Genomic DNA, 57,671 nt, shown 5'->3' with positions numbered 1-57,671 from the left:
AGATATCGCTCTACTACCTTCTGTAAATTATATCACATTTTCATTTCATTGACTATTTCAAGTTTAATCCTTTCTTATATAACAAAGACTTTTTCTTTTTCTCTTTATTTCCTGTCAATAACGAGCCTACTAATAAAAATGTTGGAATAGAGGATAGCCCTACAATTAATAACCAATCTCTTGCTTGAATTGGCAATGTACTAAAGATTGGTTGCAATGGTGAGTAATAAATGACCACAAGCATCAATAGGATGGAAACAATGACCGCACCAACTAAATATATATTTCCAAACGGATTGCGATGGAACACAGAATGTTCACTACGGCAGTCAAATACGTGGATGAGCTGTGCTAATACAAGCGTCGCAAATGCCACTGTTTGTGCGTATTTTAACTCATTCGGATGTTGATTATAAGCAATAATAAATGCTAGTAAAGTAACTGATCCAATTAAAAATCCTCGACTGACAATTTTCCATGCGAGTCCTCTTGCAAATACTCCTTCTTTCGGATGTCTTGGATTTCGTTTCATCACATCCCCTTCAGGAGCATCTAGCCCTAATGCCATCGCTGGTAACCCATCCGTTACTAAATTCACCCATAAAATTTGAATCGGAACCATTGGAAGAGGTAACGCAAGCAGCATCGCAAATAACATCACTAAAATCTCTCCAACATTTGATGCTAATAAATAGCGAATAAATTTCCGAATGTTTTCATATATATTTCTTCCCTCTTTAATAGCTGCTTTAATTGTAGCAAAGTTATCATCTAACAACACAAGGGAAGAGGCTTCTTTTGCCACATCCGTTCCCGTTATTCCCATTGAAATTCCAATATCCGCAGCTTTAATAGCTGGTGCATCATTCACTCCATCTCCTGTCATCGCTACAATATGTCCTTTATTTTGAAGTGCTTTCACAATTTTTAATTTATGCTCTGGAGAAACACGGGCAAACACATACGTATCTTCCACAATATCCTCAAGTTCCTCTACTGTCATATTCGCAAGTTCTATCCCTTCTACAACGCGACCATTCCGTGGTAAAATCCCTAGTTCTTCAGCAATAGCCATTGCTGTTACTTTATGATCCCCTGTAATCATTACTGTTTTAATGCCTGCTTCTTTACATTCCTGTACAGCCTGCTTAACTTCAGGTCTTGGCGGATCAATCATTCCTTGAATTCCAACCAGCATAAAGTCTTTCTCTATTTCTTGTTCATCGTGAATTGGATCTGTTACTTTTAATGGTTTAAAAGCAACGGCAATGGTTCTAAGTGCTTGACTTCCAAGGCTATGAATTGCCGCTTGCACTTCCTTGCGATACAACTCACTAAAAGGCTGTTGTTTATTTCCCCATAAAATCGTTTGACTCTTTTGTAAAAGCACGTCTGGAGCACCTTTTGTCACAACAAACTTCTTTCCATCACGATCGCGAACAATGATACTCATCATCTTACGAGTGGAATCAAAAGGAAACTCGTGAATAATTTCAAATTTCTCTTTTAATGCTTCTCGAGAGATTCCAGCCTTCATGGCTACTGCAACAAGAGCACCTTCTGTAGGATCTCCATCTAACACATATTCTTTCTTCTTTTTCATAATTTGAGCATGATTGCATAGACAACCAAATGTTAATAATTGATACAAAGATTTTGTATTCCCTGGATTGATCTTCTCTTCATCTTTCATAAAAGATCCTGTTGGCTCATATCCTTTCCCAGTAACCTTCCATAATTCACCACCTGACCACATATGCGTTACCATCATTTTATTTTGTGTCATCGTCCCTGTTTTGTCGGAACAAATTACCGAAGCACACCCTAGCGTTTCCACTGCTGGCAGTTTGCGTACAATGGCCTTTTTCTTAATCATGCGCTGTACGCCAAGCGATAAAGCAACTGTAACAATAGCTGGTAATCCTTCCGGAATTGCTGCAACGGCAAGTGACACCCCCGCTAAAAACATATGATAGACTTCATTTCCTTGATATACGCCCGCCAATACAACAAGTGCTGTTAGAATAAGCGCAACAATAATTAAAATCTTCCCAAGTTGTTCTAATCTTCTTTGTAAAGGCGTTTCCATTGGTTCTGCATTTTGCAACATATTCGCAATCTGCCCCATAGCTGTATTCATCCCCGTTGCGACTACAACTCCTATCCCAGACCCTCTCGTAATCATCGTTCCCATAAACGCTATATTTTTTTGATCACCAATTGCAACATCTTGCCCACTTAATGCTTCTACTTTCTTTTGAACAGGTACAGATTCCCCTGTTAAAGCAGATTCTTCAATATATAAACTCGATGTTTCAACAAGGCGAACATCTGCCCCAATACGGTCGCCGCTAGAAAACTTAATAATATCTCCCAGAACAAGCGCTTTAGACGGCGCTTTTATCCATTTGCCATTTCGTAAAACTGTTACTTGCGGGGCGGCTAACTCTTTTAATGCCTCCAATGATTTTTCTGCTTTTCTCTCTTGAAAAAAGCCGAGAATTCCATTGAGAATAACGATTGCGACAATTGCGATTGAATCGATATATTCTCCCAAAAAGGCAGAAATGATTGTCGCTCCAAACAATACAAGAACCATAAAATCTTTAAACTGGGCTAGAAATACAAGAAGTGCAGAAGGCCTCTTTGCTTCCTGTAACTCATTTGGACCAAACTTCTTTAGACGTCCTTCTGCTTCTTGTTCTGAAAGTCCTGTCTTCACATTCGTATTCGTTCTCTCCTCCACTTCATGCGCACGCATTTCATACCAATTCATTTCGCTATCGACCTCCTGATTGCAGACATGCTCTAATGAAAGCTTATTCAGCCTCGTCCAAAAAAATGCTATAATTAACATTTAGTTAGAAAGGAGTGTTCATCATGGCATTCGATGGATTATTTACAAGAGCGATTACGCATGAGATTTCAAATTCTCTGCAAACGGGGAGAATTTCAAAAATATATCAACCTTCAAAATACGAAATTTTATTACATATTCGCGCGCATGGAAAAAACCAAAAGTTAATTATTTCAGCTCATCCGACATATGCTCGTATGCATATCACAACACAAAGTTATGATTCACCAGCATTACCACCTATGTTTTGCATGTTACTTCGCAAACATTTAGAGGGAGGATTCATTGAAAAAATTGAGCAAATCGATTTAGAACGAATCATTCAAATTACTGTCCGCAGTCGCAATGAAATTGGCGATGAATCTTTAAAAACATTAGTTATTGAAATCATGGGGCGCCATAGTAACATCATTTTGGTAGACGAAAAAACAAATATGATTTTAGATAGCTTGAAACACGTTTCTTTAGCAGTAAATCGTCATCGCACTGTATATGCTGGAGCTGAATACGTTGCACCACCAGCACAACATAAAATGAATCCACTGCACGTTGAAACAGAAGATGAATTGATACGGCCGCTAGACTTCCTGTCTGGAAATATGGATAAACAACTCGTCGGAGCTTTCATGGGAATTTCTCCGCTGTTTGCAAAAGAAGTGGTCAAAAAAGCGGGTATGGTAAATGAAAAAGCAGTAGCCGAAGCTTTCTTCAGCTTACAAAAGCCATTAAAAGAACATCAATATACACCAACAATGATTACTGCAAACGGAAAAGAGTTCTTTTACCTGTTTCCCCTTTCTCATTTACAAGGAACTGAAAAGACTTTCTCATCCGTTAGTGAATTATTAGATCGATTCTTCTTCGGGAAAGCAGAACGAGATCGTGTCAAACAACAAGCTCATGATTTAGAGCGATTTATGCATAATGAGAAAACGAAAAATGAAAAGAAAATAATAAAACTGAAAAGAACATTACAAGATGCCGGAAAAGCGGATAAATATCAATTGTTTGGAGAGCTATTAACAGCGAACATATACGCAATAAAAAAAGGTGACAAAGAAGTGGAAGTTGTAAATTATTATGACGAAAATGGTAGAACAGTAACAATTACATTAGATCCATTTAAAACACCTTCAGAAAATGCACAGCGTTATTTCCAAAAGTATCAAAAGGCAAAAAACTCTGTAGCAATTGTCAAAGAACAAATTGAAAAAACAAAGGAAGAAATTCTCTATTTTGACAGCCTACTTCAACAAATGGACGCCGCCTCATCAAAAGATATCGAAGAAATTCGTGAAGAACTAGCTGAAGAAGGATACCTTCGTAACCGCAAAGCGAAACAGGTAAAGAAAAAGCCAACAAAACCATTATTAGATAAATATATTGCAAGCGATGGAACTGAAATTTTAGTTGGCAAAAACAATAAACAAAATGACTATTTGACTACGAAATTTGCGCGTCGCGATGAGATTTGGTTACATACGAAAGATATACCAGGTTCTCACGTGGTCATTCGCTCTGTAGAACCGTCGGAAGAAACATTACTAGAAGCTGCGAAAATTGCAGCGTATTACAGTAAAGCGAAAAATTCTAGTTCAGTTCCCGTAGATTTCACGAAAATTCGCCACGTCAAAAAACCAAGTGGTGCAAAGCTTGGTTTTGTTACATATGATCATCAACAAACACTATATGTAACGCCTGATGCTGATACTGTAATGAAATTAAAAGCTTAAATATACAAAAAGGTATGGATGTTACAGTTGAACCAGGTATTTATATACCAACTGAGGTAGTTGTAGAATGGAAGACAATATCGTCATTACAACATCAAATAAAGAGCGAATTGTTATTCCTTGTTAATAGTATGAATTTTTCAACAGGATTTTTTCTCTGCACATAGAATTCCTTCTCTAGGGTATTCGTTTAAAGAGGGGGAAGTTTAATTGAACTTTGTAATCGATAAGATAGATGGTTTACAGATTGAATTTTCAAAACTTGTTTCCATGATGAATTACGCCCGTTACACAACGATGCAAACGGTGGAAGGTTTAACAATTGAAGAACTTGATTATTTATATGATGAAGAAGCAAATTCAATTGGCATGCTATTATGTCACATGGCTGCTATTGAATTTTACTACCAAATCCATACCTTTGAGGATCGTGAACCGACAGATGCTGAATTAGAACGTTGGTTACCTGGTGTTGAGTTAGGAGATCTTGGACGAGAAAAAATAAAAGGAAACTCCATAGAATTTTACATCAATACATTACTAGAAGTACGCTCTAAAACAATTGAAACTTTTCAATCATTACCTGAAGAATGGTTATTTAAAAAGACAAACTTTTGGCATGATAAACCAGCAAACAACTACTTTAAATGGTTTCACGTTTTTGAAGATGAAATCAATCATCGTGGACAGATTCGTTTAATTAAAAAGATACAAAAAGCTCATGCAGTAAAATAAGAAAATGCCACCTTTATTCGGTGGCATTTTCTTCTATTCATTCACAAAAATTTTTTCATTTACTTTCTAAAAAACTACTGCTAACATTATCAAAATCAATATTAAATATAACCATTTTACAAAAAGTAACCACCCTTGAAAAATGAACAAACAACAATGATACCTATCATAATTCCAATACTTTTCTTGCTATGTTGTTTCATATCATCCAAACGGTATAACAGTATAAGCACAAACCCGAAAACAGGTATGATACTGATCCATTCATTGTTTGTAAATAAATTTAAAATGATGACTAGAATACAAGATACGATGAATCTCCAAAAACCAATTTTTTACGCATAAACACTCCTTAAATTCCATTTTTAAATCTCACCATTACAATACATGAAACTTTACTTTTTTTCTATTTCCTTTACTCACATACTTTCACTGCTTTCATACAATGAACTACACGAATGCCTAAGGATGTGAATGTTATGGGAGTTGAATTAACGCTTTTACATGCTCTCTATGTTCTTTGTTTGCTAACCATTATTACCTTCTTTATTCTCCGGAAAGATACGACAATCATTTGTATCATTTTTATTTTTTTACTAGCATTAACCGCAACAAGTTCTATCCCTCTTGCCGTTAGCAGCATATTTCAAAGTTTCATTTACGCCATTACCGAACTATTACCAACTATATTAATCATTTCCATTATTGTATCAATGAGCAATTTACTCGTTCATACCGGCATAAATGATACGATGATTTCACCATTTACAAAGATGATTCGTACACCTACACTCGCTTATTGGATTATCGGTCTTTTAATGATGACAATTTCTTTCTTCTTTTGGCCTTCTCCAGCTGTCGCCTTAATGGGAGCCATTTTATTACCAGTCGCTGTTCGCGTTGGACTTCCGCCAATTGGAGTTGCGATCGCTATGAACTTATTCGGACACGGCATCGCCTTATCAGGTGACTTCGTTATTCAAGGCGCACCAAAATTAACCGCAGACGCTGCTGGTCTTCCTGTTTCCAGCGTCGTTTCTGCCAGTGTCCCCCTCGTTATCGTTATGGGCATTGTTACAACTTCTGTTGCTTTTTTCTTCTTACGAAAAGAATTTCATACAGGCTCCCCCATACAAGAATCTATCCAGTCAACCGATTCTTCAAAAACACTCACTTCATTATCTCCTCGGACAAAAAAATGGCTCGCTATTTGCATTCCGATCGTATATGCCATAGATATTCTTTGTATGATTCAATTTAAACTACAAGGAAGCGACGCAACAGCGCTTATTGGCGGGACGACTGTTATTATGATTATCATCATTTCCCTCATCGCTTACAAAGGAAATGGACTGAATAAAACGACCGATTATTTTATAGAAGGGCTACAATTTGGATTTAAAATCTTTGGCCCTATTATTCCAATCGCTGCACTTTTTTATTTAGGAGATAGCGGATTTATAAAAATTATTGGAGACTATTTACCGAAAGGTTCACACGGAATCATTAATGACTTAGGAATCGCCTTATCTCAAACGGTTCCTTTAAATCAATATGTATCGGCTGGAACATTAACTATCGTTGGTGTTATAACAGGATTAGATGGGTCTGGCTTTTCAGGTATATCACTTGCTGGTTCAATCGCAAATCTTTTTGGAACAGCACTTGGTCATGGAACAGCTACATTAACAGCACTTGGACAAATCGCTGCCATATGGACTGGGGGCGGTGCCTTAATTCCTTGGGCGCTTATTCCTGCCGCTGCGATTTGTAAAGTCGATCCGTTTGAACTTGCACGCCGAAACTTTTTACCAGTTGTGATTGGCTTACTTGTCACCACGATCGTCGCGATGTTTATTCTATAACGTAAGCAAGTATTCTCTTGTTTACGTTTTTTATTGTAAAGTTCATCATGAATTACTGACTTTCAAAAGGGATTATTTATATGTTAGCGAAATTATATTAAGAGAGTATTTATTTCAAAACGTTTACGAAAAACAGATTACTGCAATTAGAAAAGGGGACATAACTATGAATGAATTGATTTTCGTCTTATTAATTTGTCCATTACTTATCTTTATCGTTTCTGTTATTGGAACACGTAGAACGAAAACGTATTACGTAATGCCAATTGTAACGTTTGCTAGCTTTTTAATAATAGGGGTTATCGCCTTCACTCCAAATTTTTTCTTTTGGGTTGGCATGTACAGCATCTTCTCATTTATTGTTTCTTATATGACTCTCTTGTTTGTAAGAGGATATGAAATTGTGGAAAGCGCTAAGTAGTCATTAATAAGGCGATTGTAATAGGATTTTCTTTGATATTGATAGGACTTTACTTGATTATGATACCACTGAGAGAATTGGTATATCGAAACCAGACCCTGAAATTTTTCAAAGAACTGTATTACAATCGAACCTCAAAATGAAAGATTTCTATTATATTGGTAATTGATTAGAAACTGATGCAATTAGTAGTATAAGCTGGAATGCAAGATATGTGGTTAAATCGGGATACCTCGCAACTCAAGTGCGATGTTCCTACTATATCTTCTTTACATGAAGTTTTAACGATGATATAAAAAACGACTGCGTTCCCCCGCAGTCGTTTTTTATGTTACGCTGTAATCCAAGCCTCGTCAGCTGGATTTTTGCGCCATTCTTGTAGTTTTTTCGTTTCAGCTTGTCCAATCATACCTTTTTCTTCCGCTACTTGAGTTAATGTGCTATAGTCGCTTAAAGAATATGATGCTACATTAGCTGCCGCTAGTTTTTCTTTTCCTGCTTCAAGCTCGTATGTGAAGATTGATACGATTCCTAATACTTCACAGCCAGCTTCGCGAAGTGCTTCTACACATGTAATCGCACTACCGCCAGTTGAAATTAAGTCTTCTACTACTACTACTTTTTGACCTTTTTCAGCTTTTCCTTCGATTTGATTCCCTTTACCGTGGCCTTTTGCTTTACTACGTACGTAGCACATTGGTAAATCCATACGATCGCTTACCCATGCAGCGTGCGCAATACCAGCAGTTGCTGTTCCTGCAATAACTTCTACAGCCCCAAAGTGCTCTTTAATTAACTCTTCTAATCCAGCTGCAATCGCTTGACGTACTTTTGGATATGATAAAGTTAAACGGTTATCACAATAAATTGGTGATTTCATACCAGAAGACCAAGTGAACGGATCATTCGGTTGTAAAAATACTGCTCCAATTTCTAATAAATGCGATGCGATTTCTTTTTTCATGCTGTTACACCTTCCCACTGTTGTTTTACTGTTTGATACGCTTCAAGCGGATTTTCTGCTTTTGTAATACTACGTCCCACTACGATGTAGCTTGAGCCAAGTTCCCTCGCACGTTTCGGTGTTGCTACGCGCACTTGGTCATTCACATCATCACTTGCAAGACGAATCCCCGGTGTTACTGTTACAAATTCATTTCCGCATACTTCACGTAATTTTGGAACTTCAAGTGTTGAACAAACAACGCCATCAAGTCCACTTTCTTTCGTTAATTTTGCATAATGAGCAACCACTTCTTCTAACGTTTTCTCAATGCCAATCTCTTTTTGCATCATAGCTTCCGAAGTGCTTGTTAGTTGTGTAACTGCAATACAAATCGGTCTCTTTTTTCCTTCTTGCTTACCTTCCTCTAATCCCTCGATCGCCAATTTCATCATACTACTTCCCCCAGCAGCATGAACATTTACCATATCAACATCTAGACTAGCTAGGCTACGCATAGCACTTTTTACTGTATTTGGAATATCATGAAGTTTTAAATCTAGAAAGATTTTATGCCCTTTTTCTTTTAAGTACGTAATAATTGCTGGGCCTTCTTTATAAAACAACTCCATACCAACTTTGACAAATAACTCTTCCCCTTCAAAGTGTTGTAAAAATTGTTCTACCTCTTTTTTTCCTGGAAAATCTAACGCAACAATTAGCGACTGTGACATACTTACTTCCAGCTCCTTCCTTGACATTCCGAAATGTGATCAAATCCTAATTCATCTAATAACGATGGTAATTCTTCAATAATGGTTGGGCATGCGAGCGGATCAACAAAATTTGCTGTACCAACTGCCACTGCACTTGCACCGGCATAGAAGAATTCAATAACATCTTCTGCCGACTCAATGCCACCCATTCCAATAATCGGAATGTTAACCGCTTGGCTTACTTCATGTACCATGCGAATCGCCACCGGTTTAATTGCAGGACCTGATAGTCCACCTGTACGGTTTGCTAAAATTGGTTTTGCTGTTTTTAAATCTAGACGCATACCAAGCAATGTATTAATCATCGTTAATCCGTCCGCACCTGCATTTTCAATTGCCTTCGCAATCTCCACAATGTTTGTCACGTTCGGTGACAATTTCACATATACCGGCACTTCAGAAACCTCTTTTACTCGCTTCGTTAAATCAGCAGCAATTTCAGGATTTGTACCAAAAGCGATACCTCCCGTTTTTACGTTTGGACAAGAAATATTTAATTCTAGCGCATGAACATTCGGTGCTTTTGAAATTTCCGTTGCTACTGCTACATAATCTTCAATTTGTGAACCTGCAACATTCGCTATAATTGGGAGATCAAATTGTTCTAACCATGGTAATTCAGAGTTCATTACCTTTTCTAGCCCTGGATTTTGAAGTCCGATTGCATTTAGCATACCACCTGGTGTTTCCGCCACACGAGGCGTCGGATTTCCGTAGCGTGGTTGTTCTGTCGTTGCTTTAATCATGATTGAGCCCAGTACACTTAAATCATAAAACTGAGCATATTCACGGCCAAACCCGAAGCAACCAGATGCTGGGATGATTGGATTTTTTAATGATAATCCTGGCAATTCAACTTGCAATCTGTTCATAGTACAACCTCCCCGATTGGAAATACAGGTCCATCGCTGCACACTTTCTTATAAGAATGTCCACTTGGATCTTCTTGTAAGTGGCATACACATGCGAAACATGCTCCAATCCCACATCCCATACGTTCTTCTAGTGAAATGTAGGCTTTTTTCTCTTTATAACGCCCTTCTAATGCACGTAGCATCGCTAAAGGTCCACATGAGTATAAAATATCAAAGTCAATTCCATAGTTATCTATTACATCTGTTACAAACCCTTTTGTACCATGTGTACCATCAACGGTTGCAACATATGTATCACCAAGTTCTGCAAACTTCTCTTCATAGAAAACAACATCTTTCGTTTGAAATCCTAAGATGTGAATGACACGTACACCTTTTGCAACAAGGCGTTGCGATAGCTCGTAAAGTGGTGGTACACCAATTCCGCCTCCTACTAATAAAGCCGTTTGTCCAGCTTCTGCTTCTTCTACTGGAAACCCATGTCCTAGCGGTCCTAATACGTCTACTAATTCACCTTGTTTTCTTTTTGCTAATGTTTTTGTTCCTTGTCCTTCCGCACGATATAGCATTGTAAATTCGTTTTTTTCTTGATCGACATTACAAATACTAATTGGGCGGCGCAGAAGGGGAGTAATCCCCTCTGCTACCTTAATGTGTACGAACTGCCCTGGTTCGTTCATTTGCTGTACAAGATCACCTTGAAGCACTAATTCATAAATGTTTTTTGCAATTTCTGTTTGGTTAACGACAATCATATTTTGCTTTTGCATCATGCATGTACCACCTCGTGACGCTTTGTTGGCGCGATTTCTTTCATTGCGTGAGCTGAGAACGTCATAGATTCTAGTACTCGTAAAATCGCTCTTGTTGTATCAAGTGATGTTAAACAAGCTACACCATTTTCCACAGATTCACGACGAATGCGGAAACCATCACGCGCTGGTTGTTTTCCTTTTGTTAATGTGTTGATAACAAACTGTGCTTTTCCTTGACGAATAATATCAAGTAAGTTGTAATCTTCAGAGTCAATTTTATTTACAACTTGCACTGGAATATTTTGCTCTGTTAACGATTTTGCTGTTCCTGCTGTTGCTAATAAGTTATAGCCAATTTCATGGAAGCGTCTTGCGATTTCAATCGCTTCTTCTTTATCTTTATCCGCAACTGTAATAATGGCAGATCCATGTGTTGGAATGCTGATTCCCGCAGCAACTAATCCTTTATATAATGCTTTTTCAAGCGTTAAGTCTTTCCCCATTACTTCCCCTGTCGACTTCATTTCAGGTCCTAATGTTGTATCAACAGAGCGCAGTTTTGCAAACGAGAATACTGGCGCTTTTACATATACTTCGTTATTTTCTGGGTGATAACCAGTTTCATAACCTTGTTCTACAAGATTTTTACCTAAAATGACTTTCGTTGCGATGTTTGCCATTGGAACACCTGTAATCTTACTTAAGAACGGTACGGTACGGCTTGCACGTGGGTTTACTTCAATGACATACACTTCATCTTTGAAGACTACAAATTGGATATTTAGTAATCCAACAATATTTAATCCTCTTCCAAGTGCAATTGTATTTTCAATAATTTGCTCCTTCACTTTCGCTGATAGGCTTTGCGGAGGATATACTCCGATTGAATCACCAGAGTGAACGCCAGCGCGTTCAATATGTTCCATAATACCTGGAATGTATACATTTTCACCGTCAGAAATTGCATCTACTTCAATTTCTTTCCCAACCATGTAGCGGTCAATTAATACTGGGTGATCCGCATGTACTTTTACTGCATTTTTCATATAGTGAAGCAGTTCTTCTTGACGATACACAATTTCCATTGCACGTCCGCCAAGTACATAAGATGGTCTTACGAGTACTGGATAGCCAATTTCTTCAGCAATTGCTACCGCTTGTTCTACTGTTGTTGCTGTTTTACCAACCGGTTGCGGAATACCAAGCTCTGTTAATGCTGCTTCGAACTTATCACGGTCTTCAGCACGATCTAAATCTTCAAGAGATGTTCCTAAAATTTTCACGCCGCGCTCTGCTAATTTTGCCGCTAAGTTAATTGCTGTCTGTCCACCGAATTGTACAATAACACCTTCTGGCTTCTCTAAATCAATGATGTGCATAACATCTTCAATTGTTAATGGTTCAAAGTACAATTTGTCAGAAATACTGAAGTCTGTTGAAACTGTTTCTGGGTTATTATTCACAATAATTGCTTCGTAGCCAGCTTCTTTAATTGCCCATACAGAATGAACTGTCGCATAGTCAAATTCAACCCCTTGACCGATGCGGATCGGACCAGAACCTAGTACCATTACACTTTTGCGCTCTGTAACGATTGATTCGTTTTCGTCACCATATGTGCTGTAGTAGTAAGGCGTTGCAGATTCGAATTCTGCCGCACAAGTATCTACCATTTTAAATACTGGCATCATGCTATTTTCTTTACGCGTAGCGTAAATTTCACATTCTGTTTTATTCCAAGCAGCCGCAATGTAATGATCACTAAAGCCCATTTCTTTTGCTTCTCGTAATACTTCCATGTCTCCAACGTTCGCTTTTACTTTTCGCTCCATATTTACGATGTTTTCGATTTTTTGTAAGAAGAAGAAGTCCATTTCACACCATTCATGAATCTCTTCTTTCGTTACACCTTGGCGAATTGCTTCTGCTACAACAAACAGACGCTCATCATCTGCTTTTATAATACGTTTCTTCATTGTTTCTTTATCAAGCTCTTTTAAGTGATCTAGCTCTAGATGATAAATACCAAGTTCTAGAGAGCGAACTGCTTTTAATAATGATTCTTCTAAGTTACGTCCGATTGACATAACTTCACCCGTTGCTTTCATTTGTGTTCCAAGCGTTCTATTTGCTGATTCAAACTTATCGAAAGGCCAGCGTGGAATTTTCGAAACAACATAGTCTAACGCTGGCTCGAAGCAAGCATATGTTTTTTGTGTTACCGGGTTTACAATTTCATCTAATGTTAAACCGACTGCAATTTTTGCTGCTAATTTCGCAATTGGGTATCCCGTCGCTTTTGATGCTAAAGCAGATGAACGACTTACACGTGGATTTACTTCGATTACATAGTATTGGAAGCTATATGGATCTAGTGCAAGCTGAACGTTACATCCCCCTTCAATTCCTAATGCACGAATAATTCTTAATGACGTATTACGCAACATCTGATATTCGCGATCACTTAATGTTTGACTCGGTGCTACAACAATAGAATCCCCTGTGTGCACGCCAACTGGATCGATGTTTTCCATGTTACATACTACGATGGCATTGTCATTTGCATCACGCATTACTTCATATTCGATTTCTTTAAAGCCAGCGATGCTTTTTTCTAATAAACATTGTGTTACTGGGCTATGTTTCAAACCACTTGTTACAATTTCGATTAACTCTTCTTCATTGTGGCAAATCCCGCCGCCTGTTCCGCCTAGCGTAAATGCAGGACGAACAATGACTGGATAACCAATTTCTTTTACAAATTCATATGCTTCATCAAGTGTATGAATAATTTCACTTGGTGGTGTTGGTTCGTTTAATTCTTGCATTAATGTACGGAATAAATCGCGATCTTCCGCTTGCTCAATTGCTGATAATTTCGTTCCTAAAATTTCAACTCCACACTCTTCAAGCACGCCTGATTTTGCAAGTTCAACAGCCATATTTAATCCTGTTTGTCCGCCAAGTGTTGGCAAAATTGCATCTGGACGCTCTTTACGAATAATGCGGCTTACAAATTCTAATGTTAATGGCTCAATATATACTTTATCTGCTGTTGCAGTGTCTGTCATAATTGTTGCTGGGTTCGAGTTAACAAGGATTACTTTGTAACCTTCCTCTTTTAAAGATTGACAAGCTTGCGTTCCAGAGTAATCAAACTCCGCTGCTTGCCCAATTACAATTGGTCCTGATCCGATTACTAAAATTGTGTTAATGTCTAGGCGTTTTGGCATAACTCTTCCCCTTCTTTCTTAAAGTTTGCAATCATTGTTAAGAAATCTTCAAATAAGTTATTTGCATCTTCTGGCCCTGCTGATGCTTCTGGATGATACTGTACTGTAAATGCCGGGAACTTCTTATGACGAAGTCCTTCTACTGTTCCATCATTTAAAGCAACGTGTGTAATCTCAAGGTCTGTTCCTTTTACAGATTCCTCTTCTACTGCATACCCATGGTTTTGAGAAGTGATAGCTACTTTTCCAGTTTCAAGATGTTTTACTGGGTGGTTTAATCCACGGTGACCAAATTTTAATTTCACTGTATTTGCACCTGATGCTAAGGCAAATAGTTGATGCCCAAGGCAAATACCGAATAAAGGTACTTTTCCAATAATTCCTTTTAACATTTCAATCGCTTCTGGTACATCTTTTGGATCTCCTGGTCCGTTACTTAACATAATTCCATCTGGGCTTAAGCGTAAAATTTCTTCTGCCGATGTATCGTAAGGAACAACAATAACATCGCAATCACGCTTATTTAATTCGCGTAAAATACCGTGCTTCATTCCGAAATCAACAAGGACAACGCGGTAGCCACGACCTGGGCTTGGATATGGATCTTTTGTTGACACACGCTTTACATGATCGGTAAATACTGTAGCTTTTAATTGACTGACAATGTAATCTACATCGACATCCATATTACAAAGACGTCCGCGCATTGTTCCATATTGACGAATTTTTCTTGTTAATTTTCTCGTATCAATTCCTGATAATCCTGGAATATTTCGCTCTTTTAAATACTCATCTAACGAAATTTCATTACGGAAGTTCGATGGATGATCGCACATTTCATTTACAATTAAACCGTGTACAGATGGTTGAATCGATTCAAAATCATCACGGTTAATACCATAGTTTCCGATTAATGGATACGTAAATGTTACGATTTGACCGCAGTATGATGGATCAGATAAAGTTTCTTGGTATCCTGTCATACCAGTTGTAAATACAACTTCACCTGATTTTTCAATTTCTCCGCCGAAGCCTTTTCCAATTAATACTGTTCCATCTTCTAAGATAAGCTGTCTTTTCATACTAATGCACTCTCCTTTTGCCATGCGATCTTCCCACCAACTAATGTCATAATTGGCCATCCTTGACACTTCCAGCCTGCAAATGGCGTATTTTTTCCTTTTGATAAGAATGTTGTTGGGTCAATTTTTTCTTCTTGTTCTAAATCAATAATGGTAATATCAGCTGCTCTTCCTTCTTTTAGGCGCCCTGTTTCTAAACCAAATGTATCTGCTGGCTTTTCTGTTAAGAATTGAATAAGCTGTTCTAATGTGATAATTCCTTTTTTCACAAGGTTTGTATATAGTAATGGGAACGCTGTTTCAAAACCAGTAATTCCAAATGGTGCTCTTTCAATGCCTTGTGCTTTTTCTTCTGCTGTATGCGGTGCATGATCCGTTGCAATGATGTCGATTGTTCCATCTAATAAACCTTCAATGAGCGCTTCTTGATCTTCTCTTCCTCGAAGTGGTGGGTTCATTTTAAAGTTTGGATCAACAGATGGGATATCATCTTCACATAGCACTAAGTGGTGTGGCGTTACTTCCGCTGTTACTTTAATGCCTGCACGTTTTGCATCACGAATTACTCGTACTGACCCTTTTGTACTTACGTGACAAACGTGATAGTGACAATCTGCTGCTTCCGCTAGTAAAATGTCCCTGGCAATATGTACAGATTCACATACTGATGGGATACCGTTTAATCCATGTTTCTCGGAAAATTTCCCTTCATGTACACAACCTTTATTAATAAGCGTATTTTCTTCGCAATGAGCAACAACTGCCATATTTAATTTAGCTGCACGCTTCATAGCCGCTAACATCATACTTGCATCTTGTACGCCTACTCCATCATCAGTAAATGCGAATGCTCCAAGTTCTTTTAACGTTTCAAAGTCCGTCATTTCAGAACCTGCTTGACGCACTGTAATGGCACCATATGGCAGTACATTTACATGTGCTTTTTCTTTAATTCGTTTTTGCAAGTCTTCCATATGCTCTTTACTATCTGGTACTGGGCGTGTATTTGGCATCGCACAAATTGTTGTAAAGCCCCCTTTTGCTGCTGCAAGTGTACCAGTTTCAATTGTTTCTTTATGTTCACCACCTGGTTCGCGAAGATGAACGTGTACATCTACTAATCCAGGTGCGATTAATTTTCCATTTACATCGATTACTTCCGCATTTTCAGCTGAAATATTTTCTGCTATTTTTGCAATTTTACCATCTTGTACAAGAAGATCTGTTGCTACGATTTTTCCATCTTCATTTAAGTAACGTCCATTTTTAAACAAATAATTCATGTTTCATTCCTCCTAATACATTTGGTAATGCGCGTTTTAAAACAGCCATTCTTACGTAAACTCCATTTTCCATCTGTTTGAATATGCGAGAACGCTCACACTCAACAAGTTCACTTGCAATTTCTACATCACGATTTACTGGAGCCGGGTGCATAATAATGCTTCCTTCTTTCATACGTTTTTCTCGTTCAATTGTTAATCCGTGGTTTTCATGATACTCTCTCATGATGTCTGTTTCATAATGATCATGACGCTCATGCTGCACACGAAGTAACATCATCACATCAACTTCTGGAATAAGTTCATCTAAACTTCTATATGTTCCGAATGTATTTGTTTCATCTTTCCACTCTTCTGGGCTAGCAAAGTAAATTGTTGCACCTAATTTCGTTAATGCTTCTGCATTCGAGCGTGCCACTCGGCTGTGACGAATGTCTCCTACAATCGCAATCTTTAATCCTTCAAATCTCCCAAACTCTTGTTTAATTGTTAGAAGATCTAACAAACATTGCGTCGGATGATTTCCACATCCATCACCTGCATTTAAAATCGGGATATTTACTTTGTCTTTTAGCTCATCGAAGTAGCGGTCTTGCTGATGGCGGATGACTACTGCTTTGGCTCCAATTGATTCTAGTGTTCTTATCGTATCGTATAGCGTTTCTCCTTTTTGTACGCTAGAAGAATCTGCTGAGAAGTTTAATACTTCTAATCCCAATCTCTTCTCAGCAACCTCGAAGCTAAATCTTGTTCTCGTACTATTCTCAAAAAACAAGTTTGCTACAAATGTTTGCTCTGTCGCTTTTCTTTCTTCCCCATTCGCAAAATCTTCTGCATCTTTTAGGATTTCTGAAATCTCTTGTTTCGATAATTCACTCATCGTTAACAACTGGCTCATTGTCATCCCTCATCTTTCTGATTTTTATGATAACACTTTTCGTATTTCTATAACAATAATCGCATAAAAATACCCTAGTCATGTGAGACTAGGGTGCAAGAAAGAAGCCACCCTTTTCTGTCTCACAGGACTGAATTAAAAGGTTCATTTTTATGAAGCAATCCGCTTAGATTGTTGTTTTTCTTTCATTTCTGGTAATAGTAGATTTAACAGTACGCCTACAATTGCTGCAAGCGCCATTCCTTCTACTTGGAATGATTCTCCGATATGAAGCACTGCACCGCCTATACCAATGACAAGAATAACAGATGCGATCATTAAGTTACGTTTGTCACTTAAGTCTGTTTTTTCGTCCACCATCATGCGTAAACCACTTGATGCGATGACACCAAAGAGTAAGATGGAGACACCGCCCATAACTGGTGTTGGAATCGAATGAATCAGCGCTGCAATCTTACCGATAAATCCAAACGCGATTGCGAAGATTGCTGATCCAGCGAATAAATATACACTATACGCTCTTGTAATTGCTAGCACTCCGATATTTTCACCATATGTTGTATTCGGTGGTCCACCAATTACAGATGCTATTAATGTTGCTACACCATCACCAAAGATTGAACGATGTAAGCCTGGTTTTGCAATTAAATCTCTATTAATAACATTTCCAAGTACAATTTGGTGTCCAATGTGTTCTGAGATCGTTACCAGTGCTACTGGAACCATTAGAAGCATAATCTTCCAAGAAAATTCCGGGGTATATGTTACAAACGGTACAACAAAGTCTGGTACATCAAACCATCTTGCCTCAGCTACTGGCTTTAAATCGACTAGCCCTTGGAAGTATGCAAAAATATATCCGCCAATAATTCCAATCAATACCGGTATAATACTGAAAAATCCTCTTCCAAATATGGAGCAAATAATCGTAATTGCTAATGTAACTAATGCTACTGAGAAGTGTGTGAAGCTATATTTTCCATCCACATCATTCATTGCCATATTCACAGCCGTATGCGCTAAAGCTAAACCGATAACCATTACAACTGGACCAACTACAATTGGAGGGAGTAATTTCATAATCCAGGCTGATCCTGATTTTTTAATTCCTAGCGAAACTAGGAGATAAACAAGTCCTGCTAGCATACCACCGAGCATTGCTGCTCCCGGCCCACCCGCGGTTTTTGCCGTTATAATCGGAGCAATAAATGCGAACGATGATCCTAAATAGGCAGGTACTTGCCCTTTTGTTATAAGAAGAAACGCTAATGTTCCTAATCCACTGGAGATTAAAGTTACTGATGGATTTAATCCTGTTAAAAATGGAACCAGTACTGTTGATCCGAACATTGCAAACAAATGTTGTATGCTTAAAAATAACCATCTTCCTGGTTTCGGTACTTCATGAATGTCTAACACTGGCTTTTGCTCCATTGTTATGTCCTCCTTCAGTTTAAAACTTTGTAATAAAAAACTCTTTGTGCCTGTGCACAAAGAGTCCTATACTTTCATATGACAAATTTGACATATGAAAGCCAAGACCCTTTGGCAGCCTCACAGGACTACATTTAAAAGGGATTTACCTTTCGTATATGCTTACTCGATCTTGCTGATCTGTCTCTTGCAAATCAACTTCAATACGTTCTTCACTTGATGTCGGAATATTTTTCCCTACATAATCAGCGCGAATTGGTAACTCACGATGACCTCTATCTACAAGAACAGCTAACTGAATTTGTGATGGTCTTCCTAAATCCATTAGTGCATCCATTGCAGCGCGAACTGTTCTCCCTGTATATAATACATCGTCTACAAGAATCACTTTTTTCTTTGTAATATCTACAGGAATATCAGAGCCTTTTACAAGCGGTTCTTTATCTTTAGATTGCAGCGTTAAATCATCACGATATAGCGTAATGTCTAACTCTCCAACTTCAATCTCTTTTCCTTCAATCTGACTAATTTTTTCTGCTAAACGTTTTGCTAGAAAAATTCCACGCGTTTTAATTCCGACTAAAACGCATTGGTCAACACCTTTATTATGCTCTACAATTTCGTGACTAATACGCGTTAAAGCGCGACGAATCATTTGGTCATCTAAAACAACAGCTTTTTCTTTCATGCTTTACACCTCCAAGCTTTTTTTGCGTGAGAGGAATCGTATAAAAAAAGTCCTCCCAGCGTGTGCGAGAGGACTTTTGAAAAAAGGGTACAAGCATACCCTAAGTATTTCAAACCGTTACCTTCTCAACCTCACGGGGCTGTGTTAAAGGATCATTATTTAACTGTTGTTAGTATCGCAGTTTTTATTCGTTTTGTCAATACTATTTCCGTAAAATATTTAATGTTTCCTCGAATATAGCTGGTGCAGGTGCTTCAAACTGTAAATATTCACCTGTACGCGGATGATTAAATCCTAAAATTCCCGCATGAAGCGCTTGTCCATTTAAATGTAATGTCTTTTTCGGACCATATTTCGGATCCCCAGCAAGAGGATATCCAATATATTTCATATGAACACGAATTTGATGTGTTCGCCCTGTTTCTAAACGACATTCGACAAGCGTAAAGTCCTTAAATCGTTCTAACACTTGAAAATGCGTAACTGCATGCTTCCCATTTTCATCAACAGCCATACTTTGGCGATCTTTCTTATCTCGAGCAATTGGCGCATCAATTGTTCCTTTATCATGCGGGATTACACCATGCACAATTGCCTTATAGCGTCTCGTCACTGTTTTTTCTACTAGCTGATTTACTAAAGATTCATGCGCCATATCATTTTTCGCAACCATTAATAAACCTGATGTGTCTTTATCAATGCGGTGTACAATACCAGGGCGCATGACACCGTTAATACCTGATAAATCTGTACAATGATGCATTAAGCCATTAACAAGTGTACCGCTCGTATGCCCCGGTGCTGGATGTACAACCATACCGCGCGGTTTATTAACAACTAGTACATCCGCATCTTCGTAATAAATCTCTAAATTCATATCTTCGGCACGAATATCCAATTCTTCTGGTTCCGGAATTGTTACTGTAATTTCATCATTTTCTTTTACTTTATAATTTCCTTTAACCGTCTTTCCATTTACTGTTATGACGCCGTCTTTAATCCATTGTTGTACTTGTGTTCGAGACCACTCATGATTTACACTTGCAATAAATTTATCAATCCGTTCGTTTTTCTGTTCTTCTAAAACTGTTACTTGTACTACTTCGCTCATTCAATTACTCCTTCATTTTCTTTCCTTCTAATAATGTTTGAATAATAATTAATACAACACCAATACATAAAGCCGAATCAGCTATATTAAATACCGGATAATTGTATGAAAAAATATACACGTGAATAAAATCCACTACTTCTTGTCTAAATACACGATCAATAAAATTACCAATCGCTCCACCTAAAATAAGACCGAGAGAAATCCCTAACAGTTTATCTGTTTTTGCATACTTCTTCATATAAAAGACAATAAATCCTACAAAAACAACTGTAATGATATAGAAGAACCACATTTTGTTTTCTAAAATACCCCAAGCAGCTCCTCTGTTTCGATGTGATGTTATGTATAATACATTATCGATAATCGGGATACTTGCACCTAATTCCATGTTCTTGACAATAAACCATTTCGATATTTGATCGATCGCAATAACAACTAACGCTATTAAATAATATATCATTTCATTTCCCCCACAAAGACAGTGTACCTCAAAATTTTAGCATAGCTGCTACCTTTTCACAATGAACCTTTATCGAAGAATAAAATAAAATGAAAAAAGGTACTATAATATCGTTGTGCGATTTACACATTTACTTTTTCATATGAAAATTCATAAATAGTACGAGCTGTTGGCAACATCTTCATACGTTTTAAAGAAATCATTTCTCCTGTTTCTTCACAAACACCATACATATCAATCTCCATTTTAAATAATGCTCGCTCAACATCTTTTAAGTCCTCTCTTATATCATGTAAAAGTAATTTCTTCTTTGCATCTAATTGTATTTCATATCCCAGTTCTTGTCCAAATTCCATCTGATATGTGCGATTTACTTCCTTTGCCAATCGCTCCTGTAATTCTTTTCTCATCACTTGTAATTCTCGTTTTATGTCCATATAGATTTCATTCACGTGTACATTCCTCCTAGCTGCAATGTACCGTTAGTGTATCCGAATTCCACTTACTTACCGCACACACATTTTTCCTTCATAGGAAGTTCTTCTATTTTGCTTCATTCATTTTTCATAAGTAACTTTGTACTTGTTATATCATACACGATATACAAAAAAACTGACCGCTGCTATATGAGCGATCAGTTTTTTATATGATTATTTTACATAATTCTCTTTCACAACAGTCGCACAACGCTCACATAATGTTTTATGCTCGTCATCGTTGCCAACTGTTTCAGAAACAACCCAGCATCGTTCACAAGTTTCACCGTTTGCTTGTGTAACAAGAACTGCCGTATGTTCATATTTTTGTGCATCCGCTGGTGCTTCTTCCATCGTTCCACCAAGTTTATGTTCAGAAACGATAAATAGTTGTTTTAAATCTTCTTGAATAGATTCTAACATTTCTTTCATTTCTGCTGTTGGGAATAATGTAATGCTAGCTGTCAATGATTTACCAATCACTTTCTCATTACGCGCCACTTCTAGTGCTTTTAACACATCACTACGAAGCGTCATAAATGCATCCCATTTTGTTTTTAATGCGGACGCATCTTTTAATTCGATAGCTTCTGGCATATCTGTTAATTGTACGCTCTCTTCTGTCACACCTGGAATATATGGCCACACTTCATCAGCCGTATGAGGTAAAATCGGTGTTACAAGTTTCGTTAACGCAACAAGAACATCATATAACACTGTTTGAATTGCACGACGATCATGATGATTTGTCGCTTCAATGTATAAAATATCTTTTGCAAAATCTAAATAGAATGAACTTAAATCGATTGTACAGAAGTTATGAATTGCATGATATACTGCCGCAAAGTCATAAGTTTCATACGCTTCTTTTACTTTCGCAATTAAGTCATTTAATTTCACTAACATATAGCGGTCTACTTCACGCAGTTCCGCTTTTGCTACTGCATCTTGAACCGGATTAAAGTCAGCTAAGTTTCCTAATAGGAAACGGAATGTATTACGGATTTTGCGATATACTTCTGCAACTTGTTTTAAAATATCATCTGAAATACGTACATCAGACTGATAATCAACAGAAGATACCCAAAGGCGTAAAATATCTCCACCTAATTGATCCATAATCTTCTTCGGTACAACAATGTTTCCGATTGATTTACTCATCTTGCGACCTTCACCATCAAGTACGAAGCCGTGGCTTAGCACACCTTTATATGGTGCTTTACCTGTTACAGCAACAGCTGTTGATAACGAAGAGTTAAACCAACCACGATATTGGTCAGATCCCTCTAAATATAAATCAGCCGGACGTTGCAACTCGTCACGTTCTTCTAATACAGCTTGGTGAGAAGAACCAGAATCAAACCATACATCCATAATATCTGTTTCTTTACGGAATTCACCATTTGGACTAGATGGATGTGTGAATCCTTCTGGTAGTAAATCTTTCGCTTCGCGTTCAAACCATACGTTAGAACCATGTTCACGGAATAAGTTTGCTACATGATTAATTGTTTCATCTGTAATAATTGGATCATCATTTTCCGCATAGAACACAGGAATTGGTACACCCCATGCACGTTGACGCGAAATACACCAGTCACCGCGGTCACGAACCATATTATGAAGACGAGTTTCTCCCCACGCTGGTACCCATTTTGTTTCTTTCACAGCTTGTAATAATTCACTGCGGAATGCCTCAATAGATGCAAACCATTGTGCTGTTGCACGGAAAATAATTGGTTTTTTCGTTCTCCAGTCATGTGGATATGAATGCGTAATAAATGTTAATTTCAACAATGCGCCAACTTCTTCTAATTTTTCCGTAATTGGTTTGTTTGCTTTATCATAGAATAAGCCTTCAAATCCAGGTGCTTCACTTGTTAATACACCTTTATCGTCAACCGGACAAAGAACTTCTAGACCATACTTTTGCCCAACAATGAAATCATCTTCCCCGTGTCCAGGTGCTGTATGTACACAACCTGTACCAGCATCTGTCGTTACATGCTCGCCAAGCATAACTAAAGAATCGCGGTCATAGAATGGATGTTTTGCAACTGTATATTCAAGTTCACTACCTTTTACTGTTCTAACAACTTCAGGGTTTTCCCATTCTAATGTTTTTGCCACTGTATCCAACAGTTCAGAAGCAATGATATATTTTTCATCATTTACTTTAACGATGCTATATTCAAGTTTTGGATGAACAGAAATACCTAAGTTAGCTGGCAATGTCCAAGGCGTCGTTGTCCAAATGATAAATTTCTCGTCACCTTCTAATACGTCTTTTCCATCTTTCACTTCAAATGCAACGTAAATAGATGCTGATTTTTTATCTTTGTACTCAATTTCAGCCTCAGCTAAAGCAGATTCACTCGTTGGAGACCAGTAAACAGGTTTTTGTCCTTTATAGATATAGCCTTTTTTCGCCATTTCTCCAAATACTTTAATTTGTTGTGCTTCATATGCTGGTTCCAAAGTAATATATGGATGATCCCAATCCGCACGTACACCAAGGCGTTTAAATTGTTCACGCTGACGATTTACTTGTTCGTATGCATATTCCGCACATAATTTACGGAATTCTGCAACCGGCATTTCTTTACGCTTTACTCCCTTATTCGTTAAAGCCTGCTCAATTGGTAAACCATGCGTATCCCAACCTGGAACATAAGGAGCACAATAACCAGTCATTGATTTATAGCGTACAATAAAGTCTTTTAATACTTTATTTAGTGCATGTCCCATATGAATATCACCATTTGCATATGGAGGACCATCGTGTAATACGAATAAAGGACGTCCTTTTGTACGTTCTTGTACTTTTTCATAAATGTTCATTTCAGCCCATTTTTCTTGCATTGCAGGCTCACGTTTTGGTAAATTCCCACGCATTGGGAACTCTGTTTTTGGCATCAGTAATGTATTTTTGTACTCCATGCTCAATTCCTCCTTACATGTATCATAAAAAGACTTAAAAACGAAATAAAAAAGAGACTCTCACATCCCAAAAAGGGACGAGAAAGTCTCCCGCGGTACCACCCTACTAAATCATATACAAATGCACATGATTCACTTTATATTCTTAACGCGAATATACGCCTACGCTTACTCATTTTTTCAGCGCGGAACTCCAGGGTGATTTCCCATTTATCTCCTTATCCTGAGCTCACACCATCCTCAGTTCGCTTTATAAGGGGTGAAAAAGGTACTTATCCCTATCTTCGTTTTTCTTAATCAATATGTTGTTTAAAATTATATGTAATAATGAGAAAAACGTCAAGCTTACACTGTTTCTTCTTTTTTCAACAGTTCGTCCACTTCGTCTTCTAATTCAATGAGCTTGTCCCAATCGTCGTTGTTTAGCATTTCAAGCTGTGTTTCTAATAACATGCGGAAACGAGTACGGAACACTTTTGCTTGTTTCTTTAGCTCTTCAATATCAAAAGCAACTTTTCTTGATTTCACTAACGCTTCATTAATGATTCGATCCGCATTTTTTTCCGCTTCACGAACGATTAGTTTTGCTTCTTTTTGTGCATTGCGTTTTACTTCTTCCGCTGCTTCTTGTGCTACAACAATAGACTTATTTAGCGTGTCCTCAATATTAGAAAAATGATCTAGCTTTCCTTCTAATTGAGCAACCTTCTCTTCTAAAGCTTTCTTTTCACGAATGACTAATTCATAATCTTTAATGATTTGATCAAGAAATTCATTTACTTGATCTTCATCATAGCCACGAAATCCGCGACTAAATTCTTTATTATGAATATCTAATGGTGTTAACGGCACAAACGCCACCTCCAAGTAGTTATCTAAATTTTCCTCTTTTAATTATATCTTTTCTTCGACAAAATAAGAGTTTTTCCTTCTAAAAAATCAATCATTTTAGTATACCATACAAAACTCGCCATTTGTCTTTTTTCGTTCTTCCTTCGACCGAAAACAATTTACTTCTTCCATGTCCTCTGACCGACAGAATATCTCCTGGAAAACATTCATATGAAGTTTGGTCTACAACTTTCCAGTTCACTTTTACAAGCCCATTTTTTATAAGGGGTTGTACTTTTTGACGTGATAGATGCAAAATTTCAGCTAACAATACATCTAAGCGTAGTGACGAAACAGTTCCAGATTGCTCTCTCCATTCATCTTGCAATTGCAAAACATTTCCTGTTGATACAACGAAGAGAGACACCTTTGTTTTTCCAATTGATTGTAAGTTCATTTCAATATAAGAAACAACTTCTTTTGCAACTACAATTTGGGCACGATTTTCTTGAATAAAAATATCACCGTACTTTTCTCTTTTTAAACCAAGGGACATAAGTGCACCTAGTATTTGTCTATGTTCAAGCGTATAAAATTTGGAAGGATAATCAATTTCTAATACTTCTACTTGAAATTCTTCTTCATTTAAAACAAGATAATCTGGGTAAATAAGTGCCCTTTTTCTCTCCGCGTTTGGCGCTGCACCATTGAATTGTAAAGAAACATCTCCTTGCTGTCCAACTATTGTAGCTACAATTTGTTGCTGACGTGGATCAAGGAAATCTGTTAATTTTACTTGATGGTACTCTTCTACTGCTTGTTTCCATTCTAACACTTTATCAACAAAACTTGCCTCTTCAGGCCTAAAATGTTCGTAAATGCTCATGTATGCAACCGATCTTATAAAAAGTAGCCAAATAAAGTTACTAAGCCGCTGCTAGCAAGCTTTAATGCAATAATTGCAACAATCGGAGAAATATCAATTACACCAAGTGGTGGAATTACTCTCCGAAATGGCTCTAAATACGGTTCGCAAATGCGAGCTAAAAACTCACCAACTGCTGATTCTCTAGCGCCTGGAAACCAAGTTAGAAGAATGTAGACAATAAGCGCCCAGGAGTAAATTTGAATGACTAAGAGCAAAGCTTTTAAAATCATAATCATGGCGTATTACCACCTCTTTATATTTGTCTCTTCCTCTTCACCGAATAACTCGGAAATTGCTCCAACAATATCCACATTCTCAGGTGTACACATAAATGTTTTTGGTCCTAACTTTTGAATATCCCCGCCTATAGCGTATACAGTACCACTTAAAAAGTCAACGATGCGTACCGCTTGATCAGTGGACATTCTTTGCAAATTAATGACTACAGCACGCTTTCCTTTTAGATGGTCTGCAATCCCTTGTGCTTCTGAATACGTACGCGGTTCTAACAAAACAACTTTAGAAGATTGCTTTGCTGTTTCAATGCTCACGACATTTTGTTTCGGTTGTACTTTTGTAAATGGTACATCTTGTTGTTCTGGAGGTTCTTGCTGTTTTTTCATTTCTGTTTGCTCCTTTTCGTAAGCATATTGAGCTGCTTCTTTTTCCTCTGGCGTGTCAAAAAAGAAATACTTCACTTTTGACCAACTCATAATACATTCTCCTTCCTTTTATGCTTTTCCTACTAAAATCGTTCCCAAACGAATATATGTAGCACCTTCTTCAATCGCGATTGTATAATCATTAGACATTCCCATTGATAGCTCTTTGCACGGAGCATATGAAAGCCTTAATTCCTGTACTTGCTGTTGCAACATGCGAAGCGCTCTAAAGCAGCCACGTATTTCTGCTTCCTCTTCCGTAAATGGTGCCATTGTCATCAATCCAACAATTTCAATTTTATCAAATTCCTTCAAAGCATGAACAAACTCAATAAGTTCCTCAGCTTGTAACCCTTGTTTTGATTCTTCACGCGATGTTTTTACCTGTATAAAACATTTAACAGGCTTTGTAGCGCGCTTTTGAATCTCTTTTGCAAGAGAAAGACGATCTAATGAATGCAAATAGTCAATATGATTAATAATTTCTTTTACTTTTCTCGTTTGTAAGGAACCGATAAAATGCCAATTGGCTTGTGAGCCAAAATGCTCATATTTTTGTAAAAACCCTTCATTTCTGTTCTCACCTAAATCAGTAATCCCGGCCTCTACTACCTCATTCGTTTTTTCAATTCCAACTGTTTTTGTTACTGCAACAAGTTTCACATCATGGATGGAGCGTCCAGCTCGATCACATGCTTGTTTCATCTCTTCATGTATCACTGTTAAATTCTCTTGTACTGTCACTGTCTTTCAATCCTCCTTAAAACCTATGAAACTCAACATTCTTCCTGTCTTTCCTTGGTCGCGGCGATGCGAGAAAAATAATTGTTCTTCACAGCTTGTACAAAGAGATGACATCACAATATGTTCTTCTTTTATGCCAGCTTGTAAGCATACTATACGATTTATCTCTTTTAAGTCAATCGCGTATTGTCCATCTGAAATGACTTTATAAGGAACAGATCCATTTATGACTTGTTTTGCTGCTGATAGGACACGATCATCTACAACATAGCAACACGCTCCAATCGCAGGTCCAATCGCAACGTGAATGTCAGTAGTAGAAACGCCCTCCGCTTTCCATTTTTGAATCATTTCATTTGCAATCTCTTTCACAGTTCCTTTCCATCCAGCATGCGCAAGACCTATCAAACCATGTGAGGGTGCATAGAAAAAGAGGGGCACACAATCAGCATAACAAGATGTTAAACATACATCTTTATCAGCTGTATAGATACCATCAGTCTTTTGGATCCCATCTTCATATACATAAACTCCGCGCCCTTTTTCTTCATGTCCTACTTTTTCTACATGATGATCATGAACCTGTTCCGAACAAATCCAATTTTCTAATGGTTTATGTAACTTATTTGCTAAAATACGTCTATTTTCATGAACATTCTCAATGATATCATTCACATGTAATCCTAAATTCATCGCATGAAAGGAGCCTGTACTTACTCCACCATCTTTTGTTGTAAAGCCAGCAGTAATGTTCCCAAGATCTTCCCATGCTTGTAAATACAATATACCGTCCACATATTTAAATGGTTCTCTCATAAAGCGGCTCCTTCTTCATTAAAATAGCTTAAAAATCATGGTACTTCCTGTCTATTTTACCATACTTTTATTTTTCCATAATGACAACATAAAAAAAAGAGGAATTTGTAATATTCTTTAAGAAATTGTCGGTGTTTGTATTGATTCTGTTACAGAATTGACATGATCTGCTCTTACAAGTATGACATCCTCACCAATTTTTACAATTTTATTCCAATTAATAACAATCTCTTCTTCTCTACCAAATAACCCTAGCATACGTGCTTGCTTTGAAATAATAACAGCTTGAATTTTCCCCGTGTGCATATCTATATCAATGTCACCGATATTTCCGAGTTTTTTGCCATCCGAAACATTTACAACATCTTTCATCTGAAATTCTGAAATTCTGATCATTATGATTCACTCCTTTTCCCTCATGAACAGGAAGTAGCCTTCACTGATAGAAAATCCATTTTATTCTCATTATATGAACACTACATTCTCTCTATGAGCGGAATATAAAGCGAAACTTTCAGCTGTGAGGGATTCTTTCATCCGCTACTGATGAAAAGCCTATTTCCATCTATCTTCCTTGTTTCTCTCCAACTCTTATTGCCCTAAAGTAGTGGGATAAACGCGTTTATATGTAAAAAAGGTCTCCCCATAAATGGGGAAACCTTAGCCTTGAATTGTCTTATTCATTTGTTTAATCGCCGACTTCTCTAATCTTGATACTTGCGCTTGGGAAATTCCAATTTCTTCTGCAACTTCCATTTGTGTTTTCCCTTGAAAAAAGCGCTTTCGAATAATCATCTTTTCTCGATCATTGAGTCGTTTCATTCCTTCTTTTAATGCTAATTCTTCAACCCACTGCTCGTCCTTTTGTTTTTCATCGCTCAGCTGATCCATTACAAAAATAGGGTCTCCCCCATCATTATAAATCGGCTCAAATAATGAAACTGGATCTTGAATTGCATCAAGCGCGAACACAATTTCCTCATGCGTAACATCAAGAACTTGCGCAATATCCATCGCTGTTGGCTCTTTGGAGTTTTCAGCAATTAATTTCTCTCTTACTTGTAATGCTTTATACGCAATATCCCGCAATGAACGAGACACGCGGATTGGATTATTATCGCGCAAATATCTTCGTATTTCCCCAATAATCATCGGCACAGCATATGTTGAAAATTTAACATTTTGACTTAAATCAAAATTATCAATGGATTTCATGAGTCCAATGCAGCCAACTTGAAATAAATCATCAACAAATTCTCCTCTATTGTTAAATCGTTGAATGACGCTTAATACAAGTCGTAAATTTCCATTCACTAATTTCTCTCTTGCGCTTGTCTCTCCACTTTGCATTTCTCGAAATAATTTACGCATCTCATCATTTTTTAGTACTGGAAGTTTAGCTGTATCAACACCGCAAATTTCTACTTTATTTCTCGTCAAAGTGTTCCCTCCTATCGGGAGTTGCTGTACAGTGTAAAGTATCTCCTTTGGAGGGAATTTTATGCATACAGTTTTTCTTCTCTTTCTCATAAGCATGTCATAATTTTGCTATCAAGAAACAACAAAAACCAACCGGGCTTCCGATTGGTCTTCGCATTCTCTATCATATGACGTTCTTTTTCATACTTCCTTTATACCATCTTATTAAATTCTTTTCGTAACCTTTTTATAATTCTTTTTTCCAAACGAGAAATATAAGACTGCGAAATCCCTAACATATCGGCTACATCTTTTTGTGTTTTCTCTTCGCCACCTGCAAGCCCGAAACGCAGCTCCATAATTTGTTTCTCTCGATCATTTAATTGATGTAAAGCTTTCATGAGAAGATATCGATCTACATTAGCTTCTAAATCCTTTGTAATAATGTCGTCATCCGTACCAAGCACATCTGAGAGCAACAACTCATTCCCATCCCAATCAATATTTAACGGTTCATCAAACGATACTTCAGAACGATTTTTATTATTTCTACGTAAATGCATAAGAATTTCATTTTCAATACATCGAGATGCGTATGTCGCTAATTTAATTTTCTTTTCAGGGTTAAAGGTATTTACCGCTTTAATCAAGCCGATTGTGCCAATACTGATTAAGTCCTCTATATTAATCCCTGTATTTTCAAATTTACGAGCTATATATACGACGAGACGTAAATTTCGCTCAATTAATAAAGACCTGGCCGCTTGATCCCCTTTTGGTAATTTATTTAATAAAACTTCTTCTTCCTCTTTTGTTAAAGGTGGTGGTAGTGCCTCACTGCCACCAATATAATAAATTTCATCGGTCTTAATTCCCAACTTCAACAATATTTTATACCAAAGATAAACGAAATACAGCTTCAATTTCACCATGTTTCCCCACCTCTCATTATTAAGCAATCGTTACTTTTTGTGATAGCAACATCTTCGGATGCACGATACATTGATACTCTCCATTAGTAGAAAACCGTTGTGTATTTAAGCCAAGTAACACTTTATTTACAATGATATTTCGTCCTTCATGTTGAACATGAACAATATCAGGCTTAATAGCCCATAAAAATTGATGATCAATTCCTACTGCTCGAAAAGGAATTAAGCGCAATCGCGTCGCCCAGCCCGAATCATCTTCCGGTATTTGAGGAACCTCCGTTTTCGCATAAACTTGTTCGGTTAACCATGTTGGCAAACAATGTTCTAAACATGAAATATGGATAACCATAACTGGTGTTTTTGTTAATGGATCATGAAGCTGATTCCCACTATCAATTAAACCATCTAACACAATTTCATTTTCTGCAAGTTTAATATTCACTTTAATAATTTGATCATAATGAATTTTCGTTACTTCTACATTTTCAATTCGCTTCTTCGAAAAATAATAAATAATAGGAAAACCAACAACAACAAACATCCAACTGACTGGATCACCATAAGAAATAGATTGTGATTGCACCAAACCATTTACCATTTCATTTGTTTGGAGGAAAAAATGAGTTCCTATTAACCCTCCTCCTACCATGAATGTAACAAAATAAAAAGTAAAAACGGTCTGTGCATAATCTCTAAAATTCGAAAAGCCAAATGTTGCATACACAATGCATAACGAATATAGTAGTTTCATAATTGGATGTGTCATCATAGAAGAAAAAGGAGTAAAGGCAAAAATAACAATTGTGGAACCAATCAACGCTCCCAGCACTAGCCTCCATCTTTTGATCCTCTTTTTTAGCACAGTTGCTGTTAATAAAAGTAAAAGAAAATCAATGCAGGCGTTTAACAACCAAACAATGTCGGCGTAAACAACCAAACCATTCACCTCTTTTTTTTAGTTGAGACTAGTATAATGCATATCCAATGAGAAAGTGTGTCAATTTGCGGAGTGGTTTTTTTGTTATTTTGGTGGTTCTAGACAGAATCTGTCGCGGAGAATAGGAAACAAGCAAAAGGGACCTATAAAAATATAGATCCCTTTTGCTTGTTGTAATAGTTTTCAAAATAAAAAGGAGCTTTATAAATGCTCCTTTTTATTTCCTTATCTTCTACGACGGTTGCGTAAAAATGCTGGAATATCAATATCATCTGCGTCTGTATTACGATCGTGCATAACAGGCTCTTCGCGCTTCACTTCTCGTTTTACTTCACGATGTTTTGGTGGTTGAACCGCAGCCTGTTGTTGTACATGATTTGAATTTACTTTTGGACGTACTAATGGTTTTGGTTGCTGTGCTACAATGCTATCATCGAAACCAGTTGCGATAACAGTTACAACAATATCATCTTTTAATCCTTCATTGATAACAGAACCAAAAATCATATTCACTTCAGGATCTGAAGCTGAAGCTACAATGTCTGCTGCTTCTTGTACTTCATATAAACTTAAGTTTGCGCCACCTGTAATATTCATAATAACACCTTGCGCACCATCAATAGATGTTTCTAGCAATGGGCTAGAAATTGCCTTTTTCGCAGCCTCTGCAGCACGGTTTTCACCATTACCAGAACCGATACCCATTAATGCTGAACCTCTATTAGACATAATTGTTTTTACGTCTGCAAAGTCTAAGTTAATTAAACCAGGCGTTGCAATTAAATCTGAAATACCTTGAACACCTTGACGTAATACGTTATCCGCTTCACGGAAAGCTTCTAACATTGGCGTGTTTTTATCTACAATCTCTAATAAGCGATCATTTGGAATGACAATCAATGTATCTACATTTTCTTTAAATGCAGCGATACCAGAGGCTGCTTGCGTAGCACGTTTGCGTCCTTCAAATGTAAACGGGCGTGTTACAACACCTACTGTTAATGCGCCTAATTCCTTTGCAACTTGTGCAACAACTGGAGCTGCACCAGTTCCAGTGCCACCGCCCATACCAGCCGTTACAAAGACCATATCTGCACCGCGAAGTGCTTCTTGAATCTGCTCTTTACTCTCTTCAGCAGCTTTTTTTCCTACTTCAGGATTTGCACCAGCACCAAGCCCACGCGTTAGTTTTTCACCAATTTGCATTTTCGTTTCAGCTTTTGATAGATTTAATGCTTGTGCATCAGTATTCACAGCGATAAAGTCTACACCTTGTACGCCATGTTCAATCATACGGTTCACAGCATTATTTCCGCCACCGCCGACACCGATAACTTTAATATTCGCTAATTGATCTTGAGTAGTATCAAACTCTAACATGTCGAAATCCCCCTAGAACCTCATTTTTCGTGTCCAAATTTAATCCCATAAATACTGGAATACACGTTTTACTTTTGACATCATACGTTCATCTTTTTGTTTTTTGTTGTTTTGATTACGAGTTTTTTGTTTCGCTGGTTGCTGTTGTTGTACCGGCATAGGCGCAGGCATCGGTTCAAACTGCTCCTCTGTTTCTTGAACACTTTTTCCTCGTAATTTTGCTTTTTGGTAAGAGTATTTGATTAATCCAACCCCAATTGTATATTGAGGTTCGCGAACACCGATATAATCTGGCGTTGTGATACGAACATTTTCATGTAAAATATCATACGCAAGATCAAGAACACCTGGCATAGAAGCAATACCACCTGTGAGCACATAACCAGAAGCTACCTGCTTCACTCCCAATTTACGCACCTCTTCTTGAACAAGCATTAAAATTTCCTCTACACGCGCTTCGATAATATCAGATAACTCTAGTTGAGAGTATTGTTCTGTTTGGTCACTTCCCATAATAGGAACTGTGAACACCTCTTCTTCAGAAGCAGTGTCATAAAAGGCATGTCCATATTTCAGTTTAATTTGATCCGCATTCTCTGTTGAAGTTTTTAGTCCAATTGCAATATCCTTCGTTATGTGATCTCCACCAATTGGCAATACACTTGTTGCTTGTAACTCTCCATCTCTAAAAATAGCTAAAGTCGTAGAACCTCCGCCAATATCAACAAGGGCTACTCCTCTATTTTTTTCATCTGATGATAAAGCAACTGTGGCAGCTGCTAAAGGCTGTAAACAAATATCAACAATTTCAAGACCCGCTTTCTCTACACAACGAAGTAAGTTATGTAGTAAAGTTCGTGAGCCTGTAATTAATGTACCTTCCATCTCTAATCTTACACCGATCATCCCGCGTGGATCGTTAATCTCGTCAAGACCATCTACAATAAACTGTCGAGGTACCACATCAATAAATTCACGTTCAGGAGCAATCGATACAACTTGCGCTGCATCTAGAACTCGTAAAACATCTTCATTCCCGATTTCACGATCTTCATTTGAAACAGCTACTACTCCATGACAAGGGAGTAACTGCACTTGGTTTGCATTGACACCTACAACAACCTGTTCAATATGGATTCCTACCATACGCTCAGCTTGTTCAATTGCTTTTTTTATCGATTGAACAGTCTCGTCTATGTCAACTATTGAGCCTTTTTTTAAACCATTTGATTTTACATTTCCAACACCAATAATGTTTAAACCATCATTGACCATTTCACCAATAATGACTTTAACATTGGATGTACCGATGTCAAGACTAACATATATTTCATTGCTGTTCATTCTTTGGCACCTCCTTCTTTATTTATACCATACAACTCCATATATGGAACAACAATCGCAGCTTTACTATTTATAAGAAAAATATTCAACGTCTTTATGCATTTCCCTTTTTTAACCCTATATTTTTCTTATTTTTATTTCATATTCATTTTAAAATAGGCTGTAACCCACAAATGAATGCTTTATCTTGAAATAATTCTATTTCAAGTGTAAAGACTACCGCCAAATATAAGTCTACACTAAGATGTTCTTATAGAAAAGTGAAACTTGTATCAATACTAGTGTGAATCAAAGAAAATCTAAATAATTTTCAGCAAATCGTTCCTTATCGCTAAATAAAATCCAACTAAAAGAACATACGTGCTTATATGCTATTAAAAAGAAACAAAACTACTATTCTACTATTTCTTCTTTTCATCATCTAAATATTTAAAGTATGTGGCAACCTCCAAATCAATGAAAGCCTTTCTACCCGGCTCAATTTGTTTCAAAATTAATGGATAAGCTTCCATCCGCTTTGCAAAATCTTGAATGGTTGTACTAACTTCATAACCTTCATTCATATATAAGGTAAGATGACTTTCATTTGAATTCGTTGGAGTATAACGAATCTCAGAAATGGATCTTAGAATAGTTGGAGTTAATTTTTCTAATTCTGAAATTAATTCTTTCATTTTTTCCTCTTTAAACGGTTCAAAAATTGGAGCTGCGACAGGCAACTTTCCGCTCGGTAGTATATCTAATGTTTTCCCATTTGCTAAAAGCGGTTGTAACTTCCCATCCTTATTAATATAACCTATCGTTACATATTCTTCGATGTGTATGTCAATTTTATTAGGAAAACGTTTCTTAACATCTACCGATTTAATTTCTATTTGTTTCTTTAAATTTTCTTCTGCTTGACGTGCTGTTACTCGGAAATAACTTGTTTCATACGTTATTCCAGACTTTTTCATAACCTGTTCATCTGTCATATAATGATTACCAAAAACACTGATCTTTTTTATATTACTTAGCGGAGACCGAAAATAAATTAAAAAGAGCACTAATAAAAATAAAATTGATATGTATAAAATTAATCGGTGATTGACAGGCGGTTTATTCCTCTTCTTTTGATTTTTTAATTTTGGTACACGATCTTGTAGTTTAATAACTTTACTATTTTTCATGTACGATCCCCCTATGTAACATAAAGAACGGCATGTTTGTCATGCCGTTCTATCTTCTTATTATACCATAAATGATATCGAGCGGAACAGATAACAGTTATCTTCCAATGATTTCTACTTCTGTATGCATATCTATATCAAATTTTTCTTTGATGTTTCTTTTAACAAATCCAATTAAGTCCAAAACATCTTGAGCTGATGCTGTTCCGGTATTAACAATAAAATTCCCATGCATTTCAGACACTTTCGCACCACCAATTTGATATCCACGAAGTCCAGCCCTTTCGATTAAATCTCCAGCAAAATGTGGCAACGGATTTCTAAATATACTTCCGGCACAAGGGTGGCTCCACGGCTGTGTGTCACGGCGATAATCTTTATTCTTTTGCATCATGCGAACGATTTCTTCTCGATTTCCTCGTTCGAGTTGAAATTCAGCTCCTAATACAATGCCTGGAAGCTTTGTCTGTAAAACGGAAGTACGGTAAGAAAATTCCATTTCTTCTTTTGACAACCAAGAAGCCGTTCCATCTTCAAACATAACGTAAGCTCTCGTTAAAATTTTCGAAATATCGGATTTATGAGCCCCAGCATTCATGTATACCGCACCGCCAACACTTCCTGGAATTCCACTTGCAAATTCCAATCCTGCTAATCCTTGGCGGCTAAGTAATGTTGACAACTTAATAAGAGGGTATCCTCCACCAACTCTTACAGTAGCTTCTTCGACTTCAAGATGGTCTAATCCTTCTCCTAAGCGAATCACAACACCCTCTATACCTTTATCAGAAACAAGAAGGTTGGAACCACGTCCAATTGCCGTCCAGTTCACTTTATATTTCTTCACTAAAGCTAAAATCTTTTCAATACTAGAAATGTTTGTCGGTGTAACAAATATATCAGCTGGGCCACCTATTTTCATAGTTGTATATCGAGCTAATGATTCATCTAGAAACACTTTCCCAACCTTTGCTTCTATGAGTTCCTTTGCTAATTGTTTCATGACGATCTCCTCCATATTAAGTCTCCTTATTACAGTAATATGCAGGACATTCACCTAAGGTTATTTTTTCATAAGTTGTTTCATGACTTCAAATAGCTTATTCGCCGCATCTGGAATTCCTAACTGTTTCGCAGCTAGTTTCATATTTTGCAATGTTTGAGTGTTTAACAAAATTTCATCAATATTATGAAGAAGCGTTTCAGCTGTTAAATCTTTTTCAAGAAGCATTTTAGCTGCTCCTTTATCAACAATTGATTTCGCATTTTTCTCTTGATGATTGTTTGTCACATAAGGACTCGGAATAAGAATACTTGGCTTTCCTAATGCAGTCAATTCTGCCAATGTCGTTGCACCAGCTCGTGAAACAACAAGATCTACGCCAGTAAGTACCTCTGGCATATTATGAATAAATGGCTTAATAATAACGTTATCCGGATTTCCTTTTTCTCTCACAATTTCCATAACTTTATCATAATGCACTTCACCAGTAATATACAATACTTCATAGTTTTTGTTGCCAAATTGTTCAATCGCTTCTACAAAAGCATCATTAATCGGTCTTGCGCCACGGCTTCCGCCAAAAATAAGAACCGATTTTTTAGAAAGTGATAATCCAACAGAACGCTTCCCTTTCATTCCATTTTGATTCATTACTTCCGACGCACGCGGATTTCCCGTCATTACGACTTTAGATTGTGGGAAATGTTCCGAAGCTGCTTCAAAACAAACTGCAACTTTATCCACATAGCGACTTAAAAACTTATTTGTTACCCCTGGTACACTATTTTGTTCGTGCACAATCGTTGGAATTCCTAATTTTGCTGCTGCATATACAACAGGACCACATACATATCCACCTGTTCCGATTACAACATCAGGATTAAAACGACGAATATATCTTTTACTATCTTGCACACCTTTCACAAAACGCATAACTGTTTTCACATTATCAAAGGATATTTTACGTTTAAATCCACTAATTACAATGGATTGGAATGGTATACCTGCCTTTGGAACAATCGTACTTTCCAGTCCATTTTCTGTACCGATATATAAAAATCGTGCTTCTGGATGTAGCTTCTTTATCTCTCTAATTAAAGCAAGGGCTGGATATATATGACCACCTGTGCCACCACCACTAACTAATATTCGCACTACAAATTCCTCCGCTTCTCTATTCTAATTTCAATTGTACACATGTTTATATTTGTATGATAAAGTGAAACTTTAATGAGCCTCACCAATCGGGCTATTGCGGGATAAATGACGTTCTCATACATACGAAAAACCCTGTCTTATAAACAGGGTTTAGTAGCGAGAATGGCGGCTTATATTCAACAATACGCCAACTGCCATTAGCATCAAAGTCAAACTTGATCCACCATAACTTAAAAATGGCAAAGTAATTCCTGTAACAGGCATCAGCCCTGTTACAACACCAACATTAATCATCACTTGAATCGCAATCATCGCCACAATACCTACTGCTAAAAACGTACCATATAAATCAGGCGCTCCTAACGCTATACGAATTCCGCGCCATAATAACAGACTAAATAATAATAACACAAACGAACCGCCAATAAAACCTAGTTCTTCTGACAAAATTGCAAATATAAAATCTGTTTGTGGTTCTGGTAAATATAGAAACTTTTGTCTGCTTTGTCCTAGTCCTAGCCCAAATAAACCACCTGGACCAATCGCAAGTAATGATTGAATAATTTGGAATCCACTTCCAAGAGGATCCGACCAAGGATCTAAATAAGATGTAATTCGCTTTATTCGATAAGGTGCTGAGGCAATTAATCCAACAAATCCAGCCATACCAACTAATCCTAACATTGCAAAATGAAAAACGCGGGCTCCTGAAATAAAGATCATAATAATACATGTCCCAACCATAACTGTTCCTGTTCCTAAATCCGGCTGAAGCATAATCATTCCAAAAGCGACAAAAACAAAACTAAGTGCAGGAAGTAACCCTCGTTTAAACGATGGAATTACCTTCTGTTTTTCCGCCAAAAATTTGGCTAAGAAAATAATCATCGCAAATTTCATAAACTCTGAAGGTTGAATGGAAAACGCTCCGATACCAATCCAGCTCCGCGCTCCTCCTCGAACAAGTCCGACTCCAGGAATAAGAACAAGAATAAGAAGAATAAAACAAACGAGTAAAATGACCTTGGAATAGGTTCGCCACACCCAATAATCGACTTTCATAATAAAAAACATCGCCACTACTCCAAGTCCTGCAAATAGTAGTTGCCGTTTCGCAAAAAAGAATGAATCTCCCATCTTATAGGAAGCCCAGACAGCACTTGCACTGTAGACCATAATCATTCCGATTGTTAATAATAAAAGCGTAACAATAATGAGAATAAAATCAGGCGTTTTTTTCATTGGCATTGACCACCACCTTTATAGACAAAGCATTTTTGTCCTATGTAACAAAACATCAGTAGGTGTCAGCCTACTGATGTTTTGATTTACTTTATATAAGTTTATGCACAGCTTGTATAAAAATGTCTCCTCTTTCTTCAAATGTTTTAAATTGATCCCAGCTCGCGCATGCTGGTGAAAGTAAGATAACATCTCCATCAGTAGAGTGAGCATATGCTCTTTCTACCGCTTCTTCTAAATGATTGACAGTTTCAATAATTGCTAACCCTGCTTTTTCAGCTGCATGAACTAATTTCGGTGCAGTTTGTCCATATGTTACAATCGCTTTTACATGTTGTTCAAAATATGGAATTAAATCATCAAATTCATTCCCGCGATCTAGTCCACCTGCAAGTAGAATGACAGGGCTTGTAAATGCTGATAATGCCTTCTCAGTCGCCAACATATTCGTTGCTTTTGAATCATTATAAAACTTTCGGTTATGAATCGTTGTCACATATTCTAAGCGATGTTTTACACCCGTGAATCGTTTTAACACGGCAACAATTGCCTCATTTGCTACACCTAACAATTTCGCAATACTCATTGCCGCCAAAATATTTTCCAGGTTGTGTTTACCTGGTAAAACAACGTCCTTGATTTCAACAACTTTCTCACCTTTAAAATAAAGAGCATTCTCTTTTATATATGCGCCATCTTCAATTTCTTTTGTAGCAGAAAACAATATCTTTTGCCCTTTGCTATCGGCAGATAATGCCATCACATCTGCATCATCTGCATTTATCACACTATAATCTGCTGCCGTCTGGTTTTTAAAAATATTCGCTTTCGCTAAACCATATTCTTTTTTTGTACCATGGTAATCTAAATGTGCTTCAAATAAGTTTAAAAACGCTGCAACCTTAGGCTGAAATGTCTCTACACCCATTAATTGAAATGACGAAAGTTCCGTCACAAGCACTTCATTCGCTTTCGCTGATTGTGCTACTTCACATGCTACTGTTCCTATGTTACCAGCAATAACGGGATGCTTTTCTCCCTCTTTCAACATTTCAAACGTTAGCATTGTTGTTGTTGTTTTACCATTTGATCCTGTAATACCAATAAATGGTGCCTCTGAAATACGATATGCTAATTCTATTTCAGTGATAATAGGAATCTGTTTCTCTTTCGCTGCAACTAGCAGTGGATTGGAATAGGGGATTCCTGGATTTTTCACTACAAGCGCAATATTTCTTTCTAATAATTCTAATGGATGTCCCCCACATACTACATCCATTCCTTTCGCTTGTAGTTCTGCTGCTAACTCATTATTCGCTAAAGGCTTTCCATCATTTACAATGACATTTGCTCCTAAGCTTTTTAATAAATTTGCTGCTGCATAACCACTTTTTGCAATGCCTAATACAAGAATATTTTTATTTTGATAATCAGTTACCGTTTTCAATTACATCCACACCCCGATATAAATTCCTAATACTGCTAGTAAAAATCCTACAGACCAAAATGTTACAACAACACGCCATTCTGACCAACCACATAATTCATAATGATGATGTAGTGGACTCATTTTAAAGACACGTTTTCCAGTTGTTTTAAATGAAATAACTTGGATAATAACAGATAAAGTTTCCATTACAAATACGCCGCCGATAATAACAAGTAATAATTCTTGTTTTAACAAAATCGCCACAGCTGCAATTGCACCACCTAAAGCAAGTGAGCCTGTATCACCCATAAAGACTTTGGCTGGGTTCGCATTAAATACTAAGAACCCAAGTACAGCCCCTACAACTGCCATACAGAAAATCGCTACAGCATATTGCTCTTGCGCTACTGCTATGATACTAAACGCACCAAATGCGATAGCGGCTGTTCCTGATAGCAAACCATCTAGTCCATCTGTCAAATTGACTGCATTTGATCCTCCAATAAGCATAAACAACACAAGAATAAAATATGCCCAGTGTAAATCAAATTTCATATCAGTTCCTGGAATCATTAAATGTGTATCAAACCCTTGCCCTTTCGCAATAGCAAAAAACGCAATGGCAATAATCAGTTGCCCAAGTAATTTCTGTTTTGATGTTAAACCAAGATTACGTTTCTTAACGACTTTTATATAATCATCTAAAAACCCAATCAACCCGTAACCGAACGTTACTAATAATAGTAATGACACTTCTGCGCCTAAATGTTCAAACTTAATTGCCATAATGAGTGTTGTTACCATCATAGACACGTAAATAACAATACCACCCATCGTTGGTGTTCCTGATTTTTTTTGATGCGATTTTGGTCCTTCATCGCGAATGCTCTGTCCAAACTTTAATTTTCGTAAAAACGGAATAAACAATGGCGAAAGGGCAACTGAAATTAAGAACGCTACCCCAGCCGTTACTAATAAACCTTGTTCAAGCACATGTAGTCCCCCTCTCATGTTGTTACTCTCTGTTGTTTAAACGTTCTGTGATTGCTTCTTTAGCAACTTCACGATCGTCAAAATGATGTACTTCTTTTCCAATAATTTGATACGTTTCATGACCTTTTCCAGCAATAATAATAATATCATCCGCTTGTGCTTCAGAAATAGCATGGAAAATCGCTTTCTTCCGATCAACAATTACTTCATAATTATTCCCTTTTACACCAGTTAACATATCATCCAAAATAGCGTGTGGATCTTCACTTCTCGGATTATCTGAAGTTAAGATAGCATGCGTTGCATATTCTGTCGCGACACCTGCCATAATCGGTCTTTTCGTTTTATCACGATCCCCACCGCAACCAACGATGCAATATACATTACCTTTTGCAAATTGCTTCGCCGTTGTTAATACATTTTCTAAACTATCAGGCGTATGCGCATAATCAACAATTACTGTATAATCCTGACCACCATCTACAACTTCAAATCGACCTGCGACACCAGTTAAATGTTCTAAAACATCTATGATTGTTTGCAGAGATACACCAGATACAAGTCCTGCTGCTGTAGCGGCTAAAACATTATATACATTAAACTTCCCAATTAATTTCATCGTAATTTTTTTACTTTCGTACGGTGTAACAAGAGTAAATGTCGTACCGCCGCTTGTCATAACGATATCCTTCGCCATTACATCACTGTGGGTATCAATTCCATACGTAACAACCGTAGCTGCTGTACTTCTTATATACCCTTCTGTTGCTGCATCATCATTATTTAATACGGCATACTTTTCACGATTATGATGATAGCTATTACCAAGCTGAGCAAAAAGTAATCCTTTAGCATGCTTATACTCTTCCATCGTCTTGTGATAATCTAAATGATCTTGTGTTAAATTTGTAAATACTGCTACATCATAATCACAACCATGTACACGACCAAGATCTAATGCATGTGAAGAAACTTCCATGACTGCACTATTCACATTTTCTTCCACCATACGGTGAAATGTTTGTTGAAGCGTCAATGCATCAGGTGTTGTATTTTTCACTGCAAATGTTTCATCACCGATTTTCATATTAATTGTTCCAATTAGTCCTGTTTTATGACCGTGTGCTCGCATAATTTCATCTATAATGTGCGATGTTGTTGTCTTTCCATTTGTACCTGTAATACCAATGAGGTGCAATTTATGTGTTGGCTGCTCATAAAAATAGTCCGCTAACACAGCTAATGAACGAAAAGTATCTTTCACAAGTACAACTGGAACGTCAACATCAATCGGTCTTTCCGCAACAATAGCAGCCGCACCTTGCGCGGCTGCTTGCTCAGCAAAATCATGGCTATCAACCGTATATCCTTTCATACATACAAATAAGCTTCCATTTGTTACCTTACGTGAATCTGCTTCAATAGATGTAATTTCTGGATTTTCTTTTGGAACAACTGGAAAATCATGCAAACATGATACAAGTGTGTGCAACTTCATTTCACTAAACCCTCTCTACATTGTTTATTTATCTTTTTTATTAAATAAGTTACCTCCCACTTCTCATTTGAACCGGGAGGTAACGACCCCATGGTCTAAAAGCAACCATGTATGAATGAGACACACGATTGTCTCATTCCAGTTCACTCACCTTTCATTCTCATACCTAAAAATCATATGTCTTCTTTTCATAAGAATGAATTTTCATGAGAACATTTCTCTAAATGATAGAACTAACTTCCACCAATTGTACCATAAAACACAATCTCTTACCTTTAATTACCGAAGTAAATTCTAATTTTTGAGCCTTCTTTTACTTTTGTACCAGCTTCTGGTGATTGCTTAATCACCTTTTTTCCTTCACCGCTCACATCAAGCTTCAAGTCTATGAGTTGTGTTTGTAAATCTTTTTTATCCATACCAATTAAATCTGGAACTTCTACAGTAGGTGTATCGCCCCATTTATATTCTTTTTCCACTTGTTCTTTTCTCGGCTCTACCCCCATAGCAGGAAGAACATCACGAAGTATATTCCCTACAATCGGTGCAGCAACTACCCCACCAAATTGCGTGATCCCTTTCGGATTATCAACGGCAACATACACAACAATTTGCGGATCATCTGCTGGTGCAAAGCTTATAAAAGATACAATATAGTTATTGTCTAAATATTTTCCATCCTTTACCTTTTGCGCTGTTCCTGTCTTTCCTCCAACACGATACCCATCAATATAAGCGCTCCTACCAGAACCTTTCGCAACAACATTCTCTAACGCATATCGAACCTTCTCTGATGTTTCCTTGGAAATAACCTTCCTTTTCGCACTTGGACTTTTCTTACTGACAACTTGTTTCGTAATCGGATCAACGAATTCTTTAGCAATATAAGGTTGATATAAATTCCCACCATTGACAGCAGCTGCTACCGCAGCAACTTGCTGAATGGGTGTAACAGAAACCCCTTGCCCAAATGATGTTGTCGCTTGTTCAACTGGTCCTACCTTATCAAGATTAAATAAAATCCCTTTCCCTTCTCCTTGCAAGTCAATTCCCGTTTTTTGCCCAAACCCAAAATCTCGAATATATTGGAATAACTTCTCTTTACCGAGGCGATCTCCAAGCTCAATAAATCCAGGGTTACAAGAGTTTTGTACGACTTCTAAAAACGTTTGACTTCCGTGGCCTCCAGCTTTCCAGCATCGCAGCCTAGCGCCACCAACTTCAGCTGCTCCATCATCATAAAACGTATCTTTCTCTAAGTCTACTAATTTTTCATTTAAGGCCGCAGCTAAAGTAATAATTTTAAAAGTTGATCCTGGTTCATATGTACTCCATACGGGCAAGTTTCGATTAAATACTTCTGGAGAAACGCTTTGAAAATCTGCTGGATCAAAACTTGGACGACTAGACATCCCCAGTATCTCACCATTTTTCGGATTCATCGCAATTGCGATCATACCATCCGGATTATAAGTCGAATCCGCGATATTTAGTTCCCTCTCCATGATTGCTTGTATACGAGAGTCAATTGTTAACCTTAAATTCAAACCCGCTTCTGGCTTTTTAAAGTCGTCTCCCACATTAGGCATTCGCTGCCCTTTTGCATCAGCAAAAAAACGAACATAACCTTTGTCACCATTTAGCTCTTTATCATAATATGCTTCAAGCCCCATCAAACCTTGATTATCGCTCCCAGCAAATCCCAACACATGCGCTAAATATTTACCAAATGGATAATGCCGAATAGAATCTTCAGCAATATATACACCTTTTAAACTTAACCCTCGTACTTCTTTCGCCTTATCATGCGAAATTTTCCTTCCACCTTTGTCGAGTCTCACGATAGATTCTTTCTTTGTAATTCGTTTATAAATTTCTTCTCTCTCCACACCTAAAACTGCAGCCAACTTCTCTGCAGTTTCCGCTGGATTTTCGAGTTGTCTTGGTACAACAAAAACAGTTGGCGCACTTTTATTTGTTGCGAGTTCTACACCATTTCGATCTAAAATCTTCCCACGCTCTGGTTCAAAGGTAATATTACGACTCCATGAATCTTTTGCACGATCCGTTAGCATATTCCCAAGGAAAAATTGTACATATCCAAGCCGAATATCGATAATCGTAAAAACAAGCAAGCCACATATCAGTATAAAAATTAGTCGTTTTCTCACCGTTACATTCGAGACACGCATATTGGAACAAGCCCCCCTTACGCCTAGCTTGTTCCAATATATGCTTGTACCGATTTGATTAGAACTTTCTACTTTTGTTTATCACTTTCACAATTTCCTACTGTGGCTCCTCTGCCTCTTGTTGTGGTTCAAGTGGTGGTATAAGTGTCACAGCTAATTCCGTCCCTGGTTGCAACAATGCCCCTTCTTCCACATTTTGCTCGGTTACATATCCTGTTCCAGAAGGTTTTAAATTGAGATTTAACGTTTTCGCTAAATTCATCACATCTCGCAGTGCCCAGCCTTGGATATTCGGCATCTTTGGTTTCTCACCAACTAAGAAAATACGATCACCTTTTAATGTTTTTTCAGTCGCTTTCGGCACTTGTTGCTTCACTTTACCTTCACCTAGTATAGTTGGTCTAACATTCACTTTTTCTAGTATTTTTTTTGCTTCTTCCATTGTTTTTCCTGTAACATCCGGAACGACTACTTGCTGTTCTTTCACATATTTCTTCGGATTTTTTACTTCCTTCGGTTTAATCTTTAAATATTCTAAGCTATCTTTTGTTACCGATTTAAAAATTTCAGCAAGCGGCTTTGCTCCGTATTCATCGTCTTTTAGTTTTGGTTGTTTAATTGCTAAGTAAACAACCAATTGAGGATCATCCATCGGTGCCATACCGAGGAAAGAGAAAATATAATTTTCTCTACCAGTCATGTACCCACCTTTTCCATCAGGAATTTGTGCTGTACCCGTTTTACCACCTACTGAATATCCGTCAATCTTATAGGCATTACCCGTTCCTTTTGGTGATGTAACGACACGTTCTAATAATTGTCTAACTTGCGCCGCCGTTTCTTTTGAAACTGGTTTCCCTACCTCTTCTGGTTTATGTTGTAGTTCTACCTTTCCTGTTATCGGATCTACAATTCGATCAATAACATATGGTTTCATCATTTTCCCTTCATTTGCAATCGCTGTTGCAGCTTGTACAAGCTGTATTGGAGTTACAGTAGAGCCTTGACCAAACGCAGTTGTTACTTGCTGAATTTGCGAATCAAATACAATTTTATTATCAACTTCTCCTGGCAAATCGATGCCAGTCTTTTCATCCAAGCCAAACTTATGAATATATTGACGGAATAAATCTGGACCAAGTTTTTTATCTCCCAAAATTGCAAATGCAACGTTAGAAGAACGTTCAACTCCTTCATCAAATGTAATGGATCCCCATCCAGCACCGCCGTTATGGTCTTTTATTCTCCGGTTGCCAACTGGATACGTACCCGATTGATAATATTCTTGTCCATTATATTTTCCTTCATTAATTGCTGCTGCTAATGTAAATATTTTCATTGTTGATCCTGGCTCAAATGTAGTTGCAACTGGTACATTTAAGTAGTTCTCTATCTTCGGTTTATTCGGATCATAACTAGGACTACTAGACATTGCTAATATTTTCCCTGTTTTCGGATCAGCGACTACTGCCGTTAGCATTCCTGGTTCATAATGCTTTGCCGCTGCCTTCATTGCATTTTCTAAAAAGCTTTGAATGCGCTGATCAATTGTCAAATAGACATTATCGCCGTTTTTAGGAGGCTTTATACTTTGTTTTCCGCCTTCAAGAGGAACACCGTTATGCCCTCCTGTATATCCTACACTTCCATTAGAAGCGCGTAAAAACTTATCTAAACTCTTTTCTAAGCCTCCCGCCCCTACTGTGGTACCTTGATCATTTATCCTTGAGTACCCTAGTATGTAAGAAGCGAAGTCTCCATTTGGATATACCCTAGCTTTTTCTGTAATAAACGAAATTCCAGGTATCTTTAAAGCTTCTATTTGTTCTTTCGTTTCTTTCGTTAAATTCTTTCCTAACGCTCCAAATTCTACTTGGCTCTTGTCTTTTTTTAGAGTCGTTAAAATTTTCTCTTCATCTTTACCAAGTACACTAGCGATTTTTTTCGCTGCATCTTCTTTGTTTTTAACAGCATTATCACCTTTAAGTGCCGCAACAAGCTTATATGAGTTTGCATCCTGCGCAAGAACATGACCATTTTGATCATAAACGGTACCACGGTTTGCTTCTAGTACACCTGTTTTATTATGTTTAGCTTGGGCTAGTTTCCTTAAATCTTGATTATGCACTGTTCCTGTTGCTTGAATATAAAAGAATCGGGCTAACAACAGCAAAAAGAGCAGGAGGAAAAATATCATAAAGTAACCTGCTCCCTTATTGGTATGAAATTTGTTCATGTTCATCTTCATCATTGTTTCACACCTATTTGCATTAATGTAAGCCTTTCACATTATTTGCATTAATTTCTAGCCCGTGTTTTTTTGCAATTTTAGCGATTCGCTCATAACGACTTAACTTTTCTACTTCAGCTTGCAACTCTTGATTCTCTTTTTGTTGTTTCACAATTGTATCTTCTATCTTCGCTGCTTCTCTATCCACTTGATATAATCCCGCTTTATTTCCAATAAACGCCACACAAGCGTATAATAAAAAGCCGATAAATGCCACATACAACAACTTCTCTATTCGTGTAATCTTCGCCTTCTTTGGCTGTACCATCTGCTGCGGCGCTTGCGATTGTACTTGTACCTGTTCTTGCGTTTGTTGTTTGTACTTTACAGCTAAATTACTCATACCTCTCTCCCCTTTTTATCGTTTTTCAGCAATCCGTAACTTTGCCGAACGCGCTCGATTATTTTCTTCTAACTCTACGTCAGATGGTAAAATCGGTTTTCTTGTAATGAGCTTTAGTTTCGGCTTAAACTCATCTGGGATAATCGGCAGTCCTGGAGGAAGGTCTGGTGTTGTACTATTTCGTTTAAATGTTGTTTTACAAATACGATCTTCTAGTGAATGGAACGTAATAACGCTAATTCTCCCACCAGGTTTCACCATTTCAATTGCCGCTTCCAACGCTTCCTCAAATACTTTCAACTCATCATTTACAGCAATGCGAATCGCTTGAAAAACTCGTTTTGCAGGATGTCCGCCAGTCCTACGAGCAGGAGCAGGAATTCCTTCTTTGATTAGCTCCACTAATTCCCCAGTCGTTTCAATTGCCTTCTTTTCACGATACGCTTCAATTTTCCTTGCAATTTGTTTTGAAAATTTTTCTTCACCATATTGGAAAAAAATCCTTACAAGTTGTTCATACGACCAGTTATTTACAACATCATATGCTGTTAATGGAGCATCTTGGTCCATTCGCATATCTAACGGTGCATCATGATGATAGCTAAAACCGCGTTCTGGTGTATCTAATTGTGGAGAAGAAACACCTAAATCAAATAAAATTCCGTCTACTTCTGTAATCCCTAATTCATGTAGTTTCTCTGATAAATAACGAAAATTACTTTTTACTGCTATAAATTGCTCACCATACGAAGAAAATTTGTCTTTTGCATTTTGAATTGCAATTTCATCTTGATCAAATGCAATTAACTTTCCTCCTTCCGTTAGCTGAGATAATAAATAAGAACTATGTCCTCCGCCACCTAGTGTACAATCTACATATGTACCATTTGGCTTTATATCCAAGCCATCTACTGTTTCCTCTAAAAGCACTGTTACGTGTTTAAACATCGTTGCACCTACTCTTTTTCCAAATAATTATGTTGAACTTTTCTTTTTCTTCACCTATAAATGAGTGAAGAAATAAAACGCTACAAGCAAGCAGCTCATTTAACGCACTATGAGTGGAAATCGATTTCCACAAATCGTAGTTTTAATTTATTATATACTAAATTTTATCATTTTTTGCGGGAATTTAAATAAAAACCTGTCGAAAAACCTAATAATACGTTTACATTTTGTGCTATTTTGTCATATATGTCTCTTTTTATTATCCTTAACATTTCCTTGTCTATAAAACTAATAATTCAGAAAAAATCATTTTACAGGTAATTCCACGGAACAAAAATAAAATCCTGCTCCGAAGAGCAAGATTTTATAGTTTTATAACATGATGTGTTCCATTCCAAGAATACGATTGTTTTGTTACTCTTTCCACAAAATCAAGACCATACTGATTCAGATAATAACACACGTTCCATACTCGCTCTTGCGGTGCCCCTAACGGCCGAAGTGCATATTGCAAACGACGAAACTTATTCAATTCCACTTCATGTTTTCTTTCCAGATTTTGTTTTAGCATTCTTTCTAACAGCTCAATTTGTTCTTGAATCTTTCTTTCGTTTTTTCCGGCAAATTCCTTTAAACCTGGATCAATTCTATTTACGAATTGTCGCAAGGAAGAGTGAATGTCCATCATATTCTTTTTCGTTTCCTGAAATCTCTCTTCAACCGGTTCTTCCACTTGATTTGATAACCATTTTTCACGCAGCTTCTCAAGATCCTTTACAAATGGATCCTCTTCTTTGAGATTTAAATCATATAAATCCGTTATAATATCGCGCTCCATATAACTAATTGTAAGACGCGGGACAACAGGAGGCATCTGAAAATCAAACACATGAAATACTTGTTGCAATTCGCTCCAATAAGCAATTTCTCCCGGCCCTCCAATAAAAGCTACTGTCGGGAAGAGATATTCTTGCATAAGAGGTCTCGTTACAACATTATTACTAAACCGTTCTGGACTTTTTTCCATTTCCTCTATCAATTCTTCATATGAAAATGAATAAGCGCCACTTTTTCCTACAAACTTACCGTTCTCTTCTTCTAGCAGTACACGTTCTTCATCAATTTGCATAAATACATGTATAGCATTTTGTTTCGTTTCAATGATAGGTTTATACCCGTATTCTTTAACGAGCTGTTGTTGATTATGAAGAGCTTCCTGAACTTCTTTGTACTGACTTACAATCCTTTTGAAAAAGGATACTTCTAATTTTCTAAGATTTGGATGATGTGAATCGACAAGAATTAAACCTGTATCCGCAAATAACTTCGTAATCAAACGCGCAAAGAAGTCTACATATGTGCTAGATTCTTCTAAAGCCTCTTGAATAAACTGTAGTACATCTTTTGTGAAATTTGTCTCCGGATACGTTTTAAAAATCTCCTCGATCCACTTGCTACAATCTTCAATAGAAATTTCCGATTCTGAAGCACTCGCTTTTTTCGAATGACGATCATGAAAAATCATCTTTTTAATTTTTTTATTTTTCGTTACAAACGTATGATTAATTTCATCAACATCGTGATCTTCACCAGCTATCCAAAAAACAGGAACAACTCGAGTACCTAGGCTGGCTTCCTTTTCTTTTGCAAGCTGTAAAATCGAGATCACTTTATGCACTGTATAAAGCGGCCCTGTTAATAATCCAGCCTGCTGTCCTCCAATCACAACATATGTATTCTCATCTGCTAACGCTTCTATATTTTGAATCGTCGATTGTCCTGCTTGCAATTGCTTATTGTATTCTAATAAATGTTCCACCAACTCTTGACGGAAGAACTTGCGATTGCGCAAATCATACAAGCGCTGTTTAAAACCTTCCTCTGTCAATGCATAGTCAAAACATGTCTGTATCTTATTGTCACTCTTTATATAGTCCCCTACAACACCTTGTAGCGGAACAGAGATTTCTTTTATCTCCATATAATTCTTCCTTTCATATCCTGTTCTTTCACCATTCCAAATTGTAGTCAATGTTTCGCACAAAAGCAAAGAATATAACTTACGCTTCTAAACCTCTTATCGTATTGTATAAAAATGGAAGTATATGTACTTGTTTCTGTCGTGCCTTCGCTTCCTCTAAAACATACCCAACGATCGCTTCAATTTCTGTTTTTCGCTTTTCTCGTACATCTGCTAACATCGAAGAAGTATTACAAGATGTTTTTTGACACACTTGACACACCATATTCCATAACTCTTCTTCTTTCTCTTTTTCAATAAGAAATGCAACTTCTTGAAATACTTGCTTCATCGCTTGATGAAAGAAAGGGTTAGATATTAACTCTCCATTACAAACTCCAAACAAAGCTGTTAATGGATTAATACAAACATTTACAATTAATTTATTGTACATAATCTGTTTCCAGTCATCTTCAAATCGCATAGAAAAGCGTTGCGAAGCAAAACACTCGAATATCGGTTCAAATTGAAGCGCATCACCTTTAACAACACCAAATTTTGTTATTCCTACTCCCGTATGACATACCGTATGAAGATTTTCTTTTTTGGCTCCATGTTCGACAATACCTACAGCTATATTTTCACACGGTAATTCTTCTATAAGCTGAAGATGAGACATCCCATTTTGTAAAAATACGACTCGCTGCTTACTTAGAAAAGGGAGTATATGATTTACATGATATTGCTTGACGGCAATAAATATATAGTCCAAGTTCTCCTTTTCAACACTTTCTACTGGTAATACTTTTGGAAAAACCGTTTCTGACATTTCATCCTGAATACAAGTTACTCCTGTTTTTGTTAATTGTTTCGCTTGCTCAGAAGTTCTTGTAAACAATGTAACATCTTGATTACTTTTTTTAAAATAAAACGCATATAGCAAACCAATAGCTCCAGGGCCAACAATTCCAATTTTCATATTTATGGTCATAAGAGCTTTCAGCTATCCCTTTAAAGCTCCTTAACTCCTCTCCATTCATATATTTGATCTCTATTTTAAAATTTCTAAGTAGAGGAAACACCTCTTTATGTAGAACATATATACTAAAAAACACATCTCACCCTTTAGTGTAACAAATTTACAAAAAAATACGAAAGAAATATCCCATACTCTTCATAAAAATAATAAAATAAGTTATAATATTATTGTAAATATTTTTACTTTTCTTTTTTTAAGACGAGAAAAGGATGTGGTGATATGATATTCCCAAAAGTTGAGCGCTTGCTCATCAATTATAAAACGTTAGACGAATTTAAAAAATTTAAAGGATGTGGCGCTCAAGAGCTTTCTATGTTCGAAGAGTTACAAGCTAACATAATTGAGAACGATAGCGAATCCCCGTTTTACGGAATTTATTACGGTGGTTCTCTCATTGCACGCATGAGCTTGTATATGAGAAGACATGGCGAAGCAAATCTTGATATTACAGGACCTTATATCGAACTGTCCAAACTGGAAGTATTACCATCTTTTCAAAAACAAGGTTTCGGTCGAATGCTTGTAAATTATGCGAAAAATTTACAATTACCTATCAAAACAATCGCTCGTATTCAATCCGCATCATTTTGGAATACATTATCATTCCAACAAGTCACAACTGCAGATGGTGAATTTTATATTTGGCATCCAGAAACTAATTTGAATGCGGTTACAAACGAAGAATCTGCATGAGATAGTATTCATTATGTTCTATCTTAACATTCAAGAACACCTCACAAAAAAAATAAAAACAGCTGCTTCCCAGCTGTTTTTATTTTTTTATTTTTTCTAACGTTTCATTCGTATGAATAACGTTTTCTCCTTTTGCCTCTAAAACCATTACACTTCTTTTTCGATCAATATAATCAAGCAGCGTTCGGTACTCTTCCTCATATACGGATAGACGCTGAAGAAGTCTTTCTTTTTCCTTTTGTAGTAATTCAATTTTTTGTTGTAACACTCTTGATTCTTGTTCATCTTTATATGTTTGCAAAAAATGGATCACATCATCCAATGTAATTGTCGTAGAAGTATGAGATATAACTTTCGGTTGCTTTTGTTCATAATTTTCTCGTTTTCGAATTTGTTTCGCTTCTTCAATACGTTCTTTATATTGCTTTCTAACATAAGAATTCCATCTAAATCCACAGGCTGCAGGTGTGCGAGATAGGTTTCTCCCAACTTCCTTAAAAGCCGACAGTTGTGTTCCACCTTCTCGAATATGCCGGAGCACTACCTCTGCTAGAAGCAAATCTTCATCATCAGTCCATGCATCTTGTCTTGTTGTCACCATCTTTCTAGTCCTCCTTATGCATTTTTTATTAAACATATGCAGTTACTAGAAAAGATAGAATACAAATAGGCAAAGAATATATTTTTTATTTTCTAAAAGCTACAGGAAGAGCATGAAAATACTTCATCTCATTCATCCCCACTGATTATGAGCCCTTCAGTTACAGGAAACCGCGCTCCTACTTTTCTTCCTTGTTTCTCTCCGAACCTTAAGGCGCGGGAGACTTACTGCTCTAAAATAGCGGAATCCATTCAAACACTTTTATAAAAAAACAAAAAAAAATAAACGTAAAAGGATATCCTTCTACGTTTATTTTTTCGCAATTACTTGCTGATTACTTCTTTACCTTTGTAAGTACCGCATGCTTTACATACACGGTGAGCTAATTTCGCTTCACCACAGCTTGGGCACTCTACCATACCAGGTACTGATAATTTGAAATGCGTACGACGCTTTCTTTTTACTGTTTTAGAAGTTCTTCTAAAAGGTACAGCCATTCTTCCCACCTCCTTAAAAGAAATTATTATTTTCATATGAAGGCCTGAACCAGTCTTCCGATTATTTGTCAAAAAACTTCGCAAGTCCTGCTAATCGTGGATCAACAGACTTTTCTTTGCTTTCCTCCGAAATCACTTGCCAGTCTTGACCTTGCATCGGTGTTCCTCCAGAAACATCATCACTGAAAATTTGCATTGGGATTTCCAAAAGTATATTTTCCTTGATTATAGGGAGTAAGTCAAGTACTTCTCCTTCTAAATAATGGATTTCTGCTTCTGTTTCATACTCTTTTTCCGAAGTTTGGAACACCTCAGTTGTTTTCACGTCAAATGGTAATGTCACATCTACTAAAGAGCGAGAACATGGTAAAATCATGCTTCCTGTTATATGTAGATGAAACGTAAACTTATTGGAGCCAAAATCAACTCTACCCGTTACATGAACAGGATCAATCGAACGAATGTCTTTCTCGATTTCTTTCAGCTCACTTACATCTACCATCTCATCCAAAGTCAATCCTTTATGTCTCAATTTGTTTAATTGATGGATGGACCATTTCATATCATATCACCTCAAGGCAACAAACAAAATTATAGCTAGCCATTTTATATTTGTCAATGTTTTTTCTTTACACCCCTATAAGGGGGATGTGTCCATTATGTTATAAAATAAGCATTTTTGTCTAGCTATATTTTATATTTTAGACAAAATAGACACAAAGTAAATAATAAATGTGGTACAAGCTGTGGTCAATGTGGTCAGCGTGGTCAGCGTGGTCAAAAGAGAGTGGTCAAATTTATACCACTCTCTTCTTATATATATTCCCTTAAATTTGAATGTGATTAAAATTCTTCTATTACATATACTTTTACAAACACATCATATTTTGCTGCCAGTTTTTCCAGTTTCTGTTCTCTATATTTTGTAATCGTAAAGAAATGGATTACTGGCACTTTTCCTTTATATTTTTGTTTATATATTTTTGTAAACTCTTCATAGCACTTTAACTTTCTATCATTTACAACCATCTTTTGAGTACGATCTATTTCCACCGCATGAAGTATTGATTCTTCATCGCGAAATTTCACATCGGGGATAATCTTCTTTTTCTCTCCATTCTTTCTGTATCGGATTTCCGTTTCCACTTGCCAATCATCTGGGCAAAACAAACACAACCAAGCTTCATTGCGTAATAAGGCATGAGCAAGTTTCCCCCTCGATACAACTTTACCATCATCACCAAACATTGCATGCCCTTCTTTATTGAGGTAGTACACATATTCTTTCCCGTACATCGTTTTGCTCACATATTGTTTCATATCAGCCATAATTCGATTCGCATTCCGTATACCACCCATATCATGAACGCACATTAAATGCCTTCTTGTTGCAAACTGTAGCTTTCTAATCGTCGCAAGTATCGCCATCTGACGGTTGATTTTGATATGTGTCTGAATGTGCATGTTCCTCCACCTCATATCGTTTTAAATGGTCCCACATCATTTTATTACTAATATAAGGTACTTGAATTTCAGTGAGTCGATCAGTTTTGAAAATCGCCCGCCCTGGAATGCTTTTTATCGATTCTAATCCAGGTTCATCTATAACCACTTGAGAAGCTGTTTGTGTCGGCAATCTGAAACCAAGCTTCGCATCTGAATTTTGCTTAACTTGTCGAGGTAATGTATCTCCAGTTGGATACTGTGTACAAAATATAAGTCTAAAGCCGAGCGCACCACCTATACGTGCTATATGCGAAAGCATTTGCTGACATGCCCCTAGTAATTTCTGCTGCTTTTTATCCATACTTCTATCAGGACATAATTCTGCCCCTTCATCAACTATAATGAAATAGCGCTCTTTTATATTTGTTTCTACAACGTTTGTATAATGCTTCTCCTTCATGTACCACATCTTATCTGCCATTTTCTCATGAATATCATTCAATACTTTAAATGCTTCTAGTGGTGTTTCTGCAATAGACTCCACTTGCTTTAAGTTTCTATATGGTCCGAATTCCAAACCACCTTTTAAATCAATGATGTACAGATGAATATATTCTGGTTGAGCTATAGTAAGCGATGTAACCACATTCTTTAAGAATACTGTCTTACCCATTCGTGTGAGTCCGCCTAATGTCATATGCGGTGTTTTTTCAAAATCATGATAAATCAATTCTTCCAAACTCTGCCCCATTGGAACACACCAACTTCCTTCTGCCACCAACCCTTTAGACCATGACCATTTTTTCGGTATATCTCTATGAAATACACGAATATTTAACTTGTAATTATCGTAATCAATTCGGACTGGTTTACTTAGCCCTTCAGAGACAACATCCTCAACCTTTTGAATAATTTTACTCGGCATACCTAAAGGTAATTTGTATACATACGTTGTACTACAATCATCTTCAATTTGTTTTTGGAACTTCGGGTACTGCAGCTTATCTTCCTTTTTTATTGCAATTCCTGATACTTCAAAGAATACTTGTATTTTGTATTTATCGTCATCCTTACTTTTAAATCGATCACCATATAGAGCGAAAAATAATGCTGCCACTGGGACAGACAATAACTCCAACATAAAATCACTCCCCATATCCCTCTAATGGAGGGTATATATCCCTGTTTCAAGGAATACGTGCATACAAGCTTAACCACTTGTGTTACATATAGTGGTGGATTTCCACATCACATTCCTTCATAGAAACAAAACGAGAACATAACGTAGAAGGTATACGAACGAGCCTGTGAGCGTTGTGTACAAGGTGACATTTGGAAGCCAATGTGGAATACTCTTTCCCATTTTTTCAGCTACTTTCATTCCAATTACAGATAAGCCTGTTGCCGTCCAAATAATCATTGCTTCCCCTGCAAGTGTCATCTTTATTCCTCCTCTTCCTTCTCACGAAATTTAATCCCCGATCTTGTAAGAACAACATCGTAGCAATCCATTAAAATTTCCCAATTAAGAATATCTTCTTCCTCTCCATATAAATCTTCTTCAACAACTTGCGAAAGACTAAAGTATCCTTTGTAGTCCTTATCATTGAATACATTGTGCTTTTTCATATGGTTGAGAATGGATTCCGTCTCTGCTCTTGACCTAGATTCGTTGTACATTTGACGCAATTCTTTTGAAGGATGTAGATATGGAGTTGTGTTTAAATGATTATACTGCCAACGCATATACCTCTCTCCCTTCTTGATGTCCTTGATTCCACGTAGGCTTCCTCGTGGTCTTGATATAGGTATATGACTTAGAAGTCGCAAACTTGTTTGTCCAATAATAAAAAAATCAAAAGGTTTTTCAAAAGATTGATTGAATGTTTTAAAAGGAGGGATTTTATGAATTGTAAATTGAAAGTAATTTTAGCTGAAAGAATGATTAAACAATCAGCATTAGCGAAACGTGCTGGAATAACAGATCAAACGTTAAGTATGATAGTAAGAGGAAAAAGTGAACCGACATTACGGGTCGCTATGCGTATAGCAAAAGCACTTGATATGAAAGTGGAGGACATATGGAATGAAGAAAAGGAGTGAATTTTATGGAGTTACGAAAAACAGCTGACGGAGAAACTTTTATTATTGAATTGAAAGAAAAGAAAAGTTCTACAGGAAACCAATTAAAAAGACTTATATACTTTCTAATTGGTGTGTTTGGCTTATTAATTTCAGTAGTATTACTTTTTACTATAATCGGGATTTTGCCAGGTATAGGATTGGCATTTTTCTCTGTCCTTTTTATATATGGAGCGATGGGAAAGCAGCTTGTAAAATGTCCAAATTGTACTAAAAAACAATATGTTGTACATAAGGCCGAGGGGTTTATTTGTCGTAGATGTAATAAGCGTACTCTAATTGAATGGAAATAAAAAAGATGGGTCCCCTAAATCGGAGACCCATCTTTTTACTTCACATATACATAGGCTTTGCTCGCTGTGATATAGTATGTTTTTCCTTTACTATTGTGCACTTTGTATTGTGGGGAACCGTTAACAGTTACTTTTGCATCAATCGTAAATCCTAATCCTGCATCAACTGTACCA

Annotated in this window: 54 protein-coding genes, 3 pseudogenes and 1 other annotated feature; of the genes and pseudogenes, 8 read left to right on the top strand and 49 right to left on the bottom strand. The window is 37.0% G+C overall.

Features of this window, described 5'->3' with window-relative positions:
- Nucleotides 1–52 precede the first annotated feature (52 nt).
- On the bottom strand, nt 53–2,776 hold the full coding sequence (locus tag MR058_RS13590) for a calcium-translocating P-type ATPase, SERCA-type (RefSeq protein ID WP_242144505.1): 2,724 nt from the start codon (nt 2,774–2,776) through the stop codon (nt 53–55).
- Between the two features lie 104 nt (nt 2,777–2,880).
- On the opposite strand from MR058_RS13590, the gene MR058_RS13585 reads away from it, so the two are divergent.
- Together MR058_RS13585 and MR058_RS13580 are read left to right on the top strand one after the other, a co-directional pair.
- Complete coding sequence (locus MR058_RS13585; protein WP_242144504.1) at nt 2,881–4,590, top strand: Rqc2 family fibronectin-binding protein; 1,710 nt, start codon at nt 2,881–2,883, stop codon at nt 4,588–4,590.
- A gap of 210 nt (nt 4,591–4,800) precedes the next feature.
- On the top strand, nt 4,801–5,325 hold the full coding sequence (locus tag MR058_RS13580; protein ID WP_242144503.1) for a DinB family protein: 525 nt from the start codon (nt 4,801–4,803) through the stop codon (nt 5,323–5,325).
- Between the two features lie 131 nt (nt 5,326–5,456).
- Here MR058_RS13580 and MR058_RS13575 read toward each other — a convergent pair.
- A pseudogene (locus MR058_RS13575) lies at nt 5,457–5,657 on the bottom strand (YoqO family protein); the annotation flags it as partial.
- Between the two features lie 147 nt (nt 5,658–5,804).
- Here MR058_RS13575 and MR058_RS13570 point away from each other — a divergent pair.
- The 3 genes and pseudogenes from MR058_RS13570 to MR058_RS13560 form a co-directional block, all read left to right on the top strand.
- Nucleotides 5,805–7,190 (top strand): hypothetical protein, encoded by a 1,386-nt coding sequence (locus tag MR058_RS13570; protein WP_242144502.1) that lies wholly within the window; start codon nt 5,805–5,807, stop codon nt 7,188–7,190.
- 166 nt (nt 7,191–7,356) lie between these two features.
- Nucleotides 7,357–7,611: a YbeF family protein gene (locus MR058_RS13565; RefSeq protein ID WP_242144501.1), complete on the top strand. Its 255-nt coding sequence runs from the start codon at nt 7,357–7,359 to the stop codon at nt 7,609–7,611.
- A gap of 64 nt (nt 7,612–7,675) precedes the next feature.
- A pseudogene (locus MR058_RS13560) lies at nt 7,676–7,907 on the top strand (HAD family hydrolase); the annotation flags it as partial.
- Between the two features lie 35 nt (nt 7,908–7,942).
- Here MR058_RS13560 and pyrE read toward each other — a convergent pair.
- The 39 genes from pyrE to panE form a co-directional block, all read right to left on the bottom strand.
- Complete coding sequence (gene pyrE, locus MR058_RS13555) at nt 7,943–8,575, bottom strand: orotate phosphoribosyltransferase (protein WP_242144500.1); 633 nt, start codon at nt 8,573–8,575, stop codon at nt 7,943–7,945.
- Nucleotides 8,572–9,288 (bottom strand): orotidine-5'-phosphate decarboxylase, encoded by a 717-nt coding sequence (gene pyrF / locus MR058_RS13550; RefSeq protein WP_242144499.1) that lies wholly within the window; start codon nt 9,286–9,288, stop codon nt 8,572–8,574. Before pyrF ends, pyrE begins: the two co-directional genes overlap by 4 nt.
- A 2-nt stretch (nt 9,289–9,290) precedes the next feature.
- Nucleotides 9,291–10,202: a dihydroorotate oxidase B catalytic subunit gene (gene pyrD, locus MR058_RS13545; protein ID WP_242144498.1), complete on the bottom strand. Its 912-nt coding sequence runs from the start codon at nt 10,200–10,202 to the stop codon at nt 9,291–9,293.
- Entirely contained in the window at nt 10,199–10,978 is a 780-nt protein-coding gene (pyrK, locus tag MR058_RS13540) for a dihydroorotate oxidase B electron transfer subunit (RefSeq protein WP_012094975.1), read from the bottom strand. Before pyrK ends, pyrD begins: the two co-directional genes overlap by 4 nt.
- On the bottom strand, nt 10,975–14,193 hold the full coding sequence (carB, locus tag MR058_RS13535) for a carbamoyl-phosphate synthase large subunit (RefSeq protein WP_242144497.1): 3,219 nt from the start codon (nt 14,191–14,193) through the stop codon (nt 10,975–10,977). The genes pyrK and carB overlap by 4 nt, the downstream gene beginning before the upstream one ends.
- Complete coding sequence (locus MR058_RS13530; protein ID WP_242144496.1) at nt 14,178–15,275, bottom strand: carbamoyl phosphate synthase small subunit; 1,098 nt, start codon at nt 15,273–15,275, stop codon at nt 14,178–14,180. Before MR058_RS13530 ends, carB begins: the two co-directional genes overlap by 16 nt.
- Nucleotides 15,272–16,558, bottom strand: a complete 1,287-nt coding sequence (pyrC, locus tag MR058_RS13525) for a dihydroorotase (RefSeq protein ID WP_242144495.1) — start codon at nt 16,556–16,558, stop codon at nt 15,272–15,274. The genes MR058_RS13530 and pyrC overlap by 4 nt, the downstream gene beginning before the upstream one ends.
- On the bottom strand, nt 16,542–17,456 hold the full coding sequence (locus MR058_RS13520) for an aspartate carbamoyltransferase catalytic subunit (protein WP_242144494.1): 915 nt from the start codon (nt 17,454–17,456) through the stop codon (nt 16,542–16,544). Before MR058_RS13520 ends, pyrC begins: the two co-directional genes overlap by 17 nt.
- A 150-nt stretch (nt 17,457–17,606) precedes the next feature.
- Nucleotides 17,607–18,890, bottom strand: coding sequence for a solute carrier family 23 protein (locus MR058_RS13515; protein WP_242144493.1), 1,284 nt, complete (start codon nt 18,888–18,890; stop codon nt 17,607–17,609).
- A 145-nt stretch (nt 18,891–19,035) separates the two neighbouring features.
- Nucleotides 19,036–19,578, bottom strand: a complete 543-nt coding sequence (pyrR, locus tag MR058_RS13510) for a bifunctional pyr operon transcriptional regulator/uracil phosphoribosyltransferase PyrR (protein ID WP_242144492.1) — start codon at nt 19,576–19,578, stop codon at nt 19,036–19,038.
- Nucleotides 19,579–19,780: 202 nt separating this feature from the next.
- Nucleotides 19,781–20,689, bottom strand: coding sequence for an RluA family pseudouridine synthase (locus tag MR058_RS13505; RefSeq protein WP_242144491.1), 909 nt, complete (start codon nt 20,687–20,689; stop codon nt 19,781–19,783).
- Between the two features lie 4 nt (nt 20,690–20,693).
- Nucleotides 20,694–21,152: a lipoprotein signal peptidase LspA gene (gene lspA / locus MR058_RS13500; protein WP_242144490.1), complete on the bottom strand. Its 459-nt coding sequence runs from the start codon at nt 21,150–21,152 to the stop codon at nt 20,694–20,696.
- Nucleotides 21,153–21,274: 122 nt separating this feature from the next.
- Nucleotides 21,275–21,604 (bottom strand): TraR/DksA C4-type zinc finger protein, encoded by a 330-nt coding sequence (locus tag MR058_RS13495; RefSeq protein WP_242144489.1) that lies wholly within the window; start codon nt 21,602–21,604, stop codon nt 21,275–21,277.
- A gap of 198 nt (nt 21,605–21,802) precedes the next feature.
- On the bottom strand, nt 21,803–24,568 hold the full coding sequence (gene ileS, locus MR058_RS13490; protein WP_242144488.1) for an isoleucine--tRNA ligase: 2,766 nt from the start codon (nt 24,566–24,568) through the stop codon (nt 21,803–21,805).
- A 70-nt stretch (nt 24,569–24,638) separates the two neighbouring features.
- Nucleotides 24,639–24,862: a binding site (T-box leader), on the bottom strand.
- Between the two features lie 51 nt (nt 24,863–24,913).
- Nucleotides 24,914–25,420, bottom strand: coding sequence for a septum site-determining protein DivIVA (gene divIVA, locus MR058_RS13485; protein WP_097895105.1), 507 nt, complete (start codon nt 25,418–25,420; stop codon nt 24,914–24,916).
- Between the two features lie 91 nt (nt 25,421–25,511).
- Nucleotides 25,512–26,285 (bottom strand): YlmH family RNA-binding protein, encoded by a 774-nt coding sequence (locus MR058_RS13480; protein WP_242144487.1) that lies wholly within the window; start codon nt 26,283–26,285, stop codon nt 25,512–25,514.
- A gap of 14 nt (nt 26,286–26,299) precedes the next feature.
- Nucleotides 26,300–26,563 (bottom strand): YggT family protein, encoded by a 264-nt coding sequence (locus MR058_RS13475; protein WP_242144486.1) that lies wholly within the window; start codon nt 26,561–26,563, stop codon nt 26,300–26,302.
- 6 nt (nt 26,564–26,569) lie between these two features.
- Nucleotides 26,570–27,040 carry a cell division protein SepF gene (locus tag MR058_RS13470; RefSeq protein WP_242144485.1) on the bottom strand — a complete coding sequence of 157 codons (471 nt, stop codon included), beginning with the start codon at nt 27,038–27,040 and terminating at the stop codon, nt 26,570–26,572.
- Nucleotides 27,041–27,058: 18 nt separating this feature from the next.
- Complete coding sequence (locus MR058_RS13465; protein ID WP_242144484.1) at nt 27,059–27,733, bottom strand: YggS family pyridoxal phosphate-dependent enzyme; 675 nt, start codon at nt 27,731–27,733, stop codon at nt 27,059–27,061.
- A gap of 6 nt (nt 27,734–27,739) precedes the next feature.
- Nucleotides 27,740–28,549: a peptidoglycan editing factor PgeF gene (gene pgeF, locus MR058_RS13460; RefSeq protein WP_242144483.1), complete on the bottom strand. Its 810-nt coding sequence runs from the start codon at nt 28,547–28,549 to the stop codon at nt 27,740–27,742.
- A 117-nt stretch (nt 28,550–28,666) separates the two neighbouring features.
- Nucleotides 28,667–28,945 carry a YlmC/YmxH family sporulation protein gene (locus tag MR058_RS13455; protein ID WP_012094992.1) on the bottom strand — a complete coding sequence of 93 codons (279 nt, stop codon included), beginning with the start codon at nt 28,943–28,945 and terminating at the stop codon, nt 28,667–28,669.
- Between the two features lie 264 nt (nt 28,946–29,209).
- Nucleotides 29,210–29,989, bottom strand: coding sequence for an RNA polymerase sporulation sigma factor SigG (gene sigG / locus MR058_RS13450; protein ID WP_012094993.1), 780 nt, complete (start codon nt 29,987–29,989; stop codon nt 29,210–29,212).
- Between the two features lie 191 nt (nt 29,990–30,180).
- Complete coding sequence (sigE, locus tag MR058_RS13445) at nt 30,181–30,900, bottom strand: RNA polymerase sporulation sigma factor SigE (RefSeq protein ID WP_242144482.1); 720 nt, start codon at nt 30,898–30,900, stop codon at nt 30,181–30,183.
- A gap of 19 nt (nt 30,901–30,919) precedes the next feature.
- A complete protein-coding gene (spoIIGA, locus tag MR058_RS13440; RefSeq protein ID WP_242144481.1) occupies nt 30,920–31,837 on the bottom strand; it encodes a sigma-E processing peptidase SpoIIGA in 918 nt (305 codons plus the stop codon).
- A gap of 225 nt (nt 31,838–32,062) precedes the next feature.
- A complete protein-coding gene (gene ftsZ / locus MR058_RS13435; RefSeq protein ID WP_242144480.1) occupies nt 32,063–33,217 on the bottom strand; it encodes a cell division protein FtsZ in 1,155 nt (384 codons plus the stop codon).
- 39 nt (nt 33,218–33,256) lie between these two features.
- Nucleotides 33,257–34,561 (bottom strand): cell division protein FtsA, encoded by a 1,305-nt coding sequence (ftsA, locus tag MR058_RS13430; protein ID WP_242144479.1) that lies wholly within the window; start codon nt 34,559–34,561, stop codon nt 33,257–33,259.
- A 401-nt stretch (nt 34,562–34,962) separates the two neighbouring features.
- On the bottom strand, nt 34,963–35,730 hold the full coding sequence (gene divIB / locus MR058_RS13425; RefSeq protein WP_242144478.1) for a cell division protein DivIB: 768 nt from the start codon (nt 35,728–35,730) through the stop codon (nt 34,963–34,965).
- A 97-nt stretch (nt 35,731–35,827) separates the two neighbouring features.
- A complete protein-coding gene (murB, locus tag MR058_RS13420; protein ID WP_242144477.1) occupies nt 35,828–36,733 on the bottom strand; it encodes a UDP-N-acetylmuramate dehydrogenase in 906 nt (301 codons plus the stop codon).
- 60 nt (nt 36,734–36,793) lie between these two features.
- Entirely contained in the window at nt 36,794–37,888 is a 1,095-nt protein-coding gene (gene murG, locus MR058_RS13415) for an undecaprenyldiphospho-muramoylpentapeptide beta-N-acetylglucosaminyltransferase (protein ID WP_242144476.1), read from the bottom strand.
- Nucleotides 37,889–38,041: 153 nt separating this feature from the next.
- Nucleotides 38,042–39,139, bottom strand: coding sequence for a stage V sporulation protein E (spoVE, locus tag MR058_RS13410; protein WP_242144475.1), 1,098 nt, complete (start codon nt 39,137–39,139; stop codon nt 38,042–38,044).
- A gap of 85 nt (nt 39,140–39,224) precedes the next feature.
- Complete coding sequence (murD, locus tag MR058_RS13405) at nt 39,225–40,580, bottom strand: UDP-N-acetylmuramoyl-L-alanine--D-glutamate ligase (protein ID WP_242144474.1); 1,356 nt, start codon at nt 40,578–40,580, stop codon at nt 39,225–39,227.
- The gene (mraY, locus tag MR058_RS13400) at nt 40,581–41,555 is read right to left on the bottom strand and encodes a phospho-N-acetylmuramoyl-pentapeptide-transferase (RefSeq protein WP_242144473.1); all 975 of its coding nucleotides are present in this window, start codon (nt 41,553–41,555) and stop codon (nt 40,581–40,583) included.
- A 22-nt stretch (nt 41,556–41,577) separates the two neighbouring features.
- Nucleotides 41,578–43,053, bottom strand: coding sequence for a UDP-N-acetylmuramoyl-L-alanyl-D-glutamate--2,6-diaminopimelate ligase (locus MR058_RS13395; protein ID WP_242144472.1), 1,476 nt, complete (start codon nt 43,051–43,053; stop codon nt 41,578–41,580).
- A 275-nt stretch (nt 43,054–43,328) separates the two neighbouring features.
- Nucleotides 43,329–45,245 (bottom strand): stage V sporulation protein D, encoded by a 1,917-nt coding sequence (locus MR058_RS13390; RefSeq protein ID WP_242144471.1) that lies wholly within the window; start codon nt 45,243–45,245, stop codon nt 43,329–43,331.
- 97 nt (nt 45,246–45,342) lie between these two features.
- Nucleotides 45,343–47,493 (bottom strand): penicillin-binding protein, encoded by a 2,151-nt coding sequence (locus tag MR058_RS13385; protein ID WP_242144615.1) that lies wholly within the window; start codon nt 47,491–47,493, stop codon nt 45,343–45,345.
- Between the two features lie 22 nt (nt 47,494–47,515).
- A complete protein-coding gene (gene ftsL, locus MR058_RS13380; RefSeq protein WP_242144470.1) occupies nt 47,516–47,878 on the bottom strand; it encodes a cell division protein FtsL in 363 nt (120 codons plus the stop codon).
- Between the two features lie 15 nt (nt 47,879–47,893).
- Entirely contained in the window at nt 47,894–48,826 is a 933-nt protein-coding gene (gene rsmH / locus MR058_RS13375; protein WP_242144469.1) for a 16S rRNA (cytosine(1402)-N(4))-methyltransferase RsmH, read from the bottom strand.
- 364 nt (nt 48,827–49,190) lie between these two features.
- Complete coding sequence (gene bshC / locus MR058_RS13370; protein WP_242144468.1) at nt 49,191–50,807, bottom strand: bacillithiol biosynthesis cysteine-adding enzyme BshC; 1,617 nt, start codon at nt 50,805–50,807, stop codon at nt 49,191–49,193.
- 79 nt (nt 50,808–50,886) lie between these two features.
- Nucleotides 50,887–51,771 (bottom strand): 2-dehydropantoate 2-reductase, encoded by an 885-nt coding sequence (gene panE / locus MR058_RS13365; protein WP_242144614.1) that lies wholly within the window; start codon nt 51,769–51,771, stop codon nt 50,887–50,889.
- Nucleotides 51,772–52,044: 273 nt separating this feature from the next.
- Between panE and MR058_RS13360 the strand changes: the two genes are divergently transcribed.
- On the top strand, nt 52,045–52,518 hold the full coding sequence (locus tag MR058_RS13360; RefSeq protein ID WP_242144467.1) for an N-acetyltransferase: 474 nt from the start codon (nt 52,045–52,047) through the stop codon (nt 52,516–52,518).
- Between the two features lie 79 nt (nt 52,519–52,597).
- Here MR058_RS13360 and MR058_RS13355 read toward each other — a convergent pair whose 3' ends face one another.
- The 7 genes from MR058_RS13355 to MR058_RS13325 all read right to left on the bottom strand — a co-directional run bounded on the left by MR058_RS13355 (nt 52,598) and on the right by MR058_RS13325 (nt 56,808).
- The gene (locus tag MR058_RS13355; protein ID WP_242144466.1) at nt 52,598–53,119 is read right to left on the bottom strand and encodes an RsfA family transcriptional regulator; all 522 of its coding nucleotides are present in this window, start codon (nt 53,117–53,119) and stop codon (nt 52,598–52,600) included.
- Nucleotides 53,120–53,442: 323 nt separating this feature from the next.
- Nucleotides 53,443–53,616, bottom strand: coding sequence for a 50S ribosomal protein L32 (gene rpmF / locus MR058_RS13350; RefSeq protein WP_001984764.1), 174 nt, complete (start codon nt 53,614–53,616; stop codon nt 53,443–53,445).
- Nucleotides 53,617–53,677: 61 nt separating this feature from the next.
- Nucleotides 53,678–54,178 (bottom strand): YceD family protein, encoded by a 501-nt coding sequence (locus tag MR058_RS13345; RefSeq protein ID WP_242144465.1) that lies wholly within the window; start codon nt 54,176–54,178, stop codon nt 53,678–53,680.
- Between the two features lie 281 nt (nt 54,179–54,459).
- Nucleotides 54,460–55,080 carry a replication-relaxation family protein gene (locus MR058_RS13340; RefSeq protein ID WP_041809924.1) on the bottom strand — a complete coding sequence of 207 codons (621 nt, stop codon included), beginning with the start codon at nt 55,078–55,080 and terminating at the stop codon, nt 54,460–54,462.
- Nucleotides 55,022–56,203: an FtsK/SpoIIIE domain-containing protein gene (locus MR058_RS13335; protein ID WP_012095018.1), complete on the bottom strand. Its 1,182-nt coding sequence runs from the start codon at nt 56,201–56,203 to the stop codon at nt 55,022–55,024. Before MR058_RS13335 ends, MR058_RS13340 begins: the two co-directional genes overlap by 59 nt.
- A gap of 117 nt (nt 56,204–56,320) precedes the next feature.
- Nucleotides 56,321–56,503 carry a hypothetical protein gene (locus tag MR058_RS13330; RefSeq protein WP_012095019.1) on the bottom strand — a complete coding sequence of 61 codons (183 nt, stop codon included), beginning with the start codon at nt 56,501–56,503 and terminating at the stop codon, nt 56,321–56,323.
- A 2-nt stretch (nt 56,504–56,505) separates the two neighbouring features.
- Nucleotides 56,506–56,808, bottom strand: coding sequence for a hypothetical protein (locus tag MR058_RS13325; RefSeq protein WP_012095020.1), 303 nt, complete (start codon nt 56,806–56,808; stop codon nt 56,506–56,508).
- A gap of 159 nt (nt 56,809–56,967) precedes the next feature.
- Here MR058_RS13325 and MR058_RS13320 point away from each other — a divergent pair, with 159 nt between their 5' ends.
- Together MR058_RS13320 and MR058_RS13315 are read left to right on the top strand one after the other, a co-directional pair.
- Entirely contained in the window at nt 56,968–57,165 is a 198-nt protein-coding gene (locus tag MR058_RS13320; RefSeq protein ID WP_012095022.1) for a helix-turn-helix transcriptional regulator, read from the top strand.
- A 5-nt stretch (nt 57,166–57,170) separates the two neighbouring features.
- A complete protein-coding gene (locus MR058_RS13315; RefSeq protein ID WP_041809926.1) occupies nt 57,171–57,497 on the top strand; it encodes a hypothetical protein in 327 nt (108 codons plus the stop codon).
- A gap of 35 nt (nt 57,498–57,532) precedes the next feature.
- Here the strand turns inward: MR058_RS13315 and MR058_RS13310 are convergent.
- Nucleotides 57,533–57,671: pseudogene (locus tag MR058_RS13310) on the bottom strand (N-acetylmuramoyl-L-alanine amidase); the annotation flags it as partial.

The organism is Bacillus cereus group sp. BfR-BA-01430, assembly GCF_022663115.1.
GTDB lineage: Bacteria > Bacillota > Bacilli > Bacillales > Bacillaceae_G > Bacillus_A > Bacillus_A cereus_BD.
This window is presented reverse-complemented; position numbering and strand designations above follow the sequence as displayed.

Coding starts and splice junctions, on each gene's coding strand:
- bshC (WP_242144468.1), bottom strand. CDS start 50,807: ATGGAGATAAAAGAAATCTCTGTTCCGCTACAAGGTGTTGTAGGGGAC.
- murB (WP_242144477.1), bottom strand. CDS start 36,733: ATGAAACAATTAGCAAAGGAACTCATAGAAGCAAAGGTTGGGAAAGTG.
- pyrD (WP_242144498.1), bottom strand. CDS start 10,202: ATGAACAGATTGCAAGTTGAATTGCCAGGATTATCATTAAAAAATCCA.
- rsmH (WP_242144469.1), bottom strand. CDS start 48,826: ATGTTTAAACACGTAACAGTGCTTTTAGAGGAAACAGTAGATGGCTTG.
- MR058_RS13480 (WP_242144487.1), bottom strand. CDS start 26,285: ATGAGCATTTACGAACATTTTAGGCCTGAAGAGGCAAGTTTTGTTGAT.
- pgeF (WP_242144483.1), bottom strand. CDS start 28,549: ATGAGAGAACCATTTAAATATGTGGACGGTATATTGTATTTACAAGCA.
- ftsL (WP_242144470.1), bottom strand. CDS start 47,878: ATGAGTAATTTAGCTGTAAAGTACAAACAACAAACGCAAGAACAGGTA.
- MR058_RS13340 (WP_041809924.1), bottom strand. CDS start 55,080: ATGCACATTCAGACACATATCAAAATCAACCGTCAGATGGCGATACTT.
- MR058_RS13390 (WP_242144471.1), bottom strand. CDS start 45,245: ATGCGTGTCTCGAATGTAACGGTGAGAAAACGACTAATTTTTATACTG.
- ftsA (WP_242144479.1), bottom strand. CDS start 34,561: ATGAACAGCAATGAAATATATGTTAGTCTTGACATCGGTACATCCAAT.
- MR058_RS13335 (WP_012095018.1), bottom strand. CDS start 56,203: ATGTTGGAGTTATTGTCTGTCCCAGTGGCAGCATTATTTTTCGCTCTA.
- MR058_RS13320 (WP_012095022.1), top strand. CDS start 56,968: ATGAATTGTAAATTGAAAGTAATTTTAGCTGAAAGAATGATTAAACAA.
- MR058_RS13315 (WP_041809926.1), top strand. CDS start 57,171: ATGGAGTTACGAAAAACAGCTGACGGAGAAACTTTTATTATTGAATTG.
- MR058_RS13570 (WP_242144502.1), top strand. CDS start 5,805: ATGGGAGTTGAATTAACGCTTTTACATGCTCTCTATGTTCTTTGTTTG.
- spoVE (WP_242144475.1), bottom strand. CDS start 39,139: ATGCCAATGAAAAAAACGCCTGATTTTATTCTCATTATTGTTACGCTT.
- MR058_RS13530 (WP_242144496.1), bottom strand. CDS start 15,275: ATGAAAAGACAGCTTATCTTAGAAGATGGAACAGTATTAATTGGAAAA.
- MR058_RS13475 (WP_242144486.1), bottom strand. CDS start 26,563: ATGATTATGATTTTAAAAGCTTTGCTCTTAGTCATTCAAATTTACTCC.
- MR058_RS13330 (WP_012095019.1), bottom strand. CDS start 56,503: ATGACACTTGCAGGGGAAGCAATGATTATTTGGACGGCAACAGGCTTA.
- rpmF (WP_001984764.1), bottom strand. CDS start 53,616: ATGGCTGTACCTTTTAGAAGAACTTCTAAAACAGTAAAAAGAAAGCGT.
- MR058_RS13520 (WP_242144494.1), bottom strand. CDS start 17,456: ATGAGCCAGTTGTTAACGATGAGTGAATTATCGAAACAAGAGATTTCA.
- MR058_RS13385 (WP_242144615.1), bottom strand. CDS start 47,493: ATGAAGATGAACATGAACAAATTTCATACCAATAAGGGAGCAGGTTAC.
- carB (WP_242144497.1), bottom strand. CDS start 14,193: ATGCCAAAACGCCTAGACATTAACACAATTTTAGTAATCGGATCAGGA.
- pyrF (WP_242144499.1), bottom strand. CDS start 9,288: ATGTCACAGTCGCTAATTGTTGCGTTAGATTTTCCAGGAAAAAAAGAG.
- pyrC (WP_242144495.1), bottom strand. CDS start 16,558: ATGAATTATTTGTTTAAAAATGGACGTTACTTAAATGAAGATGGAAAA.
- MR058_RS13455 (WP_012094992.1), bottom strand. CDS start 28,945: ATGATCAGAATTTCAGAATTTCAGATGAAAGATGTTGTAAATGTTTCG.
- ftsZ (WP_242144480.1), bottom strand. CDS start 33,217: ATGTTAGAGTTTGATACTACTCAAGATCAATTAGCGAATATTAAAGTT.
- MR058_RS13585 (WP_242144504.1), top strand. CDS start 2,881: ATGGCATTCGATGGATTATTTACAAGAGCGATTACGCATGAGATTTCA.
- sigE (WP_242144482.1), bottom strand. CDS start 30,900: ATGGTGAAATTGAAGCTGTATTTCGTTTATCTTTGGTATAAAATATTG.
- MR058_RS13470 (WP_242144485.1), bottom strand. CDS start 27,040: ATGAGTTGGTCAAAAGTGAAGTATTTCTTTTTTGACACGCCAGAGGAA.
- MR058_RS13360 (WP_242144467.1), top strand. CDS start 52,045: ATGATATTCCCAAAAGTTGAGCGCTTGCTCATCAATTATAAAACGTTA.
- lspA (WP_242144490.1), bottom strand. CDS start 21,152: ATGATATATTATTTAATAGCGTTAGTTGTTATTGCGATCGATCAAATA.
- pyrE (WP_242144500.1), bottom strand. CDS start 8,575: ATGAAAAAAGAAATCGCATCGCATTTATTAGAAATTGGAGCAGTATTT.
- MR058_RS13565 (WP_242144501.1), top strand. CDS start 7,357: ATGAATGAATTGATTTTCGTCTTATTAATTTGTCCATTACTTATCTTT.
- MR058_RS13395 (WP_242144472.1), bottom strand. CDS start 43,053: ATGAAGTTGCACACACTTGTATCATGTTTGCATGATTTTCCAGTTGTT.
- MR058_RS13345 (WP_242144465.1), bottom strand. CDS start 54,178: ATGAAATGGTCCATCCATCAATTAAACAAATTGAGACATAAAGGATTG.
- MR058_RS13355 (WP_242144466.1), bottom strand. CDS start 53,119: ATGGTGACAACAAGACAAGATGCATGGACTGATGATGAAGATTTGCTT.
- pyrR (WP_242144492.1), bottom strand. CDS start 19,578: ATGAAAGAAAAAGCTGTTGTTTTAGATGACCAAATGATTCGTCGCGCT.
- MR058_RS13325 (WP_012095020.1), bottom strand. CDS start 56,808: ATGCGTTGGCAGTATAATCATTTAAACACAACTCCATATCTACATCCT.
- MR058_RS13515 (WP_242144493.1), bottom strand. CDS start 18,890: ATGGAGCAAAAGCCAGTGTTAGACATTCATGAAGTACCGAAACCAGGA.
- ileS (WP_242144488.1), bottom strand. CDS start 24,568: ATGGAGTACAAAAATACATTACTGATGCCAAAAACAGAGTTCCCAATG.
- MR058_RS13590 (WP_242144505.1), bottom strand. CDS start 2,776: ATGAATTGGTATGAAATGCGTGCGCATGAAGTGGAGGAGAGAACGAAT.
- MR058_RS13505 (WP_242144491.1), bottom strand. CDS start 20,689: ATGAGCGAAGTAGTACAAGTAACAGTTTTAGAAGAACAGAAAAACGAA.
- divIB (WP_242144478.1), bottom strand. CDS start 35,730: ATGAAAAATAGTAAAGTTATTAAACTACAAGATCGTGTACCAAAATTA.
- pyrK (WP_012094975.1), bottom strand. CDS start 10,978: ATGATGCAAAAGCAAAATATGATTGTCGTTAACCAAACAGAAATTGCA.